The organism is Legionella cherrii, from assembly GCF_900635815.1.
Classification (GTDB): Bacteria; Pseudomonadota; Gammaproteobacteria; order Legionellales; family Legionellaceae; genus Legionella; species Legionella cherrii.
The window spans coordinates 1,210,001-1,266,616 of sequence record NZ_LR134173.1; the positions used below are offsets into that span (position 1 = coordinate 1,210,001).

Below are 56,616 nucleotides of genomic sequence, written 5' to 3' on the forward strand. Positions count from 1 at the left end.
TATATGGTCAAGAAGAGAAGCGCAAACGGTGGATGCCTTGGCAGTAAGAGGCGAAGAAGGACGTGGAATCCTGCGAAAAGCTCTGGTGAGCTGGAAACGAGCGTTTAACCAGAGATGTCCGAATGGGGGAACCCGGCCATGAGCAGTCATGGTCATCTGCTACTGAATACATAGGTAGTAGAGGCGAACTCGGGGAACTGAAACATCTAAGTACCCGAAGGAAAAGAAATCAAAAGAGATTCTCCAAGTAGCGGCGAGCGAACGGGGAGGAGCCTGGTGTGATTTATAGTGCAATGAAGTAGAACAACTTGGGAAGGTTGGCCATAGAGGGTGAAAGCCCCGTATATATAGGTTGCATTAAGAACTAAGCACGCGAACAAGTAGGCCGGGACACGTGTAATCCTGGTTGAATATGGGTGGACCATCATCCAAGGCTAAATACTACTTACTGACCGATAGTGAACCAGTACCGTGAGGGAAAGGCGAAAAGAACCCCGGAGAGGGGAGTGAAATAGAACCTGAAACCGTTTGCGTACAAGCAGTGGGAGCATGGATTTATCCGTGTGACTGCGTACCTTTTGTATAATGGGTCAGCGAGTTACTTTCAGTGGCGAGGTTAACTGAATAAGGAAGCCGTAGAGAAATCGAGTCTGAATAGGGCGCGAGTCGCTGTGAGTAGACCCGAAACCGGGCGATCTAGTCATGTGCAGGATGAAGGTTGGGTAACACCAACTGGAGGTCCGAACCGGGTAATGTTGAAAAATTATCGGATGACGTGTGACTAGGAGTGAAAGGCTAATCAAGCCCGGAGATAGCTGGTTCTCCCCGAAAGCTATTTAGGTAGCGCCTCGTGAATGATTACTGGGGGTAGAGCACTGTTTCGGCTAGGGGGCTGTCATGGCTTACCAAACCGATGCAAACTCCGAATACCGGCTAATTGAATCACGGGAGACACACGGCGGGTGCTAACGTCCGTCGTGAAGAGGGAAACAACCCAGACCGCCAGCTAAGGTCCCAAAGTACTAGTTAAGTGGGAAACGATGTGGGAAGGCATAGACAGCCAGGAGGTTGGCTTAGAAGCAGCCACCCTTTAAAGAAAGCGTAATAGCTCACTGGTCGAGTCGGCCTGCGCGGAAGATGTAACGGGGCTAAAACTAGTCACCGAAGCTGCGGATGTGTACTAAGTACACGTGGTAGGGGAGCGTTCTGTAGGCTGATGAAGGTGGATTGAGAAGTCTGCTGGAGGTATCAGAAGTGCGAATGCTGACATGAGTAACGATAATGAGGGTGAAAAGCCCTCACGCCGGAAGTCCCAGGTTTCCTGCACGACGTTAATCGGAGCAGGGTGAGTCGGCCCCTAAGGCGAGGCTGAAGAGCGTAGTCGATGGGAACCAGGTTAATATTCCTGGACTTTTTATAAGTGGTGAAGTGGGGACGGAGAAGGCTAGATAAGCCAGGCGTTGGTTGTCCTGGTACGTGCATGTAGGGGGATGGTTTAGGCAAATCCGGACCATTATTAACTCTGAGGTGCGACGTGGTGCTGACACTTCGGTGTACAGCGAAGTTATTGATGCCCGGCTCCCAGGAAAAGCTGCTAGCCATAACTTATAGAGAACCGTACCGCAAACCGACACAGGTGGACAGGTAGAGAATACTAAGGCGCTTGAGAGAACTCGGGTGAAGGAACTAGGCAAAATGGTACCGTAACTTCGGGAGAAGGTACGCCCTTTCTGGTGATGGGATTTACTTTCAGAGCTGGAGAGGGCCGCAGAGACCAGGTGGCTGCGACTGTTTATTAAAAACACAGCACTCTGCAAATTCGTAAGAAGACGTATAGGGTGTGACGCCTGCCCGGTGCCGGAAGGTTAATTGATGGGGTTATCTTCGGAGAAGCTCTTGATCGAAGCCCCGGTAAACGGCGGCCGTAACTATAACGGTCCTAAGGTAGCGAAATTCCTTGTCGGGTAAGTTCCGACCTGCACGAATGGCGTAACGATGGCCACACTGTCTCCACCCGAGACTCAGTGAAATTGAAATCGCTGTGAAGATGCAGTGTACCCGCGGCTAGACGGAAAGACCCCGTGAACCTTTACTATAGTTTTGCACTGGACTTTGATGATAACTGTGTAGGATAGGTGGGAGGCTATGAAGTGAGGACGCTAGTTCTCATGGAGCCGACCTTGAAATACCACCCTGTTGTTATTGAGGTTCTAACTTGGTCCCGTAATCCGGGATGAGGACAGTGTATGATGGGTAGTTTGACTGGGGCGGTCTCCTCCCAAAGAGTAACGGAGGAGCACAAAGGTACCCTCGGTACGGTCGGACATCGTACCAAGAGTGTAAAGGCATAAGGGTGCTTGACTGCGAGAGCGACGGCTCGAGCAGGAACGAAAGTTGGTCTTAGTGATCCGGTGGTTCTGAATGGAAGGGCCATCGCTCAACGGATAAAAGGTACTCCGGGGATAACAGGCTGATACCGCCCAAGAGTTCATATCGACGGCGGTGTTTGGCACCTCGATGTCGGCTCATCACATCCTGGGGCTGAAGCAGGTCCCAAGGGTATGGCTGTTCGCCATTTAAAGTGGTACGCGAGCTGGGTTTAGAACGTCGTGAGACAGTTCGGTCCCTATCTGCCGTGGGCGTAGGAAAATTGAGAGGAGCTGCTCCTAGTACGAGAGGACCGGAGTGGACGAACCTCTGGTGTACCGGTTGTGACGCCAGTCGCATCGCCGGGTAGCTAAGTTCGGACGGGATAACCGCTGAAAGCATCTAAGCGGGAAGCCTCCCTCAAGATGAGTTTTCCCATGAAGCCCGTTGAAGACTACGACGTTGATAGGCAAGGTGTGGAAGCACAGTAATGTGTGCAGCTAACTTGTACTAATTGGCTGATTGTCTTGACCATATAATCTGAATTACTTCAGATTAACTGAATGCGAATACAAGAAATTTAGGTTGGGCCACGGCCCAATCTGCAAAAAAAATGTGTACTCTTTATTTACCTAACGCATGATTCGGGTATAATGCGCCCATTAATCATGTTAAACCAGTTTTCCTGGCGACCATAGCGGTTTGGAACCACCTGACTCCATCTCGAACTCAGAAGTGAAACGAACCCGCGCCAATGATAGTGTGAGGTTTCCTCATGTGAAAGTAGGTCATCGCCAGGGTTTTATTTAAAGTGATTTTTAGAAAGTTAAATTTCACTAGAAACCCAGTTGTAAATGGGAAAAAGCGTATATGCTGGCGTAGCTCAGTTGGTAGAGCAACTGACTTGTAATCAGTAGGTCCCGGGTTCGATTCCTGGTGCCAGCACCATCTTATTAGGTTGGCCGTTAACAAAATGTTGACATTCTATTCATCTTAAAAGACAATAACGTTCTTTTTGGAGGGGTTCCCGAGCGGTCAAAGGGATCAGACTGTAAATCTGACGGCTCTGCCTTCGAAGGTTCGAATCCTTCCCCCTCCACCAGTTAAAAAGAAAGGATAAAAGCGGGTGTAGTTCAATGGTAGAACTTCAGCCTTCCAAGCTGATAGCGTGGGTTCGATTCCCATCACCCGCTCCAAATTATATAAATTAGAAATATTTGCTTGTTCGTATGAATCAGCAAGCTAATATAAGCCCACATAGCTCAGGCGGTAGAGCACTTCCTTGGTAAGGAAGAGGTCGTTGGTTCGAGTCCAGTTGTGGGCACCATAATGTCAATTAGCAATGGGGAGACTTTCCAATGGCGAAGGAAAAATTTGAACGTAAGAAGCCACACGTTAACGTGGGCACAATTGGTCACGTAGACCACGGTAAGACGACATTGACAGCGGCGATTACCACAATTATGGCTAAGAAGTATGGCGGTACAGCAAAGGCATATGACCAAATTGATGCTGCGCCAGAAGAGCGTGAACGCGGGATTACTATTTCTACGGCGCACGTAGAATATGAATCAGCAAACCGCCACTATGCACACGTGGATTGCCCAGGACATGCTGACTACGTTAAGAATATGATTACTGGAGCGGCACAAATGGACGGAGCGATACTGGTAGTATCGGCTGCAGATGGTCCTATGCCCCAAACCAGAGAGCACATTCTGTTATCACGCCAAGTAGGTGTACCTTATATTGTTGTGTTCATGAACAAAGCAGATATGGTTGATGATCCAGAGTTATTAGAATTAGTTGAGATGGAAGTACGTGATTTGCTAAGCAGTTACGATTTCCCTGGCGATGAGATACCGATTGTTGTTGGTTCTGCATTGAAAGCATTGGAAGGAGATACAAGCGAGATTGGAGTTGCAGCCATTGAGAAATTGGTTGAGACCATGGACTCTTACATCCCTGAGCCAGTACGTAACATTGACAAAGCATTCTTGTTGCCAATTGAAGACGTATTCTCGATTTCTGGACGCGGAACGGTAGTTACTGGTCGTGTAGAAAGTGGAATAGTCAAAGTGGGTGAAGAGATTGAGATTGTTGGTATCCGTGACACTCAAAAAACCACATGTACAGGCGTTGAAATGTTCCGTAAGTTGTTGGACGAAGGACGCGCTGGAGATAACGTTGGCGTGTTGTTACGCGGAACGAAACGCGATGAGGTTGAGCGTGGCCAAGTATTAGCGAAGCCAGGTACAATTAAGCCGCATACAAAATTTGAAGCGGAAGTCTACGTATTATCAAAAGAAGAAGGCGGACGTCATACTCCATTCTTTAATGGATACAGACCCCAGTTTTATTTCAGAACAACAGACGTAACAGGAACCTGTGATCTGCCCTCTGGAGTAGAAATGGTAATGCCTGGTGATAACGTACAATTAACCATTCATCTGCACGCTCCTATTGCGATGGACGAAGGTTTACGTTTCGCAATTCGGGAAGGTGGCCGTACAGTTGGCGCCGGTGTTGTTGCGAAAATAATCGAGTAGTAAAGGTAAATTTTGTTGGCATGAATATGAATAATTCATGCCAATTAATTTAGGCCAGTAGCTCAATTGGCAGAGTGGCGGTCTCCAAAACCGCAGGTTGGGGGTTCGATTCCCTCCTGGCCTGCCAACTTACAAGTGAATATGAAAAGTTCGAACGAAAATCAAAGTAATACTAAAGATTTATTATCATGGATGTCTGTAGTTCTTATTACTGCAGCAGCATTTTTTTGCACCTATTACTATACTTTTTCAGGTCCCATTCAGTCGATAGTATGGCTTGTATGGTTGTTGTTGTCTTTATTCTTTGCCTACATGACATCTGCGGGCAAACAAGTATTTAAATTTGCTCAAGAATCAAAAGTTGAATTGTTAAAAGTTGTTTGGCCTACTCGCCAAGAAACGATACAAACAACAACCATTGTCATCGTTATGGTTGCAGTAACCGGATTCATACTCTGGGGAGTTGATTCAGTAATGATGTGGGCAATTGCTAAAATAACGCATTTAGGGTGAATTCGGTGGAAGAACACAAATCGAAACAATGGTACGTCGTACATGCCTATTCAGGTTATGAAAATTTCGTTATGCGTGAAATAAAATCTCGTGCACAGCACCACAATTTGGAAGATAAAATTGGTGAAGTTGTGGTCCCATCAGAAGAAGTGGTTGAAATGCGTTCGGGGCAAAAGCGCAAAAGCACACGTAAATTTTTCCCTGGCTATGTTTTAGTAAACATGGTTATGGATGATCAAACTTGGCATATGATAAGAGCAATCCCTCGAGTTCTCGGTTTTATTGGTGGAACCAGCCAGACTCCAACACCTATTACTGATAAAGAAGCTCGTGCAATTATGCAACGTGTTGAAGATGGTGTTACAAAACCAAGACCAAAAATTCTCTTTGAACCCGGTGAAGTCGTTCGCGTCAAAGAGGGTCCATTTGTTGACTTTAATGGAGTGGTTGAAGAAGTCAATTATGAGAAAAATAGATTAAGAGTAGCAGTGTTGATTTTTGGACGCTCTACTCCAGTAGAACTTGAATTCAGTCAAGTTGAGAAAACTTAGTTCGCTAAGGTGCCCTGATAAGTCTTTTTAATCTTAATAAGAATTATTCAGGGCTATTTTGTGTAAAAGGGGAGCTGAAGTTAATAAAGGAAAGTCAACTTTTCTTTAAATGCTCGGCGTATGACCCATAAGGAGTAAACATGGCAAAAAAAGTAGAAGCATATATCAAGTTGCAAATTCCAGCTGGTAAAGCAAACCCAAGTCCACCAGTAGGCCCAGCATTAGGTCAACGTGGTGTTAACATTATGGAATTTTGTAAAGCATTTAACGCCGCTACACAACAAATGGAGCAAGGATTACCCACTCCTGTTGTAATTACTGTATACAGTGATCGTAGCTTTACCTTTATTACTAAAACACCACCAGCTTCAGTCCTTCTGAAGAAAGCTGCGGGTATTCAAAGTGGAAGTGGTACACCTAATACTAAAAAAGTGGCAAAACTTAACGTCAAGCAACTTGAAGAAATTGCGAAGATTAAGGAACCTGATTTAACTGCAGCAAGCTTAGCAGCAGCAGTAAGAAGTATCGCAGGTACTGCACGCAGTATGGGTATTGACGTTGAAGGTTTAGAATAAGGGGGTTGCCATGGCTAGAGTATCTAAGAAACAGAAAAAGATTTTAGAGACCATTAAACAAAATCATTTATATAGTGCTAGTGAAGCAATTAACCTTTTAAAACAATTTGCTTCAACTAAATTTCGTGAAAGTTTAGATATTAGCGTTAATTTAGGTGTTGATCCTCGTAAATCTGATCAAGTAGTTCGTTCTTCAACTAACTTACCTAAAGGTACTGGAAAAGTTGTGCGTGTAGCTGTATTTGCCCAGGGCGAAAATGCTACTAAAGCTAAAGAAGCTGGTGCTGATATTGTTGGATTTGAGGATTTAGCTGATAAAATTAAAGGCGGCGCGATGGACTTTGATGTCGTTATTGCCACGCCAGATGCAATGCGTATCGTTGGTCAATTAGGTCAAGTTTTAGGTCCAAGAGGCTTAATGCCTAACCCCAAAGTCGGTACCGTAACTACCAACGTTGAAGCTGCTGTTAAGGATGCAAAATCAGGTCAAGTACGTTACAGAACTGATAAGAATGGTATTATTCACTGTACAGTAGGCAAAGTAGATTTTACCGCTGAAGACATCATTGAAAATATTGTTGCTTTAATTAATGACCTAAAAAAGGCCAAGCCGACTTCGTCAAAAGGTCAATATTTAAAGAAAATATCTTTATCTACAACAATGGGGCCCGGTATAGCTATTGATATTTCATCAATACCTGTGTAATATAACCACCCATTTTTTAGGAATTCACGGCATAGATTTGGTTCCATGCCGTCGAAGACCGCAGGTGCTAACGCTTAATTTCCTGCGCAGACGGTGAACCGGCTCCAATTTAATATAAAGAGACGGCCACCATAACTGGCAAATCCTTGCGATTTGTATACATTAGGAGGTCAGTAACGTGACATTAAATTTAGCTGAAAAAAAAGCTGTTGTTGAAGAAGTGACTGCGGTCGCCTCAAAGGCTATTTCGGCAGTAGTTGCTGATTATCGTGGTTTAACCGTTAATCAAATGACGCATTTACGTAGTGAAGCACGCAAATCAGGTGTTTATCTTCGAGTTGTAAGAAATACTTTAACAAGAAGAGCTTTTAAAGACACTGAGTTTGAATGCCTGAATGACTTGCTTGTTGGCCCGTTGTTCATCGCATTATCACTGGAAGCACCTAGTGACGCTGCAAGACTGCTTAAAGAATTCACTAAGACATTTGAAAAACTTGAGATCAAAGCATTATCAGTTGGCGGAAAAGTATATAAGGCAGATCAAATTGATGCTGTTGCTAGCTTGCCGACTCGTGATGAAGCGATTGCCAAGTTGATGTATGTGATGAAAGCGCCAGTTGAGAAATTTGTCAGAACTCTTGCTGAGCCACATGCTAAATTAGTAAGAACCTTAGCAGCAGTAAAAGATAAAAAAGCAGGTTAAATCATTTAATCATTAAATTAATTTTAAATCAGGAGCTAGTAATGGCTGTGTCAAAAAATGATATTTTAGAAACCATAGCAAATATGTCTGTTATGGAAGTTGTTGAATTAATCGAAGCTATGGAAGAGAAATTTAACGTTTCTGCTGCCGCTGCTGCTGTTGCTGTTGCTGCTCCAGCTGCTGGTGGTGCTGCTGCCGCTGCTGAAGAACAAACTGAGTTTACAGTTGTTATGACCAGCTTTGGCGCTAATAAAGTAAACGTTATTAAAGCAGTTCGTGGTATTACTGGTCTTGGCTTGAAAGAAGCTAAAGATTTAGTAGAGGGTGCTCCTTCAACTATTAAAGAAGGTGTATCTAAAGATGAAGCTGCTAATATCAAGAAAGAACTTGAAGAAGCTGGTGCTTCAGTAGAAGTTAAATAATAAAATTATATCAGTGAGATAGGACCCAGCCATGGTTTCATGGCTGGGTTTACGTGTTTGAAGTCATCAATAATTTACAGAGGAAACACCATGGCCGTTGCAGAAGCTAAACCTCAATATTCGCATGCTGAGAAAAAACGATTTCGCAAAAGCTTTGGTACGCAGGCCGATAAAATGGCAATACCAAATCTGCTTGAAATTCAATTAAAATCATATAGAGATTTTCTTCAGGCTGATAGCAAGTCAAATGAACACTTTAATACAGGATTGCATGCTGCATTTTCTTCTGTATTCCCCATTGAAAGCTTTTCTGGCAATGCACGATTAGAGTATGTTGGTTACAAATTGGGTGAACCAGCATTCGATGTTCGTGAATGCAAATTAAGAGGCTTAACTTATTCTGCGCCACTAAGAGTTAAAATCAGACTTGTTGTCCTTGATAAAGATGCAAGTGAGGATCCCAAGCCAATCAAGGATATTAGAGAACAAGATGTTTTTATGGGTGAGATCCCTTTAATGACCGATGTAGGTACGTTTGTTGTAAACGGTACCGAGAGAGTCGTTGTTTCTCAATTACATCGTTCCCCAGGTGTTATATTTGAACATGATAAAGGCAAAACTCATTCATCTGGTAAGTTATTATATTCTGCACGCATTATACCCTACCGTGGTTCCTGGTTAGATTTTGAATTCGACCCGAAAGATTGTGTTTACGTTCGAATTGATAGAAGACGTAAACTTCCTGTCAGTATCCTTTTAAGAGCTTTAGGATATGAAACAGAAGATATTCTTAACGAATTTTTTGAAATGACAAGTTGCCATCTGAAAAATGGCGAATATCATATTGATCTGATTCCTCAAAGATTACGAGGTGAAATTGCTTCATTTGATATCCATGTTCCCGGAACTGGAGAACTAATTGTAGAGCAAGGCAGAAGAATCACTGCGCGCCATATCAAACAAATGGAAAAAGCGCAGATGAAAGATCTGATCGTTCCACGTGACTATTTGATAGGAAAGACCTTAGCTAAAAATATAATCGATACTTCTACCGGAGAATTTATTGCTCAGGCAAATGATGAAGTAACTGATGAGCTACTTGATGTAATGGCTTCTAATGGAATCCATGAATTTAACATGATTTATACAAATGACTTGGATCATGGTTCATATATATCAGACACATTGAAAATTGATCCTACTTCAAGTCAGTTGGAGGCGCTTGTTGAAATTTATCGCATGATGCGTCCTGGTGAACCACCAACTAAAGAAGCTGCTGAAGCTTTATTTAAAAACTTATTTTTTGTTGATGAACGTTATGATCTATCCGCCGTTGGTAGAATGAAGTTTAACCGACGTGTTGGAAGAAAAAATGATGATGGCCCAGGTACTTTGACTAAAGAAGATATAATGGCTGTGATCAAGACATTGATCGACATTAGAAATGGTATTGGTATGGTTGATGATATTGACCACCTTGGTAACCGAAGGGTTCGAAGTGTTGGTGAAATGACTGAAAACCAATTCAGAGTTGGGCTTGTACGTGTAGAACGAGCTGTTAAGGAGCGCTTGAGTTTAGTTGAATCAGAAAATCTTATGCCACAAGATTTAATTAATGCAAAACCTGTTTCAGCTGCAATTAAAGAGTTCTTTGGTTCAAGCCAGTTATCACAATTTATGGATCAGGTTAACCCCTTATCTGGCGTTACCCATAAGCGAAGAGTTTCAGCATTAGGCCCAGGTGGTTTAACACGTGAACGTGCAGGGTTTGAGGTACGTGACGTACATACCACACACTATGGTCGAGTATGTCCTATTGAAACTCCCGAAGGTCCGAACATCGGTTTGATCAACTCATTGTCTGTTTATGCTAGAACCAATGACTATGGATTTATTGAAACTCCATGTCGTAAGGTTGTTAATGGTCGTGTGACTGATGAGATTGAATATCTATCAGCTATCGAAGAAGTTGACCAGTATATCGCACAATCAAGTGTAGCTCTTGATAAAGATGGAAATATCCTTGCAGATTTAGTTCCATGTAGACATCAAAACGAGTTCTCGTTAACTACACCTGATAATATTAACTACATGGATATTTCTCCAAAGCAAATCGTTTCTGTAGCTGCATCCCTAATTCCATTCTTAGAGCATGATGATGCGAACCGTGCTTTGATGGGATCAAACATGCAGCGGCAAGCAGTACCCACCTTGCGTTCTGAAAAACCTCTGGTAGGCACAGGAATGGAACGTATTGTTGCTTCAGACTCAGGTGTATCTGTAGTTGCAAAACGTGGTGGAGTAATCGATCTTGTTGACGCATCACGTATTGTGGTTCGCGTGAATGATGATGAGACTACTGCTGGTGAAACTGGGGTTGATATTTACAATCTCACCAAGTACTTCCGTTCGAACCAGGATACATGTATTAACCAGCGTCCAATCGTTAATACGGGTGATATCATACAAAGAGGAGACATCTTAGCTGATGGCCCTTGTACTGATATGGGTGAACTTGCATTAGGTCAGAATTTACTAGTCGCTTTTATGCCTTGGAATGGTTATAACTTTGAGGACTCTATCCTCATATCTGAGCGCATTGTACAAGATGACCGTTTCACCACGATTCATATAGAAGAATTAACATGTATTGCTCGTGATACTAAATTAGGTACTGAAGAAATCACCGCAGACATACCAAATGTTGGTGAATCAGCACTTTCAAATCTTGATGAGTCTGGAGTGGTATTTATTGGTGCGGAAGTTAAAGCTGGTGATATTTTAGTCGGAAAAGTTACACCTAAAGGTGAAACCCAACTGACTCCTGAAGAGAAATTGCTTCGTGCAATTTTCGGGGAAAAGGCTTCTGATGTTAAAGACTCTTCACTTCGCGTTCCATCAGGAATGAACGGTACTGTGATTGATGTACAAGTATTTACGCGTGATGGTTTAGAGAAAGATGCTCGCGCAAAAAGCATTGAAGAAGAACATCTAGCTCGAGTCCGTAAAGACCTCGTTGACGAGCGACGTATTCGTGAAGAAGATATCTATCATCGTGTAGCTAACATTGTCCTTGATAAAGTAGCAACAGGTGGTCCAGGAAATCTCAAACCAGGTTCCAAAATAAATCAGGAATACTTGGATAAAATAGGTAGAGACAAATGGTTTGATATTCGTCTTGAAAACGATGTGATTAGCCAACAATTAGAACAACTTTCAAAACAATTGGAAATGTTGTCTAAAGAAATGGAAAAACGCTTTAACGACAGTCGTAAGAAAATAATCCAGGGTGATGATTTAGCTCCTGGTGTTTTAAAAATTGTTAAAGTATATCTTGCTGTGAAGAGAAGAATCCAACCAGGCGACAAGATGGCTGGTCGACATGGAAACAAAGGGGTTATCTCTATTGTAGTCCCTGTTGAAGATATGCCTCATATGGAAGATGGTACAGCAGTTGATATCGTTTTAAATCCGTTGGGCGTACCGTCTCGTATGAACATTGGACAGGTTCTTGAAACACATCTTGGTTTAGCTGCTAAAGGGTTAGGTAATAAAATTGCACAAATGCTCGATTCGAAACAAAATGCAGACGAAATCAGATCCTTCTTAGGCAAAATATACAACCATGATGGTGTCCAAAGAGTGCATTTAGATTCTTTGAATGACGAAGAGATGCTCCGATTGGCAGATAATCTGCGTGCAGGTGTACCGATGGCAACACCTGTGTTTGATGGTGCTTCCGAAGAAGAGATAAAAAGTATGCTGCAGCTGGCGGACTTGTCTTCTGATGGTAAAACCTTTTTGATCGATGGTAGAACAGGAAACAGATTTGATAACCCAGTTACTGTAGGTTACATGTACATGTTGAAACTAAACCATTTAGTTGATGATAAGATGCATGCTCGTTCGACTGGTTCATACAGCCTGGTAACACAACAGCCGCTAGGTGGTAAAGCACAGTTTGGGGGACAACGCTTTGGGGAGATGGAAGTATGGGCTCTCGAAGCATATGGCGCAGCTTATACATTACAGGAAATGTTGACTGTGAAATCAGATGACGTTGGAGGTAGAACAAAGATCTACAAAAATATTGTCGATGGCGATCATCGTATGGACCCAGGAATGCCAGAATCTTTCAACGTACTATTGAAAGAAATCCGTGCCTTGGGAATAGATATCGAACTCGAACACGATTAATTTTCAGCGTTAAATACTGATTAACAAATTTTTGGAGGCATAGACTTGAGTACTCTAAACGACGATCCAATGAATGAACCAATGAGAAAAGCTCCTGTGATGAGCGATTTGCTTGGCATCCTTAAACAACAAGGACAAAGCGAAGAATTTGATGCAATTAAAATTGCCTTGGCTTCTCCTGAATTAATTCGCTCTTGGTCATATGGTGAAGTAAAAAAACCAGAAACTATAAATTACCGTACGTTTAAACCGGAACGAGATGGCTTGTTCTGCGCTAAAACTTTTGGTCCAGTAAAAGATTATGAGTGCTTATGTGGTAAGTACAAACGGCTCAAACATCGAGGCGTTATTTGTGAAAAATGTGGTGTCGAGCTTGCATTGGCTAAAGTACGCCGCGAACGTATGGGGCATATTGAGCTTGCAAGTCCAGTTGCGCACATCTGGTTCTTGAAGTCATTACCTTCCAGAATTGGTTTATTACTGGATATGACCTTAAGAGACATTGAACGTGTTCTTTATTTTGAAGCGTTTGTTGTTGTTGACCCAGGAATGACTGAGCTTGAGCGTGGCCAATTGCTCAATGATGAAGTATATCTTGATGCAATGGAACAATACGGTGATGAGTTTGACGCACGTATGGGTGCTGAGGCAATTCGTGATTTATTACGCCAAGTTGATTTGGAAGAAGAAATCAAGAACTTACGTGAAGAATTACCGACTACAAGTTCAGAAACAAAGATTAAGAAAATCACTAAAAGATTAAAACTTCTTGAAGCATTTTATGATTCTGGTAATAAACCAGAGTGGATGATTATGGATGTATTGCCAGTTCTACCACCTGATTTAAGACCGCTGGTTCCATTAGATGGTGGCCGTTTCGCTACATCTGATCTTAACGACTTGTATCGTCGAGTGATTAACCGAAACAATCGTTTAAAACGACTTCTCGATCTGAATGCGCCTGACATTATTGTGCGTAATGAAAAGAGAATGTTACAAGAATCGGTTGATGCTCTATTAGATAACGGTCGTCGTGGTCGTGCGATTACTGGAACAAATAAAAGACCGCTTAAATCCTTAGCCGATATGATTAAAGGAAAGCAAGGTCGTTTCCGTCAAAATCTGTTGGGTAAACGTGTTGACTATTCAGGCCGTTCTGTAATTGTGGTCGGGCCAACTTTAAAACTGCATCAGTGCGGTCTTCCAAAGAAAATGGCTCTTGAGCTATTCAAACCATTTATTTTCAGTAAACTGGAATTCCGAGGTCTAGCTACAACAATTAAAGCTGCCAAGAAAATGGTTGAGCGCGAAGAGTCGGTTGTTTGGGATATTCTAGATGATGTAATTCGTGAGCATCCTATTCTGTTAAACCGTGCTCCTACATTGCATCGATTGGGTATTCAAGCTTTTGAACCAGTACTAATTGAAGGTAAAGCGATTCAGCTTCATCCTCTGGTTTGTACCGCTTACAATGCTGACTTTGACGGGGACCAAATGGCGGTGCACGTGCCATTGACTCTAGAAGCGCAGTTAGAAGCTCGCTCCTTAATGATGTCTACCAACAATATTTTGTCGCCAGCGAGTGGTGAGCCAATTATTGTTCCTAGCCAGGACGTTGTACTTGGATTGTACTATTTAACTCGTGAAAAGGTTAATGCCTTAGGCGAAGGTAAAATTTTTGTTAGTGCTCAAGAAGCGCAGAACTTTTATGAATCAGGTCACCTTGATATTCATGCCAAAATCAAAATTCGTATGCCAAAAGAAGGCGAGCCTGGCCATCATTTGGTCGAAACCACAGTTGGCCGTGCAATTCTTGCTGAAGTATTACCCAAAGGGATGACTTTTGCGACGATTAACCGGACTATGACCAAGAAAGTAATTTCTAAAGTTATCGACAGTTGCTACAGAAACTTTGGCTTGAAAGAAACAGTTATTTTTGCTGATAAATTGATGTATACCGGTTTCAAGTACGCAACACGTTCTGGTGTATCAATCGGTATTGAAGATATGGAAATACCTGATGATAAAGCCAGCATTATTGAACACGCCGATAATGAAGTTCGAGAAATTGAATCTCAATTCCGTTCAGGCTTGGTAACCAATGGCGAACGTTATAACAAAGTAATTGATATTTGGTCGAGAACGAACGAACTCGTTGCCAAATCAATGATGACTAAAATAGCAACGGAAGAGGCTGTTGATGCACAAGGTAATCGGGTAAGACAAGAATCCTTTAACCCGATCTTTATGATGGCTGATTCAGGTGCTAGGGGTTCTGCAGCACAAATAAGACAGCTTGCAGGTATGCGGGGATTGATGGCTGCACCAGACGGCTCAATTATTGAAACACCAATTACTGCAAACTTCCGCGAAGGTTTGAACGTATTCCAATACTTTATTTCTACTCACGGTGCTCGAAAAGGATTGGCAGATACCGCGTTAAAAACTGCTAACTCAGGTTACTTAACACGACGCCTAGTTGATGTTGCTCAAGACGTTGTGATAACTGAAGACGATTGTGGTGTGGATACAGGTATTTTAATGCAGCCACTGATTGAAGGTGGTGATATCGTTGAACCATTACATGAACGTGTATTAGGACGCGTAGTTGCTGCTGATGTTTATATTCCAAATCAGAGTGAGCCTGTAGTCACAGCAGGGACTCTATTGGATGAAGAGTGGGTTGAAAAGCTGGAAAAGCAAGGTGTCGATCAAATCATGGTTCGTTCACCGATTACCTGCCAAACTCGCTTTGGACTCTGTGCGAAGTGCTATGGCCGTGATTTAGCAAGAGGTCATCTCGTTAACACCGGCGAAGCAGTAGGTATTATTGCAGCACAATCAATTGGTGAGCCAGGTACACAGCTCACAATGCGTACTTTCCATATTGGAGGGGCTGCATCCAGAGCAACAGCGGCGAATAATATTCAAATTAAAACAAAAGGGGTTATTCGTTTACACAACATTAAAACAGTAACTCATGAAAACAAAAATCTAGTCGCAGTATCACGTTCTGGTGAAGTAACTATTGTGGATGAATTTGGACGTGAGCGAGAGCGTTATAAGTTACCCTATGGTGCTGTAATTTCAGTTCATGATAATTCAGCTGTAGAAGCTGGACAAGTAATTGCTACTTGGGATCCACACACCCACCCAGTTATTTCCGAGGTAACTGGATATCTGAAATTTGTCGACTTAATTGATGGTATTACCATGAATCGACAAACTGATGAATTAACTGGTTTAAGTAATATTGTCGTTATCGATGCTAAACAACGTAGTGCTGCAGGCCGTGATTTACGTCCAATGGTAAAACTTGTTGCGGAAAATGGCGAAGATATTTATCTTGCTGGAACTAATGTTCCTGCTCAATACTATCTGCCTGTAGATGCTATCGTTAATTTTGAGGATGGTGGTCACGTGGGTATTGGGGATGTTATCGCCCGTATTCCACAAGAGCGCTCTAAAACACGCGATATTACAGGGGGTCTACCAAGGGTAGCTGACTTATTTGAAGCACGTAAACCTAAAGATTCTGCGGTTATGGCTGAAGTTTCAGGAATGGTTAGCTTTGGTAAAGAAACAAAAGGTAAGAGAAGATTAATTATTAATGTTTCTGAAGATCAATGTCATGAAGAATTGATACCCAAGTGGAGACATATTTCTGTCTTCGAAGGAGAGCATGTGGAACGCGGTGAAATTATCGCTGAAGGTGCACTCAATCCTCATGATATATTACGTTTACTCGGTGTTGGCGCATTAGCCAATTACATCGTAAATGAAGTACAAGACGTATATCGTTTGCAAGGTGTAAAAATTAATGATAAGCATATCGAGGTAATCGTACGACAAATGCTACGTAAGCGTGTAATTACTTTTGCTGGAGATTCAAAATTCTTGGCAGGAGAGCAGGTAGAAGAAAGCGTCTTGTTGCAAGAAAATGACAGGCTTATCGCTGAGGAGAAACAACCAGCTCGCGGTACTCCTATATTATTGGGTATCACAAAGGCTTCTTTGGCAACTGAGTCATTTATTTCTGCGGCATCGTTCCAGGAAACAACAAGGGTTCTAACTGAGGCTGCTGTAAGTGGCAAAGTTGATGATTTACGAGGATTAAAAGAAAACGTGATGGTTGGTCGCTTGATTCCTGCAGGAACAGGCTATGCATACCATCAAGGCCGTAAGGCAAAAAGAGCTAAGGCTGCAGCCGGTGAGCACCCAGTGCATACCGTTACTGCAAGTGATGTTGAGCATGCGTTAAGTGAAGCATTAAACGCAGACAATCAAGAACACTAGTTCGGATTCGAAATCGGCAGATTAAACTTGACAAATCTGCCGTTGCTATATAGAATCCGGCCTCCTTATGCATTCGAAATAATCAAAAGAGACAGATCGGAGTTAAGTATAAATGGCTACTATTAATCAGTTAGTAAGAAAGCCTCGTGTGGACGTAAAGAAGAAAAGTAACGTACCTGCACTAGAGTCATGTCCACAGCGACGCGGTGTGTGTACACGCGTTTACACTACTACACCTAAAAAACCTAACTCAGCTATGCGTAAGGTTGCTCGTGTACGTTTGACGAATGGATTTGAAGTTTCATCATATATCGGTGGTGAAGGCCATAACCTTCAAGAGCACTCTGTTGTTCTTATTAGAGGTGGTCGTGTTAAAGACTTGCCTGGTGTGCGTTACCACACAGTAAGAGGTAGCTTGGATACATCAGGTGTTAACGATCGTAAACAAGGTCGTTCAAAATACGGTACCAAAAAGCCAAAAGATAAAAAATAACTGATTGTAGGAAATCGAAATGCCTAGAAGAAGAGAAGTCCCCAAAAGAGAAATTTTGCCAGATCCTAAACATCATAGTGAGCTATTAGCAAAATTCATTAACGTGTTAATGGTCAGTGGTAAGAAATCAACCGCTGAAAAAATAATTTACGGTGCTTTATCAGTTATGGAAGAGCGCGTAAAGAAACTTAAAAAAGCAGATGAAGAAGAAGGTGAATCTGGTTCTACAAGTGGTTCAGCGGCAGTTCTTCGCTACTTTGAAAATGCTTTAGATAATGTTCGCCCCAGCGTTGAAGTGCGTTCACGTCGTGTTGGTGGTGCTACATATCAGGTTCCAGTTGAAGTTAGAACTGATAGAAGTATTGCACTAGGTATGCGCTGGATTGTTCAAGCGGCACGTACTCGTGGTGAAAAAGGAATGATGTTACGCTTGGCTGGGGAACTGATGGACGCCTACGAGAGTAAAGGCTCAGCAGTCAAGAAGCGCGAAGATACACATAAAATGGCAAAAGCCAACCAGGCGTTTGCGCATTTTAGATGGAATTAAGAGAGAGGTAATCCGTGTCTACTCCATTAAAGTTGTATAGAAACATAGGCATTGCAGCGCATGTCGATGCTGGAAAAACTACAACGACAGAGCGTGTACTGTACTATACTGGTATGTCTCATAAAATTGGTGAAGTGCATGACGGTGCTGCAACAATGGACTGGATGGTTCAGGAGCAGGAACGCGGTATTACCATTACTTCAGCAGCAACAACATGCTACTGGTCAGGCATGGACAAACAGTTCGAGCCGCATCGTATCAATATTATTGATACTCCAGGGCACGTGGACTTTATGATTGAAGTAGAACGTTCACTACGCGTACTTGATGGTGCTGTTGTTGTGTTCGACTCAGTATCTGGTGTAGAGCCGCAATCTGAAACTGTTTGGCGTCAAGCTAATAAATATGGCGTACCACGTATCGTCTTTGTCAATAAGATGGATAGAATGGGTGCTAATTTTCTGCGTGTGGTGAGCCAAATTAAACAAAGACTAGGTTCTAATCCCGTTGTTGTTCAATTACCTATTGGTGCTGAAGAAGAGTTTAAAGGGGTTATTGACCTCATCAAGATGAAAGCAATTCATTGGGATGAAGAAAACAAAGGGATGACCTTCCAATACAAAGAGGTTCCTGCAGATCTTAAAGAGCAATGCGAAGACTATCGTGCTCTGCTTGTTGAGGCTGCTGCCGAAGCAACTGAAGAACTTATGGAAAAATATCTTGAAGGTGAAGAACTTACCGAAGCAGAAATTAAGACAGCACTCCGTCAATTGACGATTAGCAATCAAATAGTCCCTGTATTCTGCGGTTCAGCCTTTAAAAATAAAGGTGTTCAAGCGGTATTGGATGGTGTTATTGAGTATTTACCTTCTCCAACGGACATCCCTGATGTTCAAGGAGTAGATGAAGAGGGTAATCCAGCCTCTCGTAAGACAAGTTATGATGCACCGTTCTCGGCTTTAGCGTTTAAAATTGCAACGGATCCATTTGTTGGGACACTAACTTATTTTAGAACTTATTCTGGTGTCTTAAAGAGCGGTGATACGGTTTACAACTCCGTGAAAGCAAAAAGAGAGCGTATCGGACGTTTATTACAGATGCATGCCAATTCCCGTGAAGAAATTAAGGAAGTAAGAGCGGGTGATATTGCTGCGGCGGTTGGACTCAAAACAGTAATGACTGGTGATACTCTATGTGATACAGAAAGTGTTGTTATCCTTGAAAGGATGGACTTTCCAGATCCAGTAATTGCAGTTGCTGTTGAGCCAAAGACTAAAGCGGACCAAGAAAAAATGGGTATTGCCCTTGGTAAATTAGCCCAAGAAGACCCATCATTCAGAGTTCACACTGATGAAGAATCTGGACAAACCATTATTGAAGGGATGGGTGAGCTTCATCTGGAAATTATTGTTGACCGCATGAAACGTGAGTTTAATGTGGAAGCTAATGTTGGTAAGCCTCAAGTTGCCTATCGTGAAACACTAAAACAATCTGTGGAGCAAGAAGGCAAATTTGTAAGACAGTCAGGTGGACGTGGACAATACGGTCACGTTTGGTTGAAAATTGAACCTCAAGAGCCTGGAAAGGGTTACGAATTTATCAATGCAATCGTCGGTGGTGTTATTCCTAAAGAATACATCCCTGCAGTTGATAAAGGGGTTCAAGAACAGATGCAAAATGGTGTTATCGCTGGTTACCCTGTAGTGGATGTTAAAGTCACGTTGTTTGATGGCTCATTCCACGAAGTGGATTCTAGTGAGATGGCATTTAAAATCGCTGGTTCACAATGCTTCAAGCAAGGTGCATTAAAAGCTAAACCTGTATTACTTGAACCTATTATGAGTGTTGAAGTTGTTACCCCTGAAGATTATATGGGGGATGTTATGGGTGACCTTAACAGACGACGTGGTTTAGTTCAAGGAATGGAAGATTCCCCTGCAGGAAAAATTGTGAGGGCAGAAGTTCCATTGGCAGAGATGTTTGGTTATTCGACCGATTTACGTTCTGCGACTCAAGGAAGAGCAACATATACTATGGAATTTTCTAAGTACGCGGAAGCACCAACGAACATTGCTGAAGCAATTATTAAGAAACAATAAAGTTAACGAGGTTAATTGAAAATGGCGAAGGAAAAATTTGAACGTAAGAAGCCACACGTAAATGTTGGCACAATCGGTCACGTTGACCATGGTAAGACCACATTGACAGCGGCGATTACCACAATTATGGCTAAGAAGTATGGCGGTACAGCAAAGGCATATGACCAAATTGATGCTGCGCCAGAAGAGCGTGAACGCGGGATTACTATTTCTACGGCGCACGTAGAATATGAATCAGCAAACCGCCACTATGCACACGTGGATTGCCCAGGACATGCTGACTACGTTAAGAATATGATTACTGGAGCGGCACAAATGGACGGAGCGATACTGGTAGTATCGGCTGCAGATGGTCCTATGCCCCAAACCAGAGAGCACATTCTGTTATCACGCCAAGTAGGTGTACCTTATATTGTTGTGTTCATGAACAAAGCAGATATGGTTGATGATCCAGAGTTATTAGAATTGGTTGAGATGGAAGTACGTGATTTGCTAAGCAGTTACGATTTCCCTGGCGATGAGATACCAATTGTTGTTGGTTCTGCATTGAAAGCCTTGGAAGGAGATACAAGCGAGATTGGAGTTCCAGCAATTGAGAAATTGGTAGAGACCATGGACTCCTATATACCTGAGCCAGTACGTAACATTGACAAAGCATTCTTGTTGCCAATTGAAGACGTATTCTCGATTTCTGGACGCGGAACGGTAGTTACTGGTCGTGTAGAAAGTGGAATAGTCAAAGTGGGTGAAGAGATTGAGATTGTTGGTATCCGTGACACTCAAAAAACCACATGTACAGGCGTTGAAATGTTCCGTAAGTTGTTGGACGAAGGACGCGCTGGAGATAACGTTGGCGTGTTGTTACGCGGAACGAAACGCGATGAAGTTGAGCGTGGCCAAGTATTAGCGAAGCCAGGTACAATTAAGCCGCATACAAAATTTGAAGCGGAAGTCTACGTATTATCAAAAGAAGAAGGCGGACGTCATACTCCATTCTTTAATGGATACAGACCCCAGTTTTATTTCAGAACAACAGACGTAACAGGAACCTGTGATCTGCCCTCTGGAGTAGAAATGGTAATGCCTGGTGATAACGTACAATTAACCATTCATCTGCACGCTCCTATTGCGATGGACGAAGGTTTACGTTTCGCAATTCGGGAAGGTGGCCGTACAGTTGGCGCCGGTGTTGTCGCTAAAATTATCGAGTAATTAGAATGAGTAGCAATCAAAACATTAAAATAAGATTAAAATCCTTTGATCATCGGTTGATTGACTTATCAACTCGAGAAATTGTAGAGACAGCAAAACGTACTGGCGCACAAGTTCGTGGGCCAATACCATTACCTGTCCGTAAGGAAAAATTTACTGTATTGACTTCACCGCATGTTAATAAAGATGCTCGAGATCAATATGAATTACGTACTCATAAACGCCTGGTCGTTATCGTTCATCCAACTGAAAAAACAGTAGATGCATTGATGAAATTGGATCTGGCTGCTGGGGTTGATGTTCAGATAAGCCTTGATGACTAAATATTAGGGTGAAGGATATTAAAGAGGTGTTACAATGATGATCGGTTTATTAGGCCGTAAAATCGGTATGACGCGGGTCTTCATGGCGGATGGAGTTTCAGTTCCAGTTTCTGTCGTTGAAGTTCACCCTAATAGAGTTTCACAAGTTAAAACTAAAGAGGCTGATGGCTACTCTGCTGTTCAATTAACTGGTGGTACAAAAAAAGCAAGTAAAGTTAACAAAGCGTTAACTGGTCACTTTGCAAAAGCAGAAATTGAAGCAGGTGACATGCTGGCTGAGTTTTTAGTTGACTCTGAAGACACATACAAAGCAGGACAAGTAATCTCAGTGGCTGATGTATTCACTGCTGGACAATTTGTTGATGTTGCTGGAACCACTAAAGGTAAAGGTTTTGCTGGTACAGTAAAACGTTATAACTTTAGAACACAAGACGCAACACATGGTAACTCTAGATCGCATCGTGTTCCTGGTTCTATTGGACAAAACCAAACTCCAGGACGTGTGTTCAAAGGTAAGAAAATGGCTGGTCACATGGGTAATGTTCGCTGTACTGTTCAAAGTCTTGAACTGGTGCGCGTCGATGCTGAAAGAAATTTACTTCTTATCAAAGGTGCTATACCTGGTGCTCCTGGCTCACGTGTTGAGATTAAGCCTGCAGTTAAAAAGCAAGTACGAGGTGAGTGATGGAAATTACTACTATAGATACAAATGCAAAATTAACACTGAATCAAGAAGTATTTGCATATGGTTATAATGAAGGCTTAATTCATCAAGCTGTAGTAACTTATATGAATAATGCGCGTAGTGGTAATAGCGCACAAAAAACACGTTCTGAAGTTAGTGGCGGTGGTAAAAAACCATGGAACCAAAAAGGTACAGGTCGTGCACGTGCTGGTACTATTAGAAGCCCAATATGGAGAAGCGGTGGTGTTACATTCGCTTCTAAAAAAAGAGATTATTCACAAAAAATTAATAAAAAAATGTACAAACGTGCATTACGTAGTATAATCTCCGAACTTTGCCGCACTGGTAACTTGATTGTTGTTAGCGATTTCCAATGCGAAAGCAAAAAAACCAAAGATTTTGTTACTAAAATGAACCAACTTAACATCAAAAACGCACTCATTGTGATGAGTGAAGTTGGTGAGAATGAATATTTTGGTTCAAGAAACTTAATTGATTACGATATCTGCGACGTTACAACTATAGATCCTGTTTCTTTACTCAAATTTGAGAAAGTTGTTGTTACAGAAGCTGCAATTAAAAAAATTGAGGAACAGTTACAATGAACGCTGAAAGATTGTTGATGGTTCTACGTGAACCACATACTTCTGAAAAAGCTACTGTCATAGCTGATAAGCTGAAACAGTTCACTTTCAAAGTATTGAAAACTGCAACTAAGACTGAAATTAAAATGGCGGTAGAGAATATATTTAACGTTAAAGTTAAAAATGTATCGGTTGTCAATGTGAAGGGAAAAACAAAACGTTTTAAGCAAATGAGTGGAAAGCGTAGTGACTGGAAAAAAGCATTTGTAACTCTTCATGCTGATCAAGATATTGACTTTACAGCTACCGAATAAGGCAGATTAAGATGGCACTATTAAAATCTAAACCTACATCGCCAGGAAAACGTGGCGAATTGCGCGTGGTTCATCACCATATTCATAAAGGAAGACCACATGATGCTTTAGTTGAGAAACTGAAGAAAACTGGTGGACGGAATAACCAAGGTAGAATCACTGTAAGACATATCGGTGGTGGTCAACGTAACCAATATCGTATCATTGATTTTAAACGTAATAAGGATGGGATCGAAGCTCGTGTTGAGCGTATTGAATACGATCCAAACCGTACTGCACTCATCGCACTAATTGTTTATAAAGATGGTGAAAGAAGATATATTATTGCTCCATCTAATCTAAACGTTGGCGATACAGTAGTAAGTGGTGCTGATTCACCTATTAGCGTAGGTAATTGTCTTCCACTAAAAAATATTCCTGTTGGTACTACAATTCACTGTGTTGAGATGAAACCAGGAAAAGGTGCCCAGGTCTTAAGAAGTGCTGGAGCGAGCGGACAAATAGTTGCTAAAGAAGGCATTTATGCAACATTAAGACTTCGTTCAGGCGAAATGCGTAAAATTCATGTTCTTTGCAGAGCAGTAATTGGTGAAGTAAGTAATAGTGAGCATAGTTTGCGTGCATTAGGTAAAGCTGGAGCAAAACGTTGGAGAGGTATTCGTCCAACAGTACGTGGGGTTGCTATGAACCCAGTTGATCACCCACATGGTGGTGGTGAGGGCCGTACTTCTGGTGGACGTCATCCAGTGTCTCCATGGGGCTTACCTACTAAAGGTTACAAAACCAGAAGTAATAAGCGTACTGATAATTTTATTGTCAGAAGACGTAAAAAGAAATAATTATTGAGAGGATATCAAGTGGCTCGTTCTATAAGAAAAGGTCCTTTTGTTGACCATCATTTGATTGCCAAAGTAGAAGCTGCAATTGAATCGAAATCAAAGAAACCAATTAAAACATGGTCAAGACGATCAACAATCGTTCCTGAAATGATTGACCTGACAATTGCTGTTCATAACGGTAAAGATCATATCCCTGTTTACATAACAGATAATATGGTCGGTCATAAATTAGGTGAGTTTGCCATGACTCGAACTTTCAAAGGCCACTCTGGTGACAGAAAGGCTAAAGGTAAATAAGAGGATATGATGGAAGTTACAGCAAAATTGAAAGGTGCTCCCTTATCCGCTCAAAAGGGCAGATTGGTAGCAGATATGATACGAAATATGAAAGTATCTGGTGCACTTGATGTCCTCAAGTTTACACCAAAAAAAGGTGCTCAATTAATGCTTAAATTATTAGAATCAGCAATTGCTAATGCTGAAAATAATAATGGAGCAGATATTGATGATTTAAAAGTAGGTATGGTCTGTGTTGATGAAGCAATGACTTTAAAACGCATTAGTCCCAGAGCTAAAGGACGTGCAAATAGAATTTGTAAACGTACCTGCCATATCACGATTAAAGTGTCTGACGAGGAATAGCAATGGGACAAAAAGTTAACCCTATAGGCATACGCCTTGGTATTATTAAAGACTGGAACTCTAAGTGGTTCGCTGGTAAAAAATATGCTGAATTTTTAATTCAAGATATAAAATTGCGTACTGAACTTAAAAAGAAACTTATGGCTGCTGCTGTAAGTAAAATTCTTATTGAACGTCCTGCTAATAATGCTGTAGTTACAATACTAACCGCACGACCTGGTGTAATTATCGGTAAAAAAGGTGGTGGTATTGAAACATTACGTAGTGAAATTTCCAGCAAATTAGGCGTACCAGTACACCTTAATATTGAAGAAATTAAAAAGCCTGAACTTGATGCAACCTTGGTTGCTGAAGGAATTGCGCAACAGTTAGAACAACGTGTTATGTTCCGCCGCGCTATGAAACGTGCAGTAACTTCTGCTCTTAAGGCTGGTGCTAAAGGAATTAAAATTTGTGTCAGCGGCAGACTTGGTGGTGCTGAAATCGCTCGCAGTGAATGGTATAGAGAAGGGCGAGTACCTTTACATACTTTCAGAGCAGATATTGATTACGGTACAGCAGAGTCTAAAACTACCTACGGTATTATTGGTGTAAAAGTCTGGATCTTCAAGGGCGAAATTCTCCCACAAAAGAAAAGATCATCTGACGTTGCCCAGTGAGTGAGGATTAAGAATCATGTTACAACCTAAACGTACAAAATACCGAAAACAGATGAAAGGCCGTAATAGAGGCTTAGCTTTACGCGGCAGCAACATCAGCTTCGGTGAATTTGGTTTGAAAGCTCTTGAGCGTGGTCGTTTAACCGCAAGACAAATCGAAGCGGCTCGAAGAGCAATGACACGTCATATTAAACGTGGTGGTAAAATTTGGATTAGAGTATTCCCAGACAAACCTATTACACAAAAACCTTTAGAAGTACGACAAGGTAAGGGTAAAGGTAGCGTTGAATATTGGGTTGCTCAAATACAACCTGGTAAGGTTTTATTTGAAATGGAAGGTGTATCCAGAGAGCTTGCAATGGAAGCTTTTGATCTGGCTAAAGCAAAACTTCCTTTCAAAGTTATATTCGAAGAAAGGAAGGTGATGTAATGAAAAAGATTGAAGAATTACGCAGTTTGTCTATAGAAGAACTGCAGAACGAATTGCTTTCATTGCGTAAAGAACAATTAAATTTGCGAATGAAGAAAGCAAGTGGCTCACTAGATAAAACACATCTCATCACCATGGTGCGTAAGTCAGTGGCAAGAGTTAAAACAATGTTGACTGAAAAGGCAGGTAAGTGACATGTCTAATAGTGAATCAAATGCCAGAACAATGGTTGGAAAAGTAGTTAGTGACAAAATGGATAAGACCATAGTTGTGATGATTGAACGTTCTGTTAAGCATCCAAAGTATGGAAAAATTATGAAACGTAGAACCAAATTACATGCTCATGATGAAAATCAAGTATCTAAAATTGGTAATATTGTAAAGATCCGTGAGTCAAGACCACTCTCTAAAACAAAAAGCTGGGTATTAGTCGAAGTAATTTCTTAATCAACCCTGTTGATTTACTTTTAAAACCCTAAAAGGCCTGATATAATCAGCAACCTTTTTCTGGTCGAAATCAGAGCTGGAGTAAAAAATGATCCAAATGCAGACAGTGCTCGAAGTGGCTGACAACAGCGGAGCACGTAAAGTTATGTGTATTAAAGTGCTTGGCGGGTCGCACCGTAGATATGCCCGTGTGGGTGATGTAATTAAAGTAAGTATTAAAGATGCTATACCCAGAAGTAAAGTAAAGAAAGGTGCTGTAATGAAAGCTGTAGTAGTGCGTACAGCACAAGGCGTTCGTAGAGATGATGGCTCATTAATTCGTTTCGATGGCAACGCAGCAGTACTTTTAAATAACCAAAACGAGCCAATAGGTACTCGTATATTCGGCCCCGTTACTCGCGAGCTACGAGAGAGATTTATGAAAATAATATCTCTGGCTGCAGAAGTTTTGTGAGAAGGATTTAGATATGAAACGTATTCAAAAAGGTGATGATGTAATTATAATCGCCGGTAAAAGTAAAGGTCATAGAGGTAAAGTCCTACGTGTCACTGAAAATGGCGTTGTTGTAGAAGGTGGAAACTTAATAAAGAAACATGTTAAGCCTAACCCACAAAAGCCTGAAAACAAGGGTGGAATTGTTACTCTTGAAGCGCCAGTACACGTTTCAAACGTTGCTCATTTTAATCCAAACACTAATAAAGCAGATAAAGTAGGATTTAAATTTATTGAGAGTAACGGTGTTAATAAAAAAGTTAGATATTTTAAATCTGACAATGAAATAATTGACCGTGTTTAATTAGGTGGTTGAAATGGCAAGACTTAATGAATTTTATAAAAAAGAAATCATCCCAATGATGATGAAACGGTTCAACTATTCCAGCGTTATGGAAGTTCCTAAACTGCTCAAAGTCACTTTGAATATGGGTGTTGGTGAAGCTGTTGGTGATAAAAAGGTGATGAATCATGCTGTTGAAGATATGACTTTAATTGCTGGTCAAAAACCTGTTGTTACTAAAGCAAGAAAATCTATTGCTGGTTTTAAAATTAGAGAAGGATGGCCAATAGGCTGTAAAGTAACACTAAGACGTCAACGTATGTATGAGTTTTTAGACCGATTAATTTCCGTAACTTTACCGCGTGTGAGAGATTTTCGTGGTTTAAATCCTAAATCTTTTGATGGAACTGGTAATTACAGTATGGGAATACATGAACAAATCGTATTTCCAGAAATTGATTACGACAAAACAGATGGTATCCGAGGTTTAGATATTTGTATTACTACAAGTGCTAAAACAAATGAAGAAGCTAAAGCTTTATTAGAAGCCTTTAACCTTCCATTGAAAGATAGAGATAAAAAATAAGGGTGAAATTGTGGCTAAAAAATCAATGCTTATGAGAGAGTTAAAGCGTAAAAAACTAGTAGATAAGCACAGTAAACGCAGAAACGAATTAAAACAATTGATTAAATCATCTGATGATTTTCAGGTAATTATGGATAGTCAGTTAAAGTTAGCTAAATTGCCTGTTAATTCAAATCCTGTTCGTTTTAAAACTCGATGCCAATGCTGTGGTCGTCCACATGGCGTGTATCGTAAATTTAGTCTTTGTAGAATTTGCTTAAGACAACAACTAATGGTTGGTAATATACCTGGCGGAAGAAAATCCAGCTGGTAATTTTTTAATTGGAGAACGATTGTGAGTATGCATGATCCAGTTGCTGATATGCTGACCCGAATTAGAAATGGTCAACAAGCAAAACATCAGCAAATAACTTTAACTTCTTCTAAATTGAAAGAAGAAATTGCTCGTGTTTTAAAAGAAGAAGGCTATATTGAAAACTTCTTTGTAGAACCACTAGATAATAATCTTAAATTAATGACGATAAAGCTGAAGTATTACCATGGCAGACCTGTTATTGAGCTCATTAAGAGAATTAGTAGACCTGGGTTACGAGTATATAAGTCTTATAAAGATTTAACCTCTATTCCTGGTTTTGGAGTGGCTATATTGTCTACATCTCAAGGTATAATGACCCATATATCTGCAAAGATGAAAGGCGTTGGTGGCGAAGTCATCTGTGAAGTGGCTTAATACTTGCGAGGAATAATATGTCTAGAGTAGCAAAAGCCCCAGTAGTTCAACCAGCAAATGTTGAAATCACAATAGGTGATGGTGAAATTACTGTAAAAGGGCCTAAAGGAACACTAACCCAAAAAATTAATAGGTTAGTAAAAGTAACTAAAAACAAAGATTCTAATCATGTTGAGTTTGCTCCTGCTGCAAATGATCCTAAAGCTTGGGCTCAAGCTGGTACGGCAAGAGCATTAGTGAATAACATGGTGAAGGGTGTAACCGAAGGTTTTGTTGTAACCTTGGAACTTGTTGGTGTAGGTTATAGAGCACAATCTAAAGATAAATCAATTACTTTATCTTTAGGATTCTCTCATCCTATTGAATACCACTTACCAAAAGGTGTTCAAGTTGAAACTCCAAGTAATACAGTGATATTACTGAAAGGTGTTGATAAACAAATTTTGGGTCAAGTAGCTTCTGAAATAAGAGCATTTAGACCACCAGAGCCCTATAAAGGTAAAGGTGTTAAACTTGCTGGCGAGTATATTGCTCGTAAAGAAGCGAAAAAGAAATAAGGTTTAAGTCATGAATAAACACAACTCACGTGCTCGACGTGGATTAAAAGCAAAAGCACTGATTCGTAAATCGGGAAGAGCAAGACTAGTAGTTTATAGAAGTGGTTTGCATATATACTCGCAAATTATTCAAGCTGACACGCTTGGTGATAAAGTACTGGTAGCATGTTCAACTAAGGATAAAGAATTACGAGCTAACTTGACTGGTAAATGTAAAGTAGAACAAGCTAATCTAGTTGGGAAATTACTAGGTAAGCGTGCGAGTGAGCATGGCATTACTCAAGTTGCATTTGATCGTGCTGGTTATAAATATCATGGCCGAGTGAAAGCCCTTGCAGAAGGTGCCCGCGAAGCTGGATTAGATTTTTAAGGAACGATTATGGCATACGATGAATCATCACCAAAATCAGATGGCTACCAAGAAAAGTTAGTGTCGGTTAACCGTACCGCTAAAGTTGTCAAAGGAGGCCGTGTTTTTGGTTTCGCAGTACTTGTTGTTGTTGGCGACGGCAAAGGTAAAGTTGGCTTTGGTAGAGGTAAAGCGAGAGAAGTTCCAATTGCAATTCAAAAAGCTATGGAACAAGCAAAGAAAAACATGGTTTATATTCCACTTTCCGGATCAACTATTTTCCACGAAATTACTTGGAACTATGGGGCTTCTAAGGTATTTATGAAACCAGCAAGTGAAGGTACTGGAATTATTGCCGGTGGCGCGATGAGAGCCGTATTAGAAGTATTAGGCGTACAAAATATATTAGCTAAAAGTATTGGTTCAACCAATCCAAGTAATATTGTAAGAGCTACGATTGCTGCTTTAACTAATATTGGTACTCCAGATTATGTTGCGGCCAAGCGTGGTAAAACTGTTGAAGAAGTTATGGCGGGCTAATTATGGAAAAGAAAATTAAAATAACTTTGGTAAAAAGCATTATAGGCAGAAAGCCAAAGCATATTTCTATAGTAAAACAATTAGGTCTAGGTAAAACTAATTCAAGCGTATCACATAATGATACGCCAGCAATCCGTGGTCTTATTAATATCGTGGATTACTTGTTGCTGGTTGAGGAGAGTGCATAATGAATTTAAATTCACTATCACCAGATCCTGGTTCAAGACGCCCTAAAAGACGCTTAGGACGTGGTATAGGATCCGGGCTAGGTAAAACAAGTGGTAAAGGACATAAAGGTCAAAAAGCAAGAGCTGGTGGTTTTCATAAAATTAACTTTGAAGGCGGGCAAATGCCTATTCAAAGAAGACTGCCTAAAATGGGCTTTAAATCACGAGTTGGTAAAACTGTAGATCAAGTATGTCTGAGTGAACTGGCAAAGTTGTCTGCTGATGTAATTGATTTAAATGTTTTACGTGAAGCGGGCCTAATCAACAGCTCTATTAAAGATGTAAAAGTTATTTTATCCGGTGAATTAACTACAGCCATCAAACTTAAAGGTTTAAGGGTCACTAAAGGAGCTCGTTTAGCCATTGAAGGTTTAGGCGGCAGCATAGAAGAGTGACTATGAAAAACCAAAAACATAATGCAAGCCAATCACGTGGTGGATTGGCTGAACTAAAATCAAGATTATTGTTCGTTGTTCTTGGTATATTGGTTTATCGGTTGGGAGCTCATATTCCTGTTCCAGGTTTAGACCCTGCACGATTGGCTAATTTTTTTAATGAACAACAGAATACAATTTTTGGCTTATTCAATATGTTTTCTGGTGGTGCATTATCGCGTGTTACGGTTTTTGCAATAGGCATTATGCCGTATATTTCAGCGTCCATTATCATTCAGTTGTTCTCAGTTGTATCACCCAAACTTGAACAACTTAAAAAAGAAGGTGAGTCTGGACGTAGGAAAATAAACCAATACACCCGATATTTAACTCTGGTGCTTTCTGTGTTTCAATCTCTAGGGATGGCACGCTGGTTAGCTGGACAACAAATTGCACTTCAAGCTGACTTTTCATTTTACTTTACTGCAGTTGTGACTTTGGTTACAGGAACTATGTTCTTAATGTGGTTAGGTGAGCAGATTACTGAAAAAGGTGTTGGAAATGGAATTTCGCTAATTATCTTTTCGGGAATTGTATCAAGCATGCCTACGGCAATTGCTTCTGTTCTTCAGCAAGTTAAAGAAGGGCAAATGCAAGCATTGACGTTAATTATTGTTGCAGTGGTAGTGGTAGTAGTAACAGGATTTGTAGTATTTATGGAGCGCGCACAACGACGTATAAGAGTTAACTATGCGCAAAGAACACAAGGTAGAAAGGTTTATGCCGCTCAAACAAGTCATTTACCTTTAAAGATTAATATGTCTGGTGTAATACCACCTATTTTTGCATCCAGCATTATCTTATTACCGGCAACTTTGGCTCAGTTTTTCTCACATACTAAAGGTTTAGGGTGGCTTGCCGATGTTGGAATGGCATTATCCCCCGGACAGCCTTTATATTTAATAGTATATGCGGTCGCTATTATATTTTTTGCGTTCTTTTATGCAGCTCTGGTGTTTAATCCCAAAGATACTGCTGATAATTTAAAAAAATCTGGTGCATATATACCCGGAATTAGACCAGGTGAACAAACAACTAAATATATTGATGGTGTAATGACTCGTCTGACATTAGTTGGTGCAATTTATTTGGTTCTGGTTTGTCTTTTGCCTCAGATTTTGATGTATACATGGCATGTCCCTTTTTATTTCGGAGGAACGTCATTGCTGATTATCGTAGTTGTTATTATGGATTTTGTAGCTCAGGTACAAGCACATTTAATGACCCAGCAATATGATTCTTTAATGAAAAAGGCTAATTTCAAAGGTACTAAATTACCTGGTCTTTTATGATTTTTTTCGGAGTTTAGAATGAAAGTAAGAGCATCTGTAAAGCGAATTTGTCGCAATTGCAAAATTATTAAAAGAAGTGGCACTATACGAGTTATTTGTAAAGATGCCAGACATAAACAAAAGCAAGGTTAAACTCTGCTTGATTTAATTTTATAAAAATAGTATTCTTCTGTCCCTTTCGACAGAACAAATAACGTTCGGAGAAGTTAATGGCTCGTATTGCAGGAGTAAATATACCTGATCACAAACATGTTGTGATTGCTTTAACAGCAATTTATGGTATTGGTAAACCTACATCCTTAAAACTGTGTTCTACAGTTGGTATTGAACCTTCTAAAAAGGTTTCAGAACTGACCGATGCTCAACTTGAGTCTTTAAGAACAGAAATTGCAAAAATAACAGTGGAAGGTGATTTGCGTCGTGTTGTGACGATGAACATTAAGCGCCTTATGGATCTAGGATGTTATCGTGGTCTAAGACACAGAAGAGGGTTGCCATTGCGCGGACAACGTACGAAAACTAATGCTCGTACTCGAAAAGGTCGCAGAAAAGGCACTACCGTTTGATTTTTCATGTAGGAAAGTAAGATGGCAATAACTAAGTCAAAACAACAAAAAGTACGCAAAAAGGCGAAGCGTGTCGTATCTGATGGTATCGTACACGTTCATGCTTCTTTTAATAATACGATAGTGACCTTTACTGATAGACAAGGTAATGCACTGTGTTGGGCAACATCTGGTGGCTCAGGTTTTAGAGGGTCAAGAAAGAGTACTCCTTATGCTGCACAGGTTGCTACTGAGCGTGCTGCTGCTGTTGCAAAAGAATACGGTATGAAATCTGTGGCTGTATTTGTTCATGGTCCCGGACCTGGAAGAGAATCCACTATTCGTGAATTAATATCACAGGATTTCAAAATTGTTGAAATTACCGATGTTACTGGTATACCTCATAATGGGTGTAAGCCACCGAAAAAACGTCGTGTATAAGACTCAGGAGTAATTAATGGCTAGATATCTTGGTCCAAAATGTAAGTTATCACGTCGTGAAGGTTGTGATTTATTACTTAAAAGCGGTGTCCGTGATCATAAGTCCAAATGTAAATCAGAAAAGTTACCTGGACAACATGGTGATAAAAAACCACGTATGAATGGTTATGGAATTCAACTTCGAGAGAAACAAAAGATCAGAAGATTATATGGTGTTCTTGAAAAGCAATTCCGTGGCTATTACAAAATGGCTGCTCGTATGAAAGGTTCAACAGGTGAAAATCTGATGTCGTTACTTGAGCGACGTTTAGATAATGTTGTCTATCGTATGGGTTTTGCAAGTACACGTGCTGAAGCGCGTCAATTAGTTACGCATAAAGCGATACTTGTTAATGATAAAGTAGTTAACGTTCCATCATTCCTGGTAAAATCAGGTGATGTTATATCTGTTCGTCAAAAAGCAAGAGCTCAAGGTCGTATCCAGGCTGCTTTAGCTTTATCAGAACAAAGAGCTGCATGCGATTGGATTACTGTAGATACTTCTTCTTTCAAAGGAACATTCTCTACAGCACCAACGTTAACTGACTTATCTTCAGACTACAACGTAAACTTAGTTGTAGAACTTTACTCTAAGTAAGCTCGGAGAAATAGCTGAATGTATACTGAAATCAATGAAATGTTGACACCTAATGTTCTTAAGGTCCAGGCAGAATCGCCCTATAAAGCTAAAATAGTTTTAGAGCCTTTGGAGCGTGGCTTTGGTCATACTCTCGGCAATGCTTTGAGACGTATCTTACTATCATCAATGCCGGGAAGTGCGATTACCGAAGTTTCAATTGATGGTGTTCTACATGAATACAGCACAATTGAAGGTGTACAGGAAGATGTCGTGGACATCTTACTGAACCTGAAGTTAGTTGCGACAAAAATGACAGTCGGTGAAGAAGCGATTGTAACACTAAGCAAGCAAGGTCCTTGTCAAGTTACAGCTGGAGACATTCAATTGACTCATGGATTAGAAATTATCAATCCAGAGTTGGTCATTGCTAATTTGAATGAAAAAGGCAAATTAAATATGACATTGAAAGTTGAACGAGGAATTGGTTTCCACAGTACTGATTCATTTATTAGACATTTCGATGATGAAGTAGAAAGAAAATCAGTTGGGAAACTTAAAATTGATAATAGTTTCTCTCCAGTTAAAAAAGTGGCTTATTATGTCGATAGTGCTCGTGTAGAAAATCGAACTGACCTCGATAAGTTAACTATTGAGTTAGAAACTAATGGGACTATTGATGCTGAAGAATCAATACGTATTTCTGCTAGTATTCTTCAAAGACAACTTCATGCTTTTGTAGACATGAAATTTGAAGAGTCACGCGCAGATAATAAAGAACGCAATGATTTTGATCCTATTCTACTACGTTCTGTCGATGATTTAGAGTTAACTGTTCGTTCTGCAAATTGTTTGAAAGCAGAAAATATTCATTATATAGGCGATTTAGTACAAAGAACTGAAAATGAACTCTTAAAAACTCCTAACCTTGGTAAGAAATCTTTAACCGAAATTAAGGATGTTTTAGCTTCACGTTCATTATCGCTGGGTATGAAACTTGAGAATTGGCCGCCAGCAAATCTTGGCGAATAAAGTTTAGGAGTTTTGGTTATGCGTCACCGTAATTCAGGTCGTAGTTTTGGCCGTACAAGTAGCCACAGAAAGGCTATGTTTGCAAACATGTGTTGTTCTTTGATTGAGCATGAGTTGATAAAAACAACTTTGCCCAAGGCTAAAGATTTACGACGTTATATTGAACCTTTAATTACTGTATCAAAAGTTGACTCAGTAGCTTCACGTCGTCATGCGTTTGATATTTTGAGATCTAAGTCTGCTGTTGGTAAATTGTTTAAAGATTTAGGACCCCGTTTTGTTGAGCGTCCAGGTGGTTATATACGTATCATTAAATGTGGTTTTAGAGATGGTGACAACGCGCCTATGGCAATTGTTGAGCTCTTAGACAGACCTGTAGTTAGTGATGAATCTGAAGAATAAATTTGAGCCCTCACTAACTAAAGAACCCGCTTCATGCGGGTTTTTTTTTAATAAAGGTAATCCGGTTTATAGACTGGATTAGTAAAGAAGTAAGTAGAAATTACAATACTCCAGCGTATATCAACGAGTGTTAGTATTTTATTAAGGTTATATCCAAGATTGTTTGTCGACGAGTAAATCACTTGCGATACCCCCTGTTTGTTCTGTTGATTTGGGCTCTATGAGGAGAACATGGGTCTCTTCTTCTGCAATCGGTTTATGCTCTACGCCTTTTGGTACAATATAAAATTCGCCTTCATTTAAGGTAACTATTTTATCCCTGAACTCAATGTTTAGAATACCTTTGACAACTAAAAATAGCTCATCTTCATTCGCATGGCTATGCCAGATGAATTCTCCCTTGAATTTTACAAGTTTGATGTATTGGCCATTAAGTTCTCCAACAATACGTGGCGACCAAAACTCGCTAAAAAGTTTAAATTTTTGAACTAAATTTATTTTATCCATAAGAACCTCAATAGGATGAATGAGTGAAATATTGGTTAACGATAAAGTATATATGACAGTTTGTGCTCTTAATTTTTAAATAATGAAAAGCAGAGTATTTAGTTGAGCGGCATAAGAAGACCTAATCGGGAAATTATTGTATCACTGAAACCTAGGTTATGGCTCCGGCCTCACCCAAGCAACAGTGAACAAAAAGCGCCTTATCAGTAAGGGCAGTAAAACAAGAGATGAGGCTAATATTCAGATGAAATTAGAATGGGACATCATCATCCAATTGATCAAATGCATCTTGTGGTACTTGAGCTGGTTGTTGTCTTGCAGCACTTTGATTGCTTGGCGCAAATTGAGCCTGTGGCATTTCATCAAAACTGGATGAACCAGTCCCTTTACTGTCTAACATTTGAATGTCATTAGCTACAATCTCAGTAGTGTATCTATCTTGACCCTGTTGATCTTGCCATTTTCTGGTTCTTAAACTGCCTTCAATATAGAGTTTAGAACCTTTACGGACGTATTCACCAGCGATTTCACCTAAGCGGTTAAAACAGACTACGCGATGCCATTCGGTCCGCTCCTGCTTTTCACCAGTTGCTTTATCTTTCCATGCTTCACTGGTAGCAATGGAAAGTGTTGTTACAGCGTTGCCATTGGGTAAATAACGTACATCAGGGTCAACACCGACGTTACCAATTAAGATGACTTTATTTATACCACGTGCCATTTCTGATCTCCTGTATGCGAAAGTTAGGAGAAGAGTATACCTAATTTATATATCCCTTGCACGGATGTGTTGAAGTGAACTTTGAATTCCGTTTTTCCAAACAACAGTAACAAGTTTTTCTTCGCAGTACTCTCTTTGTGATTATTCTCTTGACTCTCACGTTACGTGATAGTTTAAAATATGGGTTCAGGAGCAGATTAAATGAGATATTACCAAATCAAAGAGATTAGCCAATTAACCTCATTAACAGTTAGGTCCTTACAGTATTATGATGAAATTGGCTTATTAAAACCTACAAAGCGGTTAGAAAATGGATATCGTCTTTATTCTGAAATGGATTTAATGCGATTGCAGCAGATTACCACACTAAAATTTTTGGGGTTTTCTTTGTCAACCATTAAAAAAATTATGGAAAATCCCAATTTTGATGTGATGACGTCGATAGGCATACAAGCGCGTGAACTGACTGAAAAAGCAGCTCGAATCAATGAAGCGGCATCTCTTCTTACTTATATTTCCAGTCAAATGGAAATGAATCAACCTGTGAATTGGAAAAGTACCGCAAAAATAATAGAAATCCTGGAGTTAAATACAATGAATGATGAAGTTTTGCAACAATATCAATCTGACGCGGAACAATCTGAATTAGGTAAAAAATCTGCTTACGATGAAACCTATAATCCAAATCGGTTATATCCTATTCCCAGGGCAGGAAAACGACAGGAAATTGGAGTGGATCCGACTCGATTACCTTTTTATGGTTTTGATTGCTGGAATCACTACGAAGTTTCCTGGCTTAATGCCAAAGGCAAACCTATGGTAGGGATTGCTGAATTGTTTTATGAGTGCAGCTCCCCAAATTTAATCGAATCAAAATCTTTAAAACTGTATTTTAATTCATTTAACAACACGCGGATTCCAAGTGTTAGTGAATTAGAAAATACGATTAAAAAGGATTTACAGGAGCGTGTTGGCGCAGAGGTTTGGGTCAAAATTCATCATGTGGATTCTTTCGATCAATGTTCCATCCAACAGTCATTAGTGGGTGATTCGCTTGATCAGCTTGATATCGAATGTTCGGTTTATCTGGTTGAACCCGCATTTCTTTCTGTAGGCAATGAGATCGTTGAAGAAACTTTGTATTCAAATCTCTTAAAATCAAACTGTCTGGTTACCAATCAACCTGATTGGGGCAGCGTACAAATTGCTTACAAAGGTAAACAAATTAATCGCGAGGGGTTATTAAAATATCTGGTTTCATATCGAAATCATAATGAGTTTCATGAGCAGTGTATAGAACGAATTTTTGTGGATATTATGAATTATTGCAAACCAGAACAGTTGACGGTATATGGACGGTATACAAGACGGGGTGGTTTGGATATCAATCCCTATCGTTCTACTGAAAAGACCTCATTTATAGGTAAAAATTTGCGCTTGATTCGTCAGTAACTGTAGAGAGAATTAACTTGTGTAGCCCCGATTAGACGCAATGGTAATCAGGGAGTAAGTCTTCATCTCGTATTACGCTGCGCTAATACGGGCTACAAGTAAACGTTTACGTTGATGCTATTATCTGTTCGCTTAAGGGCGGCTATTTAATCTACCAGTTGATGCTGTTCTTGACTCCAGGCAGGACGACAAGAAATAAACAATTGCATGGTGCCTTCCCAATAATATTGGTCACCGGCCTCAATGATTACGGCATCGCCCGCAGATAATCTATATTCCGTATGATTCACAACGAGTTTCCCTTCTCCTTGGAAGACATACGCTAATTCATTACATGCTAAATTGACGACGCGTCGTGTTTCAGGGTATCGACCTGATATTTTTGCTATAGCACAATCAAGCATGGGATCATTAAGATGATACTCAGTAACGGTACAGGATGCTGCATTACTGTGCTCTGTGGCTTGATGTTTCAAAGAAATTTTCATTTATAGCTCCATTATTTGTGATTTCCGTGATAAATGATTTTTTCTGCACTGCCCTCAAGATAACGCTCTCTATCGACACGCAAATAAATAACCTGCTCCTTTTCTGCGAATGCCACTTCAATTACTCCTTTAGCATTCAATAGTTGACTGATAATTTGTTCATTTTTTTGGAGCCAGGGAGATGGTAAAATAAGCGTTGAAAAAGATACGTTTGATTTCATTGGAAGAGAAATAAGTAACCATATAATACCTACGATGGCATTAGTAATAAAAATACCCTGGCTGCTATTCCATTGATACAAAATACCTGCCAATGCCCCACCAAGAAACAGTCCTAAAAATTGGCTGGTTGAATAAATACCCATAGCAGTTCCTTTATTATTAGGATTTGCCTGCTTGGATACTAAAGAGGGCAATGCGGCCTCGAGGATATTAAAAGCAATAAAGTAAATGAGTATGAGCGTACAGAGACTCATCCAATTTTGAAAGGTATAGGCCAATAATGATTGAGTCAAAGCCATTATGAATACGGATGAAAGAAAAACGCTTTTCATGCGCTTTTTCTTTTCCGCAAGAATAATAAACGGGATCATGAGTATAAATGAAATGATCATAATGGGCAGATAAAAATGCCATTGTTGGGATAAATGGCCTTGTTCTACTTGCTTTCTTAGGATGAAGGGGATAGCAAAAAATGTGGCGGTAAGAATAAAATGTTGGCAGAAAATGCCAACATTCAGTCGTTGCAGTTGCATGTTAGAAATAACTTGCTTGAATAAAGCGGGATTTGTTTCACTATCAACGTGAAAACGTTCATTTACAGGTTTGGGGATGACCAAATAAAGCAAGATGATCCCTGCTATTGCTAATAGAGTCGTTAAGTTAAAAATACCCGATAGACCAAAATGGTGGGTAAGAGCTGGACTCAAAACCATAGCGAGACTAAAAGAGGTTCCAATAGTCATACCAATGACTGCCATTGCTTTAGTGCGTTGCTCATCAGGGGTTAAATCGGCAAGTAAGGCGATTAAAACACTACCAATAGCACCCGTACCTTGTAAGGCTCTGGCAATTATCATCCCATAAATAGAATTGGTTATGGCACCAAGTAGACTACCCAAAGCAAAAAGGACTAAGCCTATGGCTATTACAGGTTTTCTTCCAACTTTATCTGAGAGCATACCAAAAGGCATTTGCAGAAGCCCTTGAGCAAGACCATAAATTCCTAGAGCAAACCCTACTAATGTCGGCGTTGCGCCTTGTAAATTTTCTGCATAAATACTAAATACAGGGATGAGTAAAAACAAACCCATCATGCGGAAAGAAAAAATCGCGGCTATAGGAAATACAGTTTTAAACCAGGAATGCTTCATTCATTTATATATAATTAGCTTTATCGTGTGCCGATAGTACAAAGTTAGCCTTCTAGAAACAAGATATTTAAAAATTTAATACACGAAACATTGCTTTATTGCTCAATACAAATGAAAATGTAGTTTTTTGTAATTGTTGGTCAATTTACGCGCTAAACGGACTATGATTTATGGGCTGTCACGATGGTATTGCATCAACACTACTTTTTCTAATCAAGTGAAGTTAATGAGGAATATTCCATGAGTTTGGTTTTTGCAGGTAAAGTCGGATTAATTACTGGCGGGGCACGAGGCATCGGTAAGGCAACTGCATTAAAGTTAGCTCAAGCAGGAAGTGATATAGCCATAGTTTATTACAACAGTTCTGATGAAGCTCAATCTTTAGTCGAAGAAATCCAGGCTATGGGGCGCAAAGCGGTTGCTCTGCAGGCGAATGTTGCCGATCATCAATCGGTAAAAGAAATGTTTGCTCAATTCCGTGCACATTTTGATCGCCTTGATTTTTTAATCAGTAATGCTGCAAGCGGTGTTTTAAAGTCAGCACTTAAGATGTCTACCAAACATTGGCGCTGGTGCCTGGAAACTAATGCTCTGGCGTTAAATCATTTGGCAACCGAAGCACGTTCATTGATGCCTAAGGGGAGTCGAATTATTGCTTTATCAAGTCTTGGTGCGTCTCGGGCTATTCCTAATTATGCATTTATTGGGGCATCTAAAGCAGCTCTTGAAGCTTTAGTGCGTTCTTTGAGCCTTGAGTTGGCTGTTGATGGTATTACTGTGAATACTGTTTCTGCTGGAGTAGTTGATACCGACGCATTGAAGCATTTTCCAAATAGAGAACAGTTGCTTGATGAATATCAGGCGCATTCATTGAGTGATAGACCATTGACAACTCAAGATGTAGCCAATGCCATTTATCTCTTATGTTTGCCTGAAGCAGCCATGATTAATGCGCATACTTTATTTGTTGATGCAGGGTATAGTCAAGTTGGTTAATACCTTATCATTCTTAACTTTATGCCTTTAAAAAAATGTATGGTATAATTTTCGGCTTTGTAAATTAGCTATCTCTGAGGAAAAAATATGAATGTAGCAGACGTTTATCCTAAAGTTAGGGAAATTGTTGCTGATGTGCTAGTGATTGATGTAGAAGAAGTATCTCTTAACAGTCGGTTGATAGCAGATCTAGGCGCAGAATCCATTGATTTTCTTGATTTGGTATTCCAGTTAGAGAAAGAATTCAAAATTAAAATCCCTCGTGGTCAATTAGAAAAAAATGCACGTGGTGACTTAGCAGAAGATGAATTCGAGAAAGGTGGTATTATTACCGAAAAGGGTTTGAAGGTATTGCAAAATTATTTAAGTGAAGTTCCTGCTGAGCAATTTAAACCCAATATGAAAGTCAATGAAATACCTATGCTATTTACCATTGAAACATTTTGTAAATTAGTTGTTGCTGCAATCAAAGAACAACAAACTGCTGGATCTGAAGCTTAATTCGGGTGTTTTTTTTAATTCAAGGTTAATAGGGCTTAATAAATACTGATGAGATTCTTATTCGTTGATCGTATAGTGGAGTCATCTCCTGGTCAGGTGATCCGGGGAATCAAACATGTTACCCCCAATGATACATGCCTCACAGTTGATGCGCAGGGACGACCCTGTTTTATCCCCTCATTAATCGGAGAAACCCTAGGGCAATTGGCTGCATGGAATGTGATGGCGCTCCAAGAATTTACCTGCAGACCTGTGGCAGGTATTGTTGCTAAATCTTCCATGCATCGGCCCGCCTATGTAGGTGAAACTTTATTGCTTGAGTCGTTTATTGAGCACTTAGATAGTTCAGTAATGCAATATCATAGTGAAGCGAGAGTAGGTAATGAGCGTGTTTTCAGTATCGAAGGCGCCTTAGGACCTTTACTCCCTATGGATGATTTTATCGATTTAGATGAAGTGAAGCAGCAATATTCCGAAATTAATCGACCAGGTGATTGGTTAGCTATCAGTAAGGAGAGCGCACCAATATTGAATGACGATCTGATTATGGATTTGAACTTGCCTGTAGTGTCCATGACGTTTGACCGAATTCGTTCCAGTCAACCAGGGGTTAGTTTAACCGCAGAAAAACGAATATCCCGAGCGGCCCTTTATTTCGCAGACCACTTTCCCAAAAAACCGGTATTACCTATGACGGTATTATTGGAATGTAAATTAAATTTGGCGCGCGAATTTATTCGGCGCGCAGGGTATGCAGTAGACTATCAAGTGAGCGAGTGTCGCAAAATAAAAATGAATGAGTTTGTCTATCCAGGTGATGTTCTTGAATGTTTTGTAACGGTCAAAAAGCAAACAGAAGATGAATTAATTCTTGCTTATCGTAGCGAGGTTGCAGGTAAACGGGTTTGTGTGGTCGATGTAGTGCTTATTCCCAGAGGTAAATAAAAGTGAAAAAAAGACGAGTTGCGATTACAGGTATGGGAGCTGTTTCTCCTTTGGGGCTTGACGTTCAGTCTACATGGTCCAATTTATTGGAGGGACGCTCAGGTATTTCTAAAATCAAACAATTTGATGCCAGTGCTTTTCCAACCTATATTGCGGCTGAGGTGAAGAATTTTTCGCTTGCTCCTAAATTAACTACCAAACGTAGTCGCTTTTCAGTGTATTTTACCCGCTATGCGCTTGAAGCTGCTCAGCAAGCTTTTGATGACGCTGGGATTTTGCCAACAGCACAAACCGCAGCACAGTGGGGGGTTGTTACCGGCAGTGGGATGATGACTGCTGAATTTGATTACTTATCTCGATTTCAAGAAATTTGTGCCCCAAATGGTGACGCAGATTGGACGCGTTTGCTGGCGAATACGCAAGAATTTTATAAATTATCTGATTTCGGTAAAACAACGCCAAATTCAGGCCTTTCTTTGTTGATCCAACAATTTGGCATCAGAGGTTATGCTTCCTCGGTTCATACAGCTTGTGCATCAGGTGGACAAGCACTAGGGTTAGCAATGCAAGTCATCCGTCGGGGTGAAGCTGATTTTATGCTGGCTGGAGGATTTGATTCAATGATTAATCCTTTGGGATTATCCAGTTTTTGCTTATTAGGTGCCTTATCTACTTATAACAGCACGCCTGAAACAGCAAGTAGACCTTTTGATGGGACACGTAATGGTTTTGTTTTAGGAGAAGGGGCTGCTTTTTTAATTCTGGAAGAATGGAATAAGGCAAAAGCGCGAGGCGCTCATATTTACGCAGAACTAGCCGGCGAAGGAAATTCATTAAGTTCTTATCGAATTACTGATTCGCATCCAAATGGCGATGGGGCAATACAAGCAATAGAGCGTGCTCTTCAGGATGCTGGAGTCCAAGCTTCCGATGTGGATTACATTAATGCACATGGTACCTCAACCAAAATGAATGACTTAAGTGAAACGAATGCCATTAAAGCAGTTTTTGGAGAATCTGTCGCAAACTTGCCTGTGAGTTCGACCAAAAGTCAAACCGGACATTTGATTGCTGCGGCCGGTGCGCTAGAGGCTGTTTTATCAGTTAAATCCATAGAGCAAGCAACGATACCCAAGACAGCCAATTTAACTACTCCCGATCCAGAGTGTGATTTGGATTATGTGGTTGATGGACCGCGTGAACGCTCTTTGGGAGTGGTTCTCTCCAATTCATTTGGATTTGGTGGCTCCAATAGTTGCTTGTTATTTAAGCATCCTGAATTTGAAGGAGCAGGTATATGAGTCAGAGTAACAGAGTATTTATTACAGGACGAAGTGCACTAACTGCTTCAGGCGCTACTGCGGATGCAACCTGGGATGCAATTCTCTCGGGTAAAAATGGAATTGCTGAAATAACTCACTGGGATTTATCGCAATGGCCTCATCGTTTGGGTGGGGAGTTAAAAGAATTTAATCCAGCAAAAATGCTACCCGATCGCAAGTTGATGAAAGTGATTTCACGGCAGGATGTCATGGGAATTCATGCTGCAGTACAAGCTATCGAGCACAGTCAAATGATTGCTTATCGTGATGCTCTTGAAGACCCTAATTCATTTAATGAACAAACGGCTGTTTTCGTGGGTTCACCAGGCAATAAATATTTTCAACAATATGATTTTTTACCTTTGCTCGCAAAAACTCAAAAGGATATGCACCAATTTGCACAACATCTATTTGAAACAGTTCATCCGATGTGGTTATTACGCATATTGCCTAATAATGTTCTTGCATACACAGGGATAACCTATGAGTTTAAGGGCCCCAATCATAATGTAACAAACCATGCGGTTGGTGGAACACAAGCTTTATTGGAAGCATATCATGCTATTCGCAGTGGTCAGGCAGAGCGAGCAGTAGTGGTTGCTTATGATATGGCTACTGAACCTCAAGCTTTATTTTACTATGAGCAATTAGGGGTATTAAGCAATCAACACTTAAAACCTTTTGATGAGTCGCATGATGGTACGATTATGGCCGAAGGTGCTGCTGCTTTAGTATTAGAAAGTGAGGCCAGTATGCGTGCGCGCTCAGCCACGTGCTATGGTGAAGTTATGGGGGGATTATCAACCACAGAAGCTGAAGGGTTGTTTTCTCTAGATACAAGTGGGGAGCAACTTGCTGAGTTGATACGTCGTACTTTAGAATGTGTCCAATTAAATCCTAATGACTTAGGCTTTATTGTTGCGCATGGTAATGGGAACAGTAAATCGGATTATAGTGAATCTCAGGCGATACAAAGTGTTTTTGCCGAACAAGAAATTCCTGTAACAGCATTCAAATGGTCTATGGGGCATACTATATGTGCTTCTGGTTTGATTGACACAGTAATGGCTACTTATGCACTCTCTTCCAAGTGTGTACCTGGTATAGCGAATTTGCAAAAGGTTGCACCCAGTTGCCAAGGATTATCCGTAAGTACGGAGCATCAAGCGTTAAAACGCGGTCCTTATGCACTGACGATCAATCGAGGATTTGCCAGTATGAATGCCTGTTTGGTGATCAAAGCTTGTGACTGAATTAGAACAAAAAATTAATGAATTGCCCATAAGTTTACTTGGCCGATTCGTCTATAAGTTTCTGCCTTATAAGCGAAAAGTCGTGATGGCAAATATTGATCGTGTTTTTGGCGAGCAATTGAATAGCACGCAAAAAAAACGACTGGCTACATCGTACTACACACATTTGCTTAAATCCTTTAAAGAAGCAATTCAATTGCGTTTTATGTCAGAAGGGGATTTACGCAATCTGGTAGAGGTGCGTGGCCATGAACATATGTTGGCAGTTGTAGCACAACAAAAAGGAGTTTTAGTTCTAACAGGACATTTTGGCAATTGGGAGGTTGCACCCATTGGTGGTGTTTTAAACTTTAAAGAATTTCAAGGTCAGTTTCATTTTATTCGTCGGACCTTGTCAATTAAATTTATCGAACGAAGTTTATTTAAACAGTACTACCAAGTTGGCTTAAATGTGATTCCTAAAAAAAATTCTCTAGATAAGGTTTGTGCTGCTTTGGAAAAAAATCATGCAGTGATTTTCGTCCTTGATCAACATGCCTCACTGGCCAACCGAGATGGTATCGCTGTTGAGTTTTTTGGCGTGAAAGCAGGAACTTACCGTAGCCTTGCAACCCTATCTCGTTATACCGGAGTTCCTGTAATTCCAGCTGCTGGATATAGATTACCCAATGGGAAGCATGTCCTGGAGTTTTATGATCCTATTCCATGGAAAGATTATGATACGGCTCAAGAGTCTCTTTATTATAATACCTTAGCTTATAATCAAGCATTAGAACGTATTATTTTGGCTCATCCTGAACAATGGAATTGGATGCATAAGCGTTGGAAACTCAAGTTGTAATCGTTCCTTTACTGTTTATTATCGTTTTAAACGATTCAATATGTTCCACTTCAAAGGTATCTTCTTCTACGAGTTCAGGTTTTTTCATTTTGGCAAAAAAGCCCTCAGCCCAACTCAAGGCACTTTGTGCATATACAGTTGCGTCGCAGGTATATTTTGAGAGTATTTTACCCGCACTTGCTACAAAATCACTTGTTTCCGAGCTTGGTGCCGGTTTTTTACTGGGAACAACTACTAGTTCTGGCATGAGCTCATCCAACTCATCAGAAATATATTGCAGCTGATCAGAGTCTTCGTTGACCTGTGCAAGTAATGAATCAATTTCTCCACGTGATTTTTCTTTTAACATCAGTTCTAAAAGACGAAATTGATTGACGATGAATGGATTCTGGTTGTCTTTTAACCAATGATAAATGCTTTCATTCTCTTCCCTATGTTTCATTACATAATGATATAACTTATGCAATTTTTGTCGTGTAATTAACTCACTCTTAGGCATTGTTTGTAGCGAAAATCTATCGAGTGCTTTAATGATTTCTTCAAATTTTTCTTGTGTTAAAGGAAGGGCAATTTTGTTCAACAAATCCAGAAGCGTTGTTTCTGATTCTTGGGATGATTCGGCACTTTTTGTCCGCCTTAAGGATGATGAGTTCTTGTTTTCTTCTAAATAGTATGATGTTGGTGCAACAAAATTGGGAGAATTTGGTTTAAAAAACCCGGTCCATCCATATATCCAACATCGTTTAATCCAGTTAATGAAAGCAGAAATAAATCCATACTCATTAGAAAAATTTAATTCTACTTGTGCTTCAGAGAGGGCTTTTTGAGCGATTTGAATGGTTTCCAGATTTTTTTCAGCGTTAAGATTTTTTAGGGCTAAGGTACATAAGTCAATGACTCGTTGATAATTTTCTTTTCCACCACGGAGACCAAAATAACGAATAACTCTCTTGGCATCAAATAAAAATAAGTGATAAATGATTGGTTCATCAAAAAAAACAGGGTGGTTTAAAAATGCGGAAAAAATGGTTTCTTTTACCGTTTGGTCTATTTCGGGACGTTTCAACATGAACCCTATGTGGTGGATTGCTTTGTTGCGGGTGTTGATGTCCACAGACCGCTCATAAAACTCCATGTAATCATGAAGCAACTTAAGAATGGGCTCCGAACTGCCTTTATAGTGTATTAAAAAATACTCAAAACAATTCATTGACTTGCCACGTTGAACCACCTCTTTTATAAATGGACTTTCATCAGGGGTTACAGAGGGTTTTTGTTCTTTCGGAATTCCGGGGATGGGCGGATTTAAATAAATATTTTGCAACATCCTTGGCATATTGATTCGCTTATTTTGATAAAATAATGCCGCATTGCCTTTTAATGCATTTGTTCGTAAATAGCGATTGGTTAAGTAGGCGGTTCTAGTTGCTAATTCCTTAAATGCAAGCTTATCATTTAAGAAAAAAAGGAGTTCTACTGCTTCTAATGAGAAAGGGTAATTTTTATCTAACAGTTTTTTCGTTAATTGATTAATATAAAATGCATAGCTTTTATTATAATGACCATTAAGATAGAGACGTATAGCCAGTAGCAAATGAGATTCTCGGTGTGCATGGTCGAAAAACTTATTAGGAATGTTTTGAAATAATCCTAAATTCTCAATGATATTAACCACCACTGCTTCTTTTTGGCTCGGTTCCATTTTGCCTAATTCATCAATAACATTTGGACCTGCGATGTTCATAAAATGAGCTAAGACATAATGAGCATTAGGCATTAAAGCAAAATGATTAATCCAATAAGTAAGAACCTGGTGTCTTTCATAGAGAGGGTATCGTTCAAGAAGGGCCTCTACTTGGAGTTTAGTCAATTGATGAAAATGAGGAACAGAACAAAGAATACTAATTGCTGACTCAGGTTCTAGTTTCTCAATTAATTGGGGTGAGAGAGTTTTTAAGTCTAATTGATGCACTAGAGCATTAAGACGTGAAGGGATATGATGATCTTGATGGGTTAACCTGTTTAATAATGAGTCACCCTTTAAACAAGCTAAATATTCTCTTTGACTTAATAAGTAAATAATTAAGAGCGATTTTATCTGTGGATTTTTAACAATTTGAATGCACTCGAGAATATTTGGGATGGTCAATTCCCCTTCCTCAATCGTCGTTAAAAAGTGGGCTTGGCTTTTTGTATCCTTATTAATTTCCGTTAAATATTCCAGGTTTCCCATAGCCGCTTTGAATAAGTCAAAACTTTGTATTTTGCTTCCTGTCATGACACTCTCCTTTTAACCAAGCCCCCTATTTCCAAATAGAGTTTTTTCGATACTCTATCGTAGCGACAAACTAATTCATCGAGCAGGTGCCTGAGTCCTCATGTACTTGGGTGTACACTGCGGTTCTGCGCTTCTCTTCGCACTTTGAAGTGAATTTCGAAAGAAGTCTAGTGTAAATTTGGAACAGTGCGAGTGTGAGGCGTTCTTTCAGAATAACTCTTTGTAAAGAAAATTCAATACTTGTGTTAATTTTGCATAGGAAATGTATTTAAGCTAAAACAAGATACCTTCATAAACAAAAACGGCTGGTCCGGTTAGAATTATCGGCTCATTAAATGATGGCCAGTCAATTAATAAATCGCCACCAGGTAAGGTTACTTTTATTTGTTGGTCCAATTGATGATATAAGCGACCAATAGCAGCTGCTGCAACAGCACCGCTTCCACATGCTTGTGTTTCGCCACAACCACGTTCATAGACTCGTAATTTGATATGGTTTTGATTCACAATTTGCATAAATCCAACATTGGCTTGGACGGGAAAACGGGGATGTAAACTGATTTCTCTTCCTAAGGCATGGACAGGGGCTTTGTCTGTATCTTCTACCACCAATACTGCATGTGGATTGCCCACACTTAAGGCATGAAAGTGAACTGTTTTGTTCGGTTGAAGTTCTAGAAAATATTCAGCAGATTGTTGCTCGGTAATGAAGGGTATATCAGATGGCGATAAGCGAGGGATTCCCATATCGACGCTAACGCTAGAGTCTGTATTGATATGCAAATTCATCTGTGTGGTGCGCGTTGCCACAGTTAAGTGATTTTTATCAGTTAATCCGTAATATTTAGCAAATAGGGCAAGACAACGTGCTCCATTGCCGCATTGCCCGACTTCTTGGCCATCGGCATTAAAAATTCGATAATTAAAGTCAATACCCTCCTGCATGCTTGCTTCAATAAGCAAGCATTGATCAAAGCCAATCCCAGTATGGCGTTGGGCCATAGTAATTATGTGTTGAGGATTTAGATTGATCTGCTGATTAATACCATCAATCACCATGAAATCATTACCTAAGCCATGCATTTTGGTAAATTTAATTTTCATAATTTGCCTGTTGAACTGGATTATTTTGAGTTCTCGTTACTCACTTGCGTTTTCGTTGTTGGTTCTGGCAAATAGAGTGGTCCTTTTTGTCCACAACCTACTAAGAGTATGGCAATGCAAACCATAAATAAAAAGTGAATTTGTTTCATTAGAGTATTTAAAAGTTTTTAGAACGGTAACTATCCATTTATTTAGATAAAAATTCAAGTACTAGGAAATGTTTCTGATTGTAGCTGGGTTAGGCGCAGCCGTAACCCGGGGTTGAGATAAAAAATCCTATTCCATTAACCCGGACATGCTGCACCGCACCCAAGCTACATGATTACATAAGCTCAGATGGTCGCGGTCTGCTCTCTTCCTCTTCATCTTTATCTACAATAGCAATTGGTATATCAGCAGCTGCTCTGTATTGGTTAAATGAACTCACTGCATTTTGTCCAGATGATCGCCAAAAATAACATGATTTTACGGATGAATGACCTACATTAGCATAAATTGCCAGTGCGATTAAACCAGGGACGATGAGGGTCAAAAGCACTCCTGCAGCAATGACCAAGTTTCTGCGAAACGTGACCCAATCCGAATCATGATGGGCTATGAATTGATTTTCATACCTATCCAGCTTGGTGTAAAAGGAGTGCAAACGGTCTTTGGGATGAGGTATTTTGTTTGTGTCGGTCAAAATCTCATACAACTTCGTTACTTTGCTAATTTTAGAGTTTACTTTATCATCTTTTTCTTTTATCTCATCATTTTTTTCCAGCCCCCGAGGTCTGTGAGACAACTGGGTGTCGAGAAAGGCCAAATACTCTTTTGTTAAGGGAACAAGTTTCTTATTAATGAGCAATAGATATTCAGCTTCTTTATCATTATTCATTGCTGAATGGTATTCAATTTTTTTTGCTCTTTCTAACTCCAGTGAGGCGTTTGTTTCTTTTGCTATTCGTTCCTTTTCGTCTATTTGTTGCTCCATTAGTTTGATACGGGCACTTAGTTGTTCCTTTTCTTCTTCCAAATGCGCTTTTTTTTGTTTGAGCCGGTCAACTACGCCATAAGTATTTATGGCATGACGTTCGACTAACTCTTTAAAGGAGCCTTTTTCTGCAGGTTCAGGTAATGAAGTTGGCCTATCTCGATAAAATTTTTGTGCCGCCACATCGATTAATGCTTCAGCTTTTTTTCGCAAAGAGAGTTCATGCTTGTTAAACACAGCTGCTTCAGTTTCGAACTGTCGACCTAATGCGGCAGCATCATTAATAAAAACTCCAATTTGATGATACAGTTTTTCAAATTCATCAAATGAACTGCCATAATTTTCTTCAAACCGTGTAACAAGTTGGTCGACCAAGTTCTCTTGGCTCTCACTTCGAGGCAGTTTTTCTTTTAATTTTTGGCAAATAAATTCTATCTTTATTTTTATGGGATGATCCGCTAATTGAGCAAACTCAAAACTGGTAAAGATTTCATTAATTTCCTGTTGAATTTCTAATTCAGAAGAAGCTTCATCTTTATTGAGCTGAGTTAATAAGGTATGAAAAAAGGACCTCAAGTTTGTATCAGTTGGTGTGCGAAGACGATTAAATACTTCTTCCAGATTTGCATGTTGTTGTCCGACGGTCTGACTAATCCCGTTTAGGGTCAAATCGATGAGTGAGGCCACAAATTCTTGTATGGTTTGATTGTCAGTTTTTGCTAGTTCTTTAAACTCTGCAAATAGGCCAATGATAGCAACAAAAAGTTCTTCTTTTTCGTGTTGCTTTTTCTCTGAACTCCAGTCATCCATTAAATATTGTTGGCTTACTCTTTGAATCAAAGTACCAAAAGATATCAAGACATCTTTACGTGCACTTTCACTGTCAAGTATTGCTGTCGGAGCAATTTTTTGATGTTCACTAATAGTAGAAGAGGAAAGATTCGTAATGACTTTGATGTTTTTAGACAATACAGCTTGTGCTGATTTAATGAGCTCTAAAATGGTTTGATCTTTTTGTGACGGTTCGTGGAATATTTTGAAGAAAAACTCTTTCATTAATACACTGTGCTCTTCGTTAACATATCCTATGTTTTTAGGGAAGATCTCCGTTAAAAGTCCATATTTATGGTCAGTACGTAGCACTTTTCTTTGTGGTGCTACACCCATTCCAATGTAATGAGTCGTGTTGAATGCTTCATATGCCGCTCTATTGGCGTAAATTTTGTCGTAAAGCTTGCGAAATATGGTTGGAAAATCAAGTTTAGCTGCATCAATATTCTCATTAATTCCTACCTCTTCCAGAAAAGCGAGATATTTTCTACCGAGTCCGGTGCGTTCATGAAAAATTTCTTGAGCATCTTTAAATTCAACACCATGATTCAATAAAAAATGAAGTAATTTAAAAATCATTAATTTTTGTACGTGTGTCGATTTGGTTTTATCAGGAGAAACGACAAAGCTCTGTTGTGATGCGTTACTTCCAGAAGAACCTGTACCATGATGTCCGGGTAGGGTATTGCGAATGACTACCTGTTGTTGTGGATCGGATGCCTCCGGATAGATTGGTGTAAAGCCCCAATCTGAATGTTCATTTTCGTAATAGATAAATTCTGCATATTTAACAATAGGCGGGATGCTATAAAATCTTGGGTCATACCATGTTATAGGCCAGACATCCCCAGGAACAGGGTCAATGATAAACAGGTTCATTGACACTTCAGGGATATTGGCTTTTAGTGCCTTAAACCATTGATCTTTCTCTGCTGTTGATTGAGGTAATTGGGTTAATAGGGATTTAATAATGTCAGGGGTATTATTCGTGGGTTTGCCTTTTTGTCTTTCTGCTTGTTGTCGTGTTAACTCTTTGATTAGTTGCTCAAAATCTTCACAAAAGGTCATCGCTTCTTTTATCGCATTGATTTCATGAGCAATCAAAATGGATTCAACCCCGCCTCTGCTGTGGGCAATATCATTTAGTTCAGTTTGTCCTCGAACAAGAGCATTTAAAGCGATACCCAGACCAAGTCCAATTTTTTCGCCAACATTGGTTCCGTCATTCTTGGGGCCGTTGACAACAGCGATGTCTAAAGATTGATAAGGAACAAGTTGTTTGTGATCAATCACTGGGTTATCTGTTTTAACCAACATTGATACAAGACTGAGAGTTTCTCCTTTAGGATAATACTCTTGCAATTTATCTCCTGCTTTTACAGGTACTTTTTTCTTGTTTTTTAGAGTAGGGGTATAGACTGTGCCTGTCCCCAACATAGTAAGGGTAAATGATTTAGATTCTAATTTCTTAAACATATTTTTGCCGCTTATTGACCCACTGTAGCGCACTATAATACATCTTGCCTAATAATAAAATAGCCTGGATGGGGTTTTTGCTTTTAAATTGATCAAAATGGTGTGATTTTGTTTTTATTTTTGCTGTTCTGAGATTCTATGAAATATCGAGAAGGTATAACTTGCACTGTGTTGAGGCATTAGCGATAATTTCTCTTTTTTGTCTGTGAGGGGATTTGTTTTGAATGTATTTATCAATGAGTCACAGGCTCAAGCGCAGGCATGCGTCATTTGGATGCATGGATTAGGAGCAGATGCTTCCGATATGATGGGGTTAGTCGATCAGTTAACTGTTTCTGATGTGGCGTTACGTCATGTGTTTATTAATGCTCCCCAGCGTCCAGTGACCCTGAATGGCGGAATGGTCATGCCTGCTTGGTATGATATTGTTGGTATGAAATTAATTGATAGGGAAGATAAAGAAGGGATTGAACAATCCGAATTATTGATTCGTAAAGTCATGGATGAACAATTAAATGATGGTTTTACTTACAATCAGATTTTTTTAGCAGGCTTTTCGCAAGGTGGGGCGATGGCGTTACATACTGCGCTGCATACAACGGCTCGTTTGGCTGGAGTGGTGGCTTTATCTGCTTATTTACCTTTAGCAGCCCATACCCGACCAAAACTGGATAAGGACACACCTTTTTTTATGGGGGCAGGACAATTTGATCCTCTTGTTTTATCTCAATGGACTGAATCAAGTAAAGATTGGCTATTGAATAAAGGATACAAACATATTTCTTATTATAAGTATCCGATGGAACATTCAATTTGTTTTGAGGAAATTAAAGATCTGAGTCTTTGGTTGAGACTTAAAATTCGGGGAGAAGCATAATGCCCGTAGTGAGAAAGGCACGTACTGTTAATTACACCTGTGAACAAATGTTTGCGTTAGTGAATGAAGTAGAGCGCTATGCGGAGTTTCTACCTTATTGCGCAGAAAGTTTAGTACATCATCGGGATGAAGATGAGGTACAGGCCACATTAGTTATTGGGGCGGCCGGGATGAGTAAGTCATTTACTACCCGCAATAGATTACAAATTAATAAAATGATAGAAATTCGTCTTGTTGATGGTCCATTTAGCCATTTAGAAGGGTTCTGGCGCTTTGATGAAGTCGAAGAGGGATGTAAGGTTTCTTTTGATTTAGAGTTTGAATTTGCAGGGCGTATGTTTTCCATGTTGCTTGGCCCAGTATTTGAACAAGTAACGGATAAAATGGTTGATTCATTTTGTGAACGAGCCAAGGCTATTTATGGTTAAAGTGGAACTGGTATACGTGACTGCGGAAAAAAAGACAGTTCATATGACTCTCGATCTTCAACATGGGGCAACCGTTTTTGATGCATTGAGTGCATCAGGAATATACCAAACTTACCCAGAAACTCGAGATATGCCCGTGGGCATTTATGCAAAGCAAGTTTCTTTGGAGCAGGTTTTGCAGGAAGGTGACAGGGTGGAAATATACAGACCTTTGGTTTTAGATCCTAAAGAGAAGCGGCGTCAAAAAGCTACTCGTGCTCGCCAGCATAAGTAGCCTGAATGCTGTAGTTTTGAAGCCTGGGTTAGCGCAAACTAATCCGGAATTTTTTTGTCTTCATCTCGAGCCGCTCAAGGGCGCTCTATGCTATAACACGGTGTTGTGCTGGGCGATTCCTTGGCTTCGCTCGAGATGACGAAGTCTTGATAATATCTATTATTCCTGATTAATGTCTGGGTGATTGAGTCCGGCTCCGGGTTTAAATTGATCACGTTCTATACGTGTTAGAGTATCGTTGTGGAAATATAAACTTAATGTAGACATGGTTATAGGCCCATGACCTCTACGCCAGGTGTATGCATAGTCCCAGCGGTTATTATTAAATGTAGGGCTTAACAGACTGGTACCCATTAGTATGGCAACATCATTCTTGCTCATTCCTACTTTAAGTCGGTCTATTCGCGATTGCGGTAATAAGTTTCCCTGCTGTACTACGCGTCGAGATAAGTCAAAGGTGGTACATTGAGTTAGGGTTAAAGTAAATACAATTCCAAGTAGAAAGATTATTATTCTCATTTTTTTTGCCTATCGTGAAAAATTTCGCCATAATAACACGTCATTTACTGAAAGACACCTAAGTTCATAACAGCGAAGAGGGCATTGATGGAAGAAAGCAAGCAACTTAAGAATGCTGGATTAAAAATTACTTTACCACGTTTAAAAGTATTGCAAATATTGGAACAATCTCCAAATCATCATTTAAGTGCGGAAGGTGTTTATAAGGCCTTATTAGAAACTGGAGAAGATGTAGGCCTTGCTACGGTTTATCGTGTATTAACGCAGTTTGAGGCTGCCGGACTCGTTAATCGCCATAATTTTGAAGGAGGACATTCAGTATTTGAATTGAGTCAGGGAGCTCATCACGATCATCTCGTCTGCATTAAATGCGGCTGTGTTGAGGAATTTGTCGATGAAATCATTGAGCAGAGACAAAAAACTATAGCTGAACGCGCCAATTTTAAGATGACTGATCATGCATTAAATATTTATGGGATATGTCCACGCTGTCATTCAGACTGATAAAGACCTCTGCAGTTATTTTTCCTTTTTTCCCAAAAGGAAATAGGTTTTTATTTCACCGATCCCTTTCATTTCCACAGTTCCTCGTGGTTCCACAATGAATTCATCTTGAAGCATAAAAGCCATTTTTTCTGAAATATGGATTTTATTAGGAAGAGAAGATTCTTCTAAACGGCTGGCTAAGTTGACCACATTACCCCATATATCGTAAACAAATTTTTTATGGCCTATTATTCCAGCGATTACCGGACCATATGTAATGCCAATGCGCAATTGGAGTTTCATTTGATTTTCTTGATTAAAAGTCAGCAATCTTTCCTGGATGGCTAAAGCATAGTTCGCAATGTTGATCGCGTGTCGTGTTGTTTGTTCCGGAACACCTGATACAGCCATATAGTTATCGCCAATGGTTTTCACTTTTTCTACATAATATTTTTCTGTGAGTTTGTCGAATTCAGCAAATAAGCGGTTTAAAAGATCAACGGTCTTTTTGGCGCCTAATTGTTCTGTCATTTGGGTAAAATTAATAATATCTGCAAACATCACGCTGGCTTGCGGGAATTCGTCAGCAATATCCTGCTCTCCCATTTTCAAGCGTGAGGCAATGGATTCTGGCAAGATATTCAATAGCAATAAATCATTTTCCTCATTTACCCTCGATAATGTTTTTAATGCATGAATAATAAAAAAGAGCATCAGTATTGTTGATAAAAATGAGAGTACGAGTGCCAAAGCGATAATCTTAGACATTTTGGTTTCAATTTTTTCATTCGTTAAGAAGGTTCGGTCATTAACCAGGGTAAAAAATTCCTGTAAGGGCTGCATCACCTGTAATTTGGCCTTCATATAATCCTCATCAAAAAGCATTTGTCTGGCTAATTCGGGATTAGGCTTGTCGATTCCTGATTTATCTTGATGTGTTCCATCAACCAAATTCATCGCTTTAATTTCAGTTTCTGCAAGTTTATTGCTTTTATTTTCTGCTTCGGTCAATAAGGAAAACTCTTTGAGCGTAAAATGATGTTCTAACATCATTGATGCTAACGATTTTGCTGGACCATATGATTGGGGAACATCATTACCAATAACCAAATCCCAGTACAATTCGTCATAATTTACAGGGCGAGGCGAGGTACCGTTGCGTATTGCCAAAGTTTCATAATAGTAATCACGGTATTTTTTCTCACCTGTTATCACATAAAGACGAGACAACTCAGTTAAATCATCGGAGCTCTGACGGAGCTTATTGGCTAATTTATACAATTGATAACGATCGTTTCCATCAATAACTTCTTGAATAGCAATGTACTTTAATACAAATAAACACACGATCAAACTCACAAGCGTGATTGCTAAAAATAAGAAAAAATAGTTTAAAAGGCGCGTATTTTTAAGATGGAATTTTTTTAGCACATATGACTCATGTTCTTTGTCAACTTACTTTGAAGAATAGCTCATTTATGATCGTTGAGCTATTTCTAATAACTCATTTTAAATGCTATTCTTAGTGAAGAAGATAGTTGTTTTATTAAGGAACTTTAGGACGAGTCTTAACTAAGTTCAGGGATTATTTAATGAAATTGTTATTTCTAGGGGCTGGCAGCGGTATAGGAACGGATTTTGGAAACTTCCAATCCAATATGTTACTTATAGCCGATAGTGGTAAAAAACTATTGATAGATTGTGGCACCGATATTCGTTTTTCATTGACTCACGCTGGATATCGTTCTCAAGATATAGATGCGCTTTACGTTAGCCATTTGCATGCTGATCACATAGGTGGAATCGAGTGGCTCGCATTTCAACGTAAATTTGCTGCTCAGAATGGAACTCCTCAATTGATTATTCATGAACACTTGGTGCAGCCATTATGGGAGCATAGTTTAAGTGGGGGTTTGAGAACACTTAATGAAAAAGAAGCAACGTTGAGTGATTATTTTGTGGTTCACATAGTCAAAGATGGTGAAATTTTCAATTGGGAAGGTTTGAACTTGAGTTTAGTTCAGACAATTCACATCCATTCAAATAAGGAATTGATGCCAAGCTATGGTTTGAATATTGGCCATAAAGGAAAATCATTTTTTATCACTACTGATGCACAATTTACCCCAGATCGTTTCAAAAACTATTTTCGAGACGCCACCGTAATTTTTCATGATTGCGAAACATTAGATGTGCCTAGTGGTGTGCATACCCATTTCAATCAATTAGATACTTTGGACCCTAAGATTAAAGCAAAGCTTTGGTTATATCACTACAATGATGGCGAGTTA

Annotated in this window: 62 protein-coding genes, 5 tRNA genes, 2 rRNA genes and 2 pseudogenes (1 of these 71 running past the window's edge); 61 read left to right on the plus strand and 10 right to left on the minus strand. The window is 39.9% G+C overall.

The window, feature by feature from the left end; genetic code table 11:
- Window positions 1-5 precede the first annotated feature (5 nt).
- From EL022_RS05165 to rplQ, 48 genes are all read left to right on the plus strand, one after another.
- Window positions 6-2,902: ribosomal RNA gene (locus EL022_RS05165) — 23S ribosomal RNA — on the plus strand.
- Between the two features lie 149 nt (window positions 2,903-3,051).
- Window positions 3,052-3,167: ribosomal RNA gene (rrf, locus tag EL022_RS05170) — 5S ribosomal RNA — on the plus strand.
- 72 nt (window positions 3,168-3,239) lie between these two features.
- A tRNA-Thr gene (locus EL022_RS05175) sits at window positions 3,240-3,315 on the plus strand.
- 69 nt (window positions 3,316-3,384) lie between these two features.
- A tRNA-Tyr gene (locus EL022_RS05180) sits at window positions 3,385-3,469 on the plus strand.
- Window positions 3,470-3,489: 20 nt separating this feature from the next.
- A tRNA-Gly gene (locus EL022_RS05185) sits at window positions 3,490-3,563 on the plus strand.
- Between the two features lie 55 nt (window positions 3,564-3,618).
- Window positions 3,619-3,694: transfer RNA gene (locus EL022_RS05190), tRNA-Thr, on the plus strand.
- A gap of 31 nt (window positions 3,695-3,725) precedes the next feature.
- Window positions 3,726-4,916, plus strand: a complete 1,191-nt coding sequence (tuf, locus tag EL022_RS05195) for an elongation factor Tu (protein ID WP_126325110.1) — start codon at window positions 3,726-3,728, stop codon at window positions 4,914-4,916.
- Window positions 4,917-4,967: 51 nt separating this feature from the next.
- Window positions 4,968-5,043, plus strand: a tRNA-Trp gene (locus tag EL022_RS05200).
- 14 nt (window positions 5,044-5,057) lie between these two features.
- Window positions 5,058-5,429: a preprotein translocase subunit SecE gene (gene secE, locus EL022_RS05205; protein WP_028381770.1), complete on the plus strand. Its 372-nt coding sequence runs from the start codon at window positions 5,058-5,060 to the stop codon at window positions 5,427-5,429.
- 5 nt (window positions 5,430-5,434) lie between these two features.
- The gene (gene nusG, locus EL022_RS05210; RefSeq protein ID WP_028381771.1) at window positions 5,435-5,980 is read left to right on the plus strand and encodes a transcription termination/antitermination protein NusG; all 546 of its coding nucleotides are present in this window, start codon (window positions 5,435-5,437) and stop codon (window positions 5,978-5,980) included.
- A gap of 140 nt (window positions 5,981-6,120) precedes the next feature.
- The gene (rplK, locus tag EL022_RS05215; RefSeq protein ID WP_010654844.1) at window positions 6,121-6,555 is read left to right on the plus strand and encodes a 50S ribosomal protein L11; all 435 of its coding nucleotides are present in this window, start codon (window positions 6,121-6,123) and stop codon (window positions 6,553-6,555) included.
- 10 nt (window positions 6,556-6,565) lie between these two features.
- Entirely contained in the window at window positions 6,566-7,261 is a 696-nt protein-coding gene (gene rplA, locus EL022_RS05220) for a 50S ribosomal protein L1 (protein ID WP_028381772.1), read from the plus strand.
- 178 nt (window positions 7,262-7,439) lie between these two features.
- Complete coding sequence (rplJ, locus tag EL022_RS05225; protein ID WP_028381773.1) at window positions 7,440-7,964, plus strand: 50S ribosomal protein L10; 525 nt, start codon at window positions 7,440-7,442, stop codon at window positions 7,962-7,964.
- Between the two features lie 41 nt (window positions 7,965-8,005).
- The gene (rplL, locus tag EL022_RS05230) at window positions 8,006-8,386 is read left to right on the plus strand and encodes a 50S ribosomal protein L7/L12 (RefSeq protein ID WP_028381774.1); all 381 of its coding nucleotides are present in this window, start codon (window positions 8,006-8,008) and stop codon (window positions 8,384-8,386) included.
- Window positions 8,387-8,476: 90 nt separating this feature from the next.
- A complete protein-coding gene (gene rpoB, locus EL022_RS05235; protein ID WP_028381775.1) occupies window positions 8,477-12,583 on the plus strand; it encodes a DNA-directed RNA polymerase subunit beta in 4,107 nt (1,368 codons plus the stop codon).
- Between the two features lie 99 nt (window positions 12,584-12,682).
- The gene (gene rpoC / locus EL022_RS05240) at window positions 12,683-16,879 is read left to right on the plus strand and encodes a DNA-directed RNA polymerase subunit beta' (protein ID WP_028381776.1); all 4,197 of its coding nucleotides are present in this window, start codon (window positions 12,683-12,685) and stop codon (window positions 16,877-16,879) included.
- A gap of 112 nt (window positions 16,880-16,991) precedes the next feature.
- The gene (gene rpsL / locus EL022_RS05245) at window positions 16,992-17,372 is read left to right on the plus strand and encodes a 30S ribosomal protein S12 (protein WP_010654837.1); all 381 of its coding nucleotides are present in this window, start codon (window positions 16,992-16,994) and stop codon (window positions 17,370-17,372) included.
- A gap of 19 nt (window positions 17,373-17,391) precedes the next feature.
- Window positions 17,392-17,919: a 30S ribosomal protein S7 gene (gene rpsG / locus EL022_RS05250; protein WP_028381777.1), complete on the plus strand. Its 528-nt coding sequence runs from the start codon at window positions 17,392-17,394 to the stop codon at window positions 17,917-17,919.
- Window positions 17,920-17,933: 14 nt separating this feature from the next.
- Window positions 17,934-20,018, plus strand: coding sequence for an elongation factor G (gene fusA, locus EL022_RS05255; RefSeq protein WP_028381778.1), 2,085 nt, complete (start codon window positions 17,934-17,936; stop codon window positions 20,016-20,018).
- Window positions 20,019-20,039: 21 nt separating this feature from the next.
- Window positions 20,040-21,230, plus strand: coding sequence for an elongation factor Tu (gene tuf / locus EL022_RS05260; protein WP_058388342.1), 1,191 nt, complete (start codon window positions 20,040-20,042; stop codon window positions 21,228-21,230).
- A gap of 5 nt (window positions 21,231-21,235) precedes the next feature.
- Window positions 21,236-21,553 (plus strand): 30S ribosomal protein S10, encoded by a 318-nt coding sequence (rpsJ, locus tag EL022_RS05265; RefSeq protein WP_010654833.1) that lies wholly within the window; start codon window positions 21,236-21,238, stop codon window positions 21,551-21,553.
- Between the two features lie 34 nt (window positions 21,554-21,587).
- Entirely contained in the window at window positions 21,588-22,238 is a 651-nt protein-coding gene (gene rplC, locus EL022_RS05270) for a 50S ribosomal protein L3 (RefSeq protein ID WP_035900883.1), read from the plus strand.
- Window positions 22,238-22,843 carry a 50S ribosomal protein L4 gene (gene rplD / locus EL022_RS05275; protein ID WP_028381392.1) on the plus strand — a complete coding sequence of 202 codons (606 nt, stop codon included), beginning with the start codon at window positions 22,238-22,240 and terminating at the stop codon, window positions 22,841-22,843. The genes rplC and rplD overlap by 1 nt, the downstream gene beginning before the upstream one ends.
- Window positions 22,840-23,136 carry a 50S ribosomal protein L23 gene (rplW, locus tag EL022_RS05280; RefSeq protein WP_028381391.1) on the plus strand — a complete coding sequence of 99 codons (297 nt, stop codon included), beginning with the start codon at window positions 22,840-22,842 and terminating at the stop codon, window positions 23,134-23,136. Before rplD ends, rplW begins: the two co-directional genes overlap by 4 nt.
- A gap of 11 nt (window positions 23,137-23,147) precedes the next feature.
- Window positions 23,148-23,975 carry a 50S ribosomal protein L2 gene (gene rplB / locus EL022_RS05285; protein ID WP_028381390.1) on the plus strand — a complete coding sequence of 276 codons (828 nt, stop codon included), beginning with the start codon at window positions 23,148-23,150 and terminating at the stop codon, window positions 23,973-23,975.
- A gap of 18 nt (window positions 23,976-23,993) precedes the next feature.
- Window positions 23,994-24,272: a 30S ribosomal protein S19 gene (gene rpsS / locus EL022_RS05290; RefSeq protein WP_010654828.1), complete on the plus strand. Its 279-nt coding sequence runs from the start codon at window positions 23,994-23,996 to the stop codon at window positions 24,270-24,272.
- A 9-nt stretch (window positions 24,273-24,281) separates the two neighbouring features.
- On the plus strand, window positions 24,282-24,617 hold the full coding sequence (gene rplV / locus EL022_RS05295) for a 50S ribosomal protein L22 (RefSeq protein ID WP_003633087.1): 336 nt from the start codon (window positions 24,282-24,284) through the stop codon (window positions 24,615-24,617).
- A 2-nt stretch (window positions 24,618-24,619) separates the two neighbouring features.
- Entirely contained in the window at window positions 24,620-25,276 is a 657-nt protein-coding gene (gene rpsC / locus EL022_RS05300; RefSeq protein ID WP_028381389.1) for a 30S ribosomal protein S3, read from the plus strand.
- 16 nt (window positions 25,277-25,292) lie between these two features.
- Window positions 25,293-25,706: a 50S ribosomal protein L16 gene (gene rplP / locus EL022_RS05305; protein WP_003633085.1), complete on the plus strand. Its 414-nt coding sequence runs from the start codon at window positions 25,293-25,295 to the stop codon at window positions 25,704-25,706.
- The gene (rpmC, locus tag EL022_RS05310) at window positions 25,706-25,900 is read left to right on the plus strand and encodes a 50S ribosomal protein L29 (protein ID WP_028381388.1); all 195 of its coding nucleotides are present in this window, start codon (window positions 25,706-25,708) and stop codon (window positions 25,898-25,900) included. Before rplP ends, rpmC begins: the two co-directional genes overlap by 1 nt.
- Before the next feature lies 1 nt (window position 25,901).
- The gene (rpsQ, locus tag EL022_RS05315; protein ID WP_028381387.1) at window positions 25,902-26,153 is read left to right on the plus strand and encodes a 30S ribosomal protein S17; all 252 of its coding nucleotides are present in this window, start codon (window positions 25,902-25,904) and stop codon (window positions 26,151-26,153) included.
- Between the two features lie 88 nt (window positions 26,154-26,241).
- A complete protein-coding gene (gene rplN, locus EL022_RS05320; protein WP_006872243.1) occupies window positions 26,242-26,607 on the plus strand; it encodes a 50S ribosomal protein L14 in 366 nt (121 codons plus the stop codon).
- A gap of 13 nt (window positions 26,608-26,620) precedes the next feature.
- Entirely contained in the window at window positions 26,621-26,950 is a 330-nt protein-coding gene (gene rplX / locus EL022_RS05325; RefSeq protein ID WP_028381386.1) for a 50S ribosomal protein L24, read from the plus strand.
- 13 nt (window positions 26,951-26,963) lie between these two features.
- Window positions 26,964-27,515: a 50S ribosomal protein L5 gene (gene rplE, locus EL022_RS05330; RefSeq protein ID WP_028381385.1), complete on the plus strand. Its 552-nt coding sequence runs from the start codon at window positions 26,964-26,966 to the stop codon at window positions 27,513-27,515.
- Window positions 27,516-27,525: 10 nt separating this feature from the next.
- A complete protein-coding gene (rpsN, locus tag EL022_RS05335) occupies window positions 27,526-27,828 on the plus strand; it encodes a 30S ribosomal protein S14 (RefSeq protein WP_028381384.1) in 303 nt (100 codons plus the stop codon).
- Between the two features lie 27 nt (window positions 27,829-27,855).
- On the plus strand, window positions 27,856-28,245 hold the full coding sequence (gene rpsH, locus EL022_RS05340; protein ID WP_197718080.1) for a 30S ribosomal protein S8: 390 nt from the start codon (window positions 27,856-27,858) through the stop codon (window positions 28,243-28,245).
- A 17-nt stretch (window positions 28,246-28,262) separates the two neighbouring features.
- Window positions 28,263-28,802 (plus strand): 50S ribosomal protein L6, encoded by a 540-nt coding sequence (gene rplF / locus EL022_RS05345; RefSeq protein WP_028381382.1) that lies wholly within the window; start codon window positions 28,263-28,265, stop codon window positions 28,800-28,802.
- Between the two features lie 10 nt (window positions 28,803-28,812).
- Entirely contained in the window at window positions 28,813-29,172 is a 360-nt protein-coding gene (rplR, locus tag EL022_RS05350; RefSeq protein WP_028381381.1) for a 50S ribosomal protein L18, read from the plus strand.
- Window positions 29,173-29,181: 9 nt separating this feature from the next.
- Entirely contained in the window at window positions 29,182-29,691 is a 510-nt protein-coding gene (rpsE, locus tag EL022_RS05355) for a 30S ribosomal protein S5 (protein WP_028381380.1), read from the plus strand.
- Between the two features lie 2 nt (window positions 29,692-29,693).
- Entirely contained in the window at window positions 29,694-29,879 is a 186-nt protein-coding gene (rpmD, locus tag EL022_RS05360) for a 50S ribosomal protein L30 (RefSeq protein WP_028381379.1), read from the plus strand.
- Window positions 29,879-30,313 carry a 50S ribosomal protein L15 gene (gene rplO, locus EL022_RS05365; RefSeq protein WP_028381378.1) on the plus strand — a complete coding sequence of 145 codons (435 nt, stop codon included), beginning with the start codon at window positions 29,879-29,881 and terminating at the stop codon, window positions 30,311-30,313. The genes rpmD and rplO overlap by 1 nt, the downstream gene beginning before the upstream one ends.
- 2 nt (window positions 30,314-30,315) lie before the next feature.
- Window positions 30,316-31,644 carry a preprotein translocase subunit SecY gene (secY, locus tag EL022_RS05370; RefSeq protein ID WP_028381377.1) on the plus strand — a complete coding sequence of 443 codons (1,329 nt, stop codon included), beginning with the start codon at window positions 30,316-30,318 and terminating at the stop codon, window positions 31,642-31,644.
- 18 nt (window positions 31,645-31,662) lie between these two features.
- Window positions 31,663-31,776 (plus strand): 50S ribosomal protein L36, encoded by a 114-nt coding sequence (gene rpmJ / locus EL022_RS05375; RefSeq protein WP_010946099.1) that lies wholly within the window; start codon window positions 31,663-31,665, stop codon window positions 31,774-31,776.
- Window positions 31,777-31,853: 77 nt separating this feature from the next.
- Window positions 31,854-32,210, plus strand: a complete 357-nt coding sequence (gene rpsM, locus EL022_RS05380) for a 30S ribosomal protein S13 (RefSeq protein ID WP_028381376.1) — start codon at window positions 31,854-31,856, stop codon at window positions 32,208-32,210.
- A 21-nt stretch (window positions 32,211-32,231) separates the two neighbouring features.
- Window positions 32,232-32,630, plus strand: a complete 399-nt coding sequence (gene rpsK, locus EL022_RS05385) for a 30S ribosomal protein S11 (RefSeq protein WP_003633055.1) — start codon at window positions 32,232-32,234, stop codon at window positions 32,628-32,630.
- Window positions 32,631-32,646: 16 nt separating this feature from the next.
- Window positions 32,647-33,267 (plus strand): 30S ribosomal protein S4, encoded by a 621-nt coding sequence (rpsD, locus tag EL022_RS05390; RefSeq protein ID WP_028381375.1) that lies wholly within the window; start codon window positions 32,647-32,649, stop codon window positions 33,265-33,267.
- Between the two features lie 18 nt (window positions 33,268-33,285).
- Window positions 33,286-34,278: a DNA-directed RNA polymerase subunit alpha gene (locus EL022_RS05395; protein WP_028381374.1), complete on the plus strand. Its 993-nt coding sequence runs from the start codon at window positions 33,286-33,288 to the stop codon at window positions 34,276-34,278.
- Between the two features lie 18 nt (window positions 34,279-34,296).
- Window positions 34,297-34,680, plus strand: a complete 384-nt coding sequence (gene rplQ, locus EL022_RS05400) for a 50S ribosomal protein L17 (protein WP_028381373.1) — start codon at window positions 34,297-34,299, stop codon at window positions 34,678-34,680.
- Between the two features lie 147 nt (window positions 34,681-34,827).
- Here rplQ and EL022_RS05405 read toward each other — a convergent pair whose 3' ends face one another.
- Window positions 34,828-35,187: a cupin domain-containing protein gene (locus EL022_RS05405; RefSeq protein WP_028381372.1), complete on the minus strand. Its 360-nt coding sequence runs from the start codon at window positions 35,185-35,187 to the stop codon at window positions 34,828-34,830.
- Between the two features lie 250 nt (window positions 35,188-35,437).
- On the minus strand, window positions 35,438-35,908 hold the full coding sequence (gene ssb / locus EL022_RS05410) for a single-stranded DNA-binding protein (RefSeq protein WP_028381371.1): 471 nt from the start codon (window positions 35,906-35,908) through the stop codon (window positions 35,438-35,440).
- A 201-nt stretch (window positions 35,909-36,109) separates the two neighbouring features.
- On the opposite strand from ssb, the pseudogene EL022_RS16665 reads away from it, so the two are divergent.
- Window positions 36,110-36,262: pseudogene (locus EL022_RS16665) on the plus strand (MerR family DNA-binding transcriptional regulator); the annotation flags it as partial.
- Between the two features lie 240 nt (window positions 36,263-36,502).
- The gene (gene queF, locus EL022_RS05415; RefSeq protein WP_028381370.1) at window positions 36,503-37,360 is read left to right on the plus strand and encodes an NADPH-dependent 7-cyano-7-deazaguanine reductase QueF; all 858 of its coding nucleotides are present in this window, start codon (window positions 36,503-36,505) and stop codon (window positions 37,358-37,360) included.
- Between the two features lie 146 nt (window positions 37,361-37,506).
- Here the strand turns inward: queF and EL022_RS05420 are convergent, their stop codons facing one another.
- Both EL022_RS05420 and EL022_RS05425 read right to left on the minus strand, forming a co-directional pair.
- Entirely contained in the window at window positions 37,507-37,848 is a 342-nt protein-coding gene (locus EL022_RS05420) for a cupin domain-containing protein (protein ID WP_028381369.1), read from the minus strand.
- 11 nt (window positions 37,849-37,859) lie between these two features.
- Window positions 37,860-39,221 (minus strand): MFS transporter, encoded by a 1,362-nt coding sequence (locus EL022_RS05425; RefSeq protein WP_028381368.1) that lies wholly within the window; start codon window positions 39,219-39,221, stop codon window positions 37,860-37,862.
- 240 nt (window positions 39,222-39,461) lie between these two features.
- On the opposite strand from EL022_RS05425, the gene fabL reads away from it, so the two are divergent.
- The 6 genes from fabL (at window position 39,462) to EL022_RS05455 (ending at window position 45,079) form a co-directional block, all read left to right on the plus strand.
- Window positions 39,462-40,217: an enoyl-[acyl-carrier-protein] reductase FabL gene (gene fabL / locus EL022_RS05430; protein WP_028381367.1), complete on the plus strand. Its 756-nt coding sequence runs from the start codon at window positions 39,462-39,464 to the stop codon at window positions 40,215-40,217.
- A gap of 87 nt (window positions 40,218-40,304) precedes the next feature.
- Window positions 40,305-40,718 (plus strand): acyl carrier protein, encoded by a 414-nt coding sequence (locus EL022_RS05435; RefSeq protein WP_028381366.1) that lies wholly within the window; start codon window positions 40,305-40,307, stop codon window positions 40,716-40,718.
- 48 nt (window positions 40,719-40,766) lie between these two features.
- Window positions 40,767-41,663: a 3-hydroxyacyl-ACP dehydratase FabZ family protein gene (locus EL022_RS05440; protein ID WP_028381365.1), complete on the plus strand. Its 897-nt coding sequence runs from the start codon at window positions 40,767-40,769 to the stop codon at window positions 41,661-41,663.
- A 2-nt stretch (window positions 41,664-41,665) separates the two neighbouring features.
- Window positions 41,666-42,964, plus strand: a complete 1,299-nt coding sequence (locus tag EL022_RS05445) for a beta-ketoacyl-[acyl-carrier-protein] synthase family protein (RefSeq protein ID WP_028381364.1) — start codon at window positions 41,666-41,668, stop codon at window positions 42,962-42,964.
- Window positions 42,961-44,238, plus strand: a complete 1,278-nt coding sequence (locus tag EL022_RS05450; RefSeq protein WP_028381363.1) for a beta-ketoacyl-[acyl-carrier-protein] synthase family protein — start codon at window positions 42,961-42,963, stop codon at window positions 44,236-44,238. The genes EL022_RS05445 and EL022_RS05450 overlap by 4 nt, the downstream gene beginning before the upstream one ends.
- Complete coding sequence (locus EL022_RS05455; protein WP_028381362.1) at window positions 44,231-45,079, plus strand: lysophospholipid acyltransferase family protein; 849 nt, start codon at window positions 44,231-44,233, stop codon at window positions 45,077-45,079. Before EL022_RS05450 ends, EL022_RS05455 begins: the two co-directional genes overlap by 8 nt.
- Here the strand turns inward: EL022_RS05455 and EL022_RS05460 are convergent.
- The 4 genes from EL022_RS05460 to EL022_RS05475 form a co-directional block, all read right to left on the minus strand.
- Window positions 45,069-47,357 carry a hypothetical protein gene (locus EL022_RS05460; RefSeq protein ID WP_028381361.1) on the minus strand — a complete coding sequence of 763 codons (2,289 nt, stop codon included), beginning with the start codon at window positions 47,355-47,357 and terminating at the stop codon, window positions 45,069-45,071. The two genes, EL022_RS05455 and EL022_RS05460, sit on opposite strands and share 11 nt — an antisense overlap.
- 273 nt (window positions 47,358-47,630) lie before the next feature.
- On the minus strand, window positions 47,631-48,461 hold the full coding sequence (gene dapF / locus EL022_RS05465) for a diaminopimelate epimerase (protein ID WP_028381360.1): 831 nt from the start codon (window positions 48,459-48,461) through the stop codon (window positions 47,631-47,633).
- A gap of 20 nt (window positions 48,462-48,481) precedes the next feature.
- Window positions 48,482-48,610, minus strand: coding sequence for an LPS translocon maturation chaperone LptM (gene lptM, locus EL022_RS05470; RefSeq protein ID WP_081776883.1), 129 nt, complete (start codon window positions 48,608-48,610; stop codon window positions 48,482-48,484).
- A gap of 173 nt (window positions 48,611-48,783) precedes the next feature.
- The gene (locus EL022_RS05475) at window positions 48,784-51,741 is read right to left on the minus strand and encodes a hypothetical protein (RefSeq protein ID WP_028381359.1); all 2,958 of its coding nucleotides are present in this window, start codon (window positions 51,739-51,741) and stop codon (window positions 48,784-48,786) included.
- A gap of 220 nt (window positions 51,742-51,961) precedes the next feature.
- On the opposite strand from EL022_RS05475, the gene EL022_RS05480 reads away from it, so the two are divergent.
- Genes EL022_RS05480 through EL022_RS05490 form a run of 3 tightly spaced genes read left to right on the plus strand, consistent with a single transcriptional unit; the run spans window position 51,962 to window position 53,320 of the window.
- A complete protein-coding gene (locus tag EL022_RS05480) occupies window positions 51,962-52,618 on the plus strand; it encodes an alpha/beta hydrolase (RefSeq protein ID WP_028381358.1) in 657 nt (218 codons plus the stop codon).
- A complete protein-coding gene (locus EL022_RS05485; RefSeq protein ID WP_028381357.1) occupies window positions 52,618-53,046 on the plus strand; it encodes a type II toxin-antitoxin system RatA family toxin in 429 nt (142 codons plus the stop codon). Before EL022_RS05480 ends, EL022_RS05485 begins: the two co-directional genes overlap by 1 nt.
- Window positions 53,039-53,320, plus strand: coding sequence for an RnfH family protein (locus tag EL022_RS05490; protein WP_028381356.1), 282 nt, complete (start codon window positions 53,039-53,041; stop codon window positions 53,318-53,320). The genes EL022_RS05485 and EL022_RS05490 overlap by 8 nt, the downstream gene beginning before the upstream one ends.
- Window positions 53,321-53,479: 159 nt before the next feature.
- On the opposite strand, the pseudogene EL022_RS05495 reads toward EL022_RS05490, so the two are convergent.
- Window positions 53,480-53,870, minus strand: a pseudogene (locus tag EL022_RS05495) (outer membrane protein assembly factor BamE).
- A gap of 56 nt (window positions 53,871-53,926) precedes the next feature.
- Here EL022_RS05495 and fur point away from each other — a divergent pair.
- The gene (gene fur, locus EL022_RS05500; RefSeq protein ID WP_028381354.1) at window positions 53,927-54,343 is read left to right on the plus strand and encodes a ferric iron uptake transcriptional regulator; all 417 of its coding nucleotides are present in this window, start codon (window positions 53,927-53,929) and stop codon (window positions 54,341-54,343) included.
- A gap of 15 nt (window positions 54,344-54,358) precedes the next feature.
- Here fur and EL022_RS05505 read toward each other — a convergent pair whose 3' ends face one another.
- Window positions 54,359-55,756 (minus strand): adenylate/guanylate cyclase domain-containing protein, encoded by a 1,398-nt coding sequence (locus EL022_RS05505; RefSeq protein ID WP_028381353.1) that lies wholly within the window; start codon window positions 55,754-55,756, stop codon window positions 54,359-54,361.
- Between the two features lie 161 nt (window positions 55,757-55,917).
- Here EL022_RS05505 and EL022_RS05510 point away from each other — a divergent pair, with 161 nt between their 5' ends.
- Window positions 55,918-56,616, plus strand: the 5' portion of a protein-coding gene (locus tag EL022_RS05510) for an MBL fold metallo-hydrolase (protein WP_028381352.1). The gene runs 66 nt beyond the window's last position; only the first 699 of its 765 coding nucleotides appear in the window; the start codon lies at window positions 55,918-55,920; the stop codon falls past the right edge of the window.

What these genes read in the sequence shown, in the direction of transcription:
- tuf (WP_126325110.1), top strand. Translation starts at nt 3,726, where the DNA reads ATGGCGAAGGAAAAATTTGAACGTAAGAAGCCACACGTTAACGTGGGC.
- secE (WP_028381770.1), top strand. Translation starts at nt 5,058, where the DNA reads ATGAAAAGTTCGAACGAAAATCAAAGTAATACTAAAGATTTATTATCA.
- rplK (WP_010654844.1), top strand. Translation starts at nt 6,121, where the DNA reads ATGGCAAAAAAAGTAGAAGCATATATCAAGTTGCAAATTCCAGCTGGT.
- rplA (WP_028381772.1), top strand. Translation starts at nt 6,566, where the DNA reads ATGGCTAGAGTATCTAAGAAACAGAAAAAGATTTTAGAGACCATTAAA.
- rplL (WP_028381774.1), top strand. Translation starts at nt 8,006, where the DNA reads ATGGCTGTGTCAAAAAATGATATTTTAGAAACCATAGCAAATATGTCT.
- rpoB (WP_028381775.1), top strand. Translation starts at nt 8,477, where the DNA reads ATGGCCGTTGCAGAAGCTAAACCTCAATATTCGCATGCTGAGAAAAAA.
- rpoC (WP_028381776.1), top strand. Translation starts at nt 12,683, where the DNA reads ATGAGCGATTTGCTTGGCATCCTTAAACAACAAGGACAAAGCGAAGAA.
- rpsL (WP_010654837.1), top strand. Translation starts at nt 16,992, where the DNA reads ATGGCTACTATTAATCAGTTAGTAAGAAAGCCTCGTGTGGACGTAAAG.
- rpsG (WP_028381777.1), top strand. Translation starts at nt 17,392, where the DNA reads ATGCCTAGAAGAAGAGAAGTCCCCAAAAGAGAAATTTTGCCAGATCCT.
- tuf (WP_058388342.1), top strand. Translation starts at nt 20,040, where the DNA reads ATGGCGAAGGAAAAATTTGAACGTAAGAAGCCACACGTAAATGTTGGC.
- rpsJ (WP_010654833.1), top strand. Translation starts at nt 21,236, where the DNA reads ATGAGTAGCAATCAAAACATTAAAATAAGATTAAAATCCTTTGATCAT.
- rplC (WP_035900883.1), top strand. Translation starts at nt 21,588, where the DNA reads ATGATGATCGGTTTATTAGGCCGTAAAATCGGTATGACGCGGGTCTTC.
- rplD (WP_028381392.1), top strand. Translation starts at nt 22,238, where the DNA reads ATGGAAATTACTACTATAGATACAAATGCAAAATTAACACTGAATCAA.
- rplW (WP_028381391.1), top strand. Translation starts at nt 22,840, where the DNA reads ATGAACGCTGAAAGATTGTTGATGGTTCTACGTGAACCACATACTTCT.
- rplB (WP_028381390.1), top strand. Translation starts at nt 23,148, where the DNA reads ATGGCACTATTAAAATCTAAACCTACATCGCCAGGAAAACGTGGCGAA.
- rplV (WP_003633087.1), top strand. Translation starts at nt 24,282, where the DNA reads ATGGAAGTTACAGCAAAATTGAAAGGTGCTCCCTTATCCGCTCAAAAG.
- rpsC (WP_028381389.1), top strand. Translation starts at nt 24,620, where the DNA reads ATGGGACAAAAAGTTAACCCTATAGGCATACGCCTTGGTATTATTAAA.
- rplP (WP_003633085.1), top strand. Translation starts at nt 25,293, where the DNA reads ATGTTACAACCTAAACGTACAAAATACCGAAAACAGATGAAAGGCCGT.
- rpmC (WP_028381388.1), top strand. Translation starts at nt 25,706, where the DNA reads ATGAAAAAGATTGAAGAATTACGCAGTTTGTCTATAGAAGAACTGCAG.
- rpsQ (WP_028381387.1), top strand. Translation starts at nt 25,902, where the DNA reads ATGTCTAATAGTGAATCAAATGCCAGAACAATGGTTGGAAAAGTAGTT.
- rplN (WP_006872243.1), top strand. Translation starts at nt 26,242, where the DNA reads ATGATCCAAATGCAGACAGTGCTCGAAGTGGCTGACAACAGCGGAGCA.
- rplX (WP_028381386.1), top strand. Translation starts at nt 26,621, where the DNA reads ATGAAACGTATTCAAAAAGGTGATGATGTAATTATAATCGCCGGTAAA.
- rplE (WP_028381385.1), top strand. Translation starts at nt 26,964, where the DNA reads ATGGCAAGACTTAATGAATTTTATAAAAAAGAAATCATCCCAATGATG.
- rpsH (WP_197718080.1), top strand. Translation starts at nt 27,856, where the DNA reads ATGCATGATCCAGTTGCTGATATGCTGACCCGAATTAGAAATGGTCAA.
- rplF (WP_028381382.1), top strand. Translation starts at nt 28,263, where the DNA reads ATGTCTAGAGTAGCAAAAGCCCCAGTAGTTCAACCAGCAAATGTTGAA.
- rplR (WP_028381381.1), top strand. Translation starts at nt 28,813, where the DNA reads ATGAATAAACACAACTCACGTGCTCGACGTGGATTAAAAGCAAAAGCA.
- rpsE (WP_028381380.1), top strand. Translation starts at nt 29,182, where the DNA reads ATGGCATACGATGAATCATCACCAAAATCAGATGGCTACCAAGAAAAG.
- rpmD (WP_028381379.1), top strand. Translation starts at nt 29,694, where the DNA reads ATGGAAAAGAAAATTAAAATAACTTTGGTAAAAAGCATTATAGGCAGA.
- rplO (WP_028381378.1), top strand. Translation starts at nt 29,879, where the DNA reads ATGAATTTAAATTCACTATCACCAGATCCTGGTTCAAGACGCCCTAAA.
- secY (WP_028381377.1), top strand. Translation starts at nt 30,316, where the DNA reads ATGAAAAACCAAAAACATAATGCAAGCCAATCACGTGGTGGATTGGCT.
- rpmJ (WP_010946099.1), top strand. Translation starts at nt 31,663, where the DNA reads ATGAAAGTAAGAGCATCTGTAAAGCGAATTTGTCGCAATTGCAAAATT.
- rpsM (WP_028381376.1), top strand. Translation starts at nt 31,854, where the DNA reads ATGGCTCGTATTGCAGGAGTAAATATACCTGATCACAAACATGTTGTG.
- rpsK (WP_003633055.1), top strand. Translation starts at nt 32,232, where the DNA reads ATGGCAATAACTAAGTCAAAACAACAAAAAGTACGCAAAAAGGCGAAG.
- rpsD (WP_028381375.1), top strand. Translation starts at nt 32,647, where the DNA reads ATGGCTAGATATCTTGGTCCAAAATGTAAGTTATCACGTCGTGAAGGT.
- EL022_RS05395 (WP_028381374.1), top strand. Translation starts at nt 33,286, where the DNA reads ATGTATACTGAAATCAATGAAATGTTGACACCTAATGTTCTTAAGGTC.
- rplQ (WP_028381373.1), top strand. Translation starts at nt 34,297, where the DNA reads ATGCGTCACCGTAATTCAGGTCGTAGTTTTGGCCGTACAAGTAGCCAC.
- EL022_RS05405 (WP_028381372.1), bottom strand. Translation starts at nt 35,187, where the DNA reads ATGGATAAAATAAATTTAGTTCAAAAATTTAAACTTTTTAGCGAGTTT.
- ssb (WP_028381371.1), bottom strand. Translation starts at nt 35,908, where the DNA reads ATGGCACGTGGTATAAATAAAGTCATCTTAATTGGTAACGTCGGTGTT.
- queF (WP_028381370.1), top strand. Translation starts at nt 36,503, where the DNA reads ATGAATGATGAAGTTTTGCAACAATATCAATCTGACGCGGAACAATCT.
- EL022_RS05420 (WP_028381369.1), bottom strand. Translation starts at nt 37,848, where the DNA reads ATGAAAATTTCTTTGAAACATCAAGCCACAGAGCACAGTAATGCAGCA.
- EL022_RS05425 (WP_028381368.1), bottom strand. Translation starts at nt 39,221, where the DNA reads ATGAAGCATTCCTGGTTTAAAACTGTATTTCCTATAGCCGCGATTTTT.
- fabL (WP_028381367.1), top strand. Translation starts at nt 39,462, where the DNA reads ATGAGTTTGGTTTTTGCAGGTAAAGTCGGATTAATTACTGGCGGGGCA.
- EL022_RS05435 (WP_028381366.1), top strand. Translation starts at nt 40,305, where the DNA reads ATGAATGTAGCAGACGTTTATCCTAAAGTTAGGGAAATTGTTGCTGAT.
- EL022_RS05440 (WP_028381365.1), top strand. Translation starts at nt 40,767, where the DNA reads ATGAGATTCTTATTCGTTGATCGTATAGTGGAGTCATCTCCTGGTCAG.
- EL022_RS05450 (WP_028381363.1), top strand. Translation starts at nt 42,961, where the DNA reads ATGAGTCAGAGTAACAGAGTATTTATTACAGGACGAAGTGCACTAACT.
- EL022_RS05460 (WP_028381361.1), bottom strand. Translation starts at nt 47,357, where the DNA reads ATGACAGGAAGCAAAATACAAAGTTTTGACTTATTCAAAGCGGCTATG.
- dapF (WP_028381360.1), bottom strand. Translation starts at nt 48,461, where the DNA reads ATGAAAATTAAATTTACCAAAATGCATGGCTTAGGTAATGATTTCATG.
- lptM (WP_081776883.1), bottom strand. Translation starts at nt 48,610, where the DNA reads ATGAAACAAATTCACTTTTTATTTATGGTTTGCATTGCCATACTCTTA.
- EL022_RS05475 (WP_028381359.1), bottom strand. Translation starts at nt 51,741, where the DNA reads ATGTTTAAGAAATTAGAATCTAAATCATTTACCCTTACTATGTTGGGG.
- EL022_RS05485 (WP_028381357.1), top strand. Translation starts at nt 52,618, where the DNA reads ATGCCCGTAGTGAGAAAGGCACGTACTGTTAATTACACCTGTGAACAA.
- EL022_RS05490 (WP_028381356.1), top strand. Translation starts at nt 53,039, where the DNA reads ATGGTTAAAGTGGAACTGGTATACGTGACTGCGGAAAAAAAGACAGTT.
- fur (WP_028381354.1), top strand. Translation starts at nt 53,927, where the DNA reads ATGGAAGAAAGCAAGCAACTTAAGAATGCTGGATTAAAAATTACTTTA.